Source organism: Actinacidiphila epipremni, from assembly GCF_012034175.1.
In the GTDB taxonomy this organism is placed as follows: domain Bacteria; phylum Actinomycetota; class Actinomycetes; order Streptomycetales; family Streptomycetaceae; genus Actinacidiphila; species Actinacidiphila epipremni.
In genome coordinates this window covers 57,672-114,365 of sequence record NZ_JAATEJ010000015.1, presented here as the reverse complement: position 1 = coordinate 114,365, position 56,694 = coordinate 57,672, and the positions used below count along the sequence as shown (strand labels likewise).

Genomic DNA, 56,694 nt, shown 5'->3' with positions numbered 1-56,694 from the left:
GGCGCTGACCGCCTTGGCGACGACGGCCTTGAGCGCGTCGGGCTTGGCGAGGGTGACGACCAGGCCGTCGACGTGGCTGTCTATCGCGGCCTGCACGAGCTGGGCCTGCTGGTCGCCCTGGTCGCTGCTGGAGTAGACGAACTTGATGTTGTCCTTGGCCGCGGCCTGCTTGGCGCCGCTCTGCACGATGTCCCAGAAGGTGTCGCCGGCCCCGGAGTGGGTGACCATCGCGAAGGTCCAGTGCGGGGTGTTCACGGCCGAGCCGTTCGCCGCGAGCCTCTTGGCCCGGTCCTCCGCGCGCTTGCCGCCGGTGCTGCTGCACCCGGCCAGGCCCGCCGCGCCGAGCGCCACCGCCAGCAGCGCGCCCAGCGCCTTCGTTCCCGCCCTTGCCATCGCCACGTGGCCCTGCCTTTCCCTACGGAGTGTGGTGCAGCCGTGATGGAAGTGCTGTGATTCGCTGTGAGCGACGACCATCCCGGCGGGCCCAGTATCCGTCAAGAGGTGCGGCAACCTTGCGTCCGGTGGGCGGGTGCGGGCCCGCGGCCTGCGGTATGGGGCTCAGCCGCGGACCAGCAGCCGGAATTCGAAGGCGTAACGGGAGGCGCGGTAGACATGGGCGCCGTACTCGACGGGCCGGCCCCGGTCGTCGTAGCTGATCCGCCGCACGGTGAGCAGGGCGGCGCCCGCGGGCTCGCCGAGCAGGTCGCACTCCTCGGCGGTGCCGGCCCGGGCGCCGACGCTCTGCTGGGCGCTGTGCAGGGTGATGCCGTGCCGCCGCATCAGGGCGTACAGGCCGCTGGACTCCAGGGCGCCGGTGGGCAGCTCCAGCAGGTCGCCGGGCAGGTAGTTGCACAGGTACGCGACCGGTTCGCCGCGGCTGAGCCGCAGCCGGTGGACGACGGCGACCTGCGCGGTCTCCGGCAGCCCGAGCGCGGCGGTGACCTCGGGCGGCGCCTGGGCCCGGGCGTTGTGCAGCACCCGGGTGCCGGGGTGCAGGCCGGCCGCGGCCATGTCGTCGTACAGGCTGCTCAGCTCCAGCGGGCGGGTGACGCCGGTGTGCACGACCTGGGTGCCGACGCCGCGGCGGCGCACCAGCAGGCCCTTGTCGACCAGGGACCTGATCGCCTGCCGGACGGTGGGGCGGGACAGGCCGAGCCTGGCGGCGAGCTCTATCTCGTTGCCGAGCAGGCTGCCCGGGGTGAGCGCGCCGTCCTCGATGGCCTGCTCCAGTTGGCGGGCCAGCTGGAAGTACAGCGGTACGGGGCTCGCCCGGTCCACGGCGAGCCGCAGCTGCGCGGGCTCGTGCTTGGGCACGCTGGGAGCGTAGCGGGACGGCATGGTGACGGGAAGTCCGTATGTACGGACATAGCGTTGACACAGGCGCGGGTGGCGCGGGAGGTTGGGACGGCGCGCACGGCCGTCACGTCTCCTCTTCACAAGGGGCAGGAGCAGGTATGCGGATCGGACTCATCGGCGCGGGACGGATCGGCGCTTTCCACGCCGGGACGCTCCGGGCGCACGCGGGCGTCGGCGAGCTGCTGGTCGCCGACGCGGACGCGGCCCGCGCGCGGCAGGTCGCGGCGCGCTGCGGCGGCCGGGCCCTGCCGGTGGACGCGCTGTTCGCCGCCCGGCCCGACGCGCTGGTCATCGCCTCGGCGACGGCCGCGCACGCCGGGCTGATCGCGCGGGCCGCGCGGGCCGGCATCCCGGCGTTCTGCGAGAAGCCGATCGCGGTGGACCTGCCGGGCACGGTCGCGGCGCTCGCGGAGGTGGAGGCGGCCGGGGCGGTGCTCCAGATCGGCTTCCAGCGCCGCTTCGACGCCGGTTACGCCGCGGCGCGGGCCGCGGTCGCCGCGGGGCGGCTCGGCCGGCTGCACACGGTGCGGACGGTCAGCTCGGACGCGGTGCCGCCGCCGGCCGCGTACGTGCCGCTGTCCGGCGGGCTCTACCGGGACTGCCTCATCCACGACTTCGACATACTGCGCTGGGTCACCGGCCGGGAGGTCACCGAGGTCTACGCGGCCGGGGCGAACGCCGGCGCGGACTTCTTCCTGGCGGCCGGCGACGTGGACACCGCGGCGGTGCTGCTGACGCTGGAGGGCGGGCTGCTCGCGACGGCCACGGCGACGCGCTACCACGCGGCGGGCTACGACGTGCGGATGGAGCTGGCGGGCAGCGAGGACCAGTTCGCGGTGGGGGTGACGGAGCGGACGCCGTGGACGGCGGTGGAGCAGGGCGCTGCGCGCGGCTTGCCGGGGCCGGCGGCGGGTCCGGCGGGCGGGGCAGGACCCGCGAGCCCCGCGGTCGGAGCCGAGGCCGCGGGGGACGCGGGGGCCGGGCGTGGGGCGGGCGGCGCCGAGGGCCCGGCGGGCGCGGACGTCGGGCGGCCCGGGGGCGGCGCCGGGAGCGGAACGGGTGCGGGCGCCGGGCGGGCGTGGTCCGGGTTCCTGGAGCGGTTCGGTTCGGCCTACCGGGCCGAGATGGACGTCTTCCTGCGCGTCGCGCGCGGGGCCGCGGCCAACCCCTGCGAGGGTCGGGACGCGCTGCGGGCGCTGCTGGTCGCCGAGGCGTGCGAGGTCTCGCGGCGCGAGCGGCGGCCGGTGCGGGTCGCGGAGATTGCCGAGGCCGCGCACGGGGCAGGCGTCGCGCAGGCCCGGGCCAGGGCGGCCGGCGCCCCGGGACACGGCGGGCACGGCGGGCGGGGCGGCCCGCACGGACACGAGGGAGCGGTGGCGTGAGGCGGGAGCAGATCGCGGCGGCGCCGATCTCCTGGGGCGTGTGCGAGGTGCCCGGCTGGGGCCATCAACTCACTCCGGAGCGGGTACTGGCCGAGATGGCCGGACTCGGCGTGACGGCGAGCGAGTTCGGGCCGGACGGCTTCCTGCCCGGCCCGCTGCTGGCCGTGCACGGCGTGACGGCGGTCGGCGGCTTCGTGCCCGCCGTGCTGCACGACCCGGACCACGACCCGCTGCCGGACGTACGGGCGGCGCTGGACCGCTTCACGACGGCCGGCGCCCGTACGCTCGTGCTCGCCGCGGCCACCGGCCGGGACGGCTACGACGGGCGGCCCGACGTGGACGCGGCCGGCTGGCGGGCGCTGCTGGCCCGGCTGGACGAGATCGCCGGCCTCGCGGAGTCCCTGGGCGTGACGGCGGCGCTGCATCCGCACGTCGGCACGGTGGTGGAGGGCCCGCAGGAGGTCGAGCGGGTGCTGGACGGCAGCCGGATCGGGCTGTGCCTGGACACCGGCCATCTGCTGGTCGGCGGTACGGACCCGGTCGCGCTCGCCCGCCGCGCGGCCGGCCGGGTCGCGCACGTCCACCTCAAGGACGTCGACGCGACGGCCGCCGCCGCGGTCCGCGAGGGCCGCACCGGCTACACCGCCGCCGTGACCGCGGGCCTCTACCGCCCGCTGGGCGGCGGCGACCTGGATCTGCCGGCCCTGCTCACCGCGCTGGAGGCGGCCGATTACGGCGGCTGGTACGTGATGGAGCAGGACACCGTGCTGGCCGCGGAGCCCGCGCCGGGCGAGGGCCCGCTCGCGGACGTGGCGGCGTCCCTGGACTGGCTGCTGGAATGGGCGGCGCAGCTGTGACCTCCCCGGGAGCGGCCGGCGGCGCGGCGCCGGGACCTGCTCCGTACGACGTGGTGACGCTCGGCCGGGTCGGGGTGGACCTCTACCCGGAGCAGAGCGGGGTGCCGCTCGCCGAGGTGCGCAGCTTCGCGAAGTACCTGGGCGGCACGGCGGCGAACGTCGCGGTGGCCGGGGCGCGGCTGGGGCTGCGGACGGCGCTGCTCAGCGGGGTCGGGGCGGACGCCTTCGGGGAGTACGTGCGCGGGGCGCTCGCCGGCTTCGGTGTCGGGGCGGAGCTGCTGGTGACGGTGCCGGACACGCAGACGCCGGTGACCTTCTGCGAGCTCTTCCCGCCCGACGACTTCCCGATCCACTTCTACCGCCGGCCGGTCGCACCCGACCAGTGCCTGACCCCGGACCTGCTCGCCGGGCCCTCGGTCGCCGCCGCGGCCGTACGGGACGCGCGGGCGCTGTGGATCACCGGCTCGGCGCTCGCCGTGGAGCCGACGCGCTCGGCGGTCTTCGCGGCGCTGCAGTTGCGGGCGGGCGGCGAGGTGTGGTTCGACCTGGACTGGCGGCCGGTCTTCTGGGCCGACCCCGGTGAGGCCCCGGCGCTCTACGCCCGCGCGCTGGGCCACGCGACGGTGGCGGTCGGCAACCGGTCCGAGGTGGAGGTCGCGGTGGGCAGCGCGGACCCGGAGACGGCGGCGAAGCTGCTGCTGGAGCGCGGGGTGCGCACGGCGGTCGTCAAGCAGGGCCCGGCGGGCGCGCTGGCCCGTACGTCGGCCGGCGAGGTGTGCACGGCGGCGCCGATGCCGGTGAAGGTCGTCAACGGCCTCGGCGCCGGCGACGCCTTCGGCGGCGCCCTCTGCGCGGGCCTGCTGGCCGGCACGCCCCTGCCCGAGGTGCTGCGCGCGGCGAACGCGGCCGGCGCGATCGTCGCCTCCCGGCTGGCGTGCGCCGACGCGATGCCCTCCCGGGCGGAGATCGACGCGATGCTCTCCGAGCAGGTGCCGGCGCCGGGCGCATGCCCTCCGGGCGTGGGCCGTACGGGCGCCGGAGGCGCGTCGTGACGCATGTGCCCGCGGGGCGGGCGGCGCGGGACGGGTGGGACCTGTGCGTGGAGCCGGCGGACGCCGGGTGGGCGTACTGCTCGTTGCGGACGCTGACGCTTGCGCCGGGCGGGGAGCGGGAGTTCGGGACCGGGGGCAGTGAGTGGGTGCTGCTGCCGCTGGCCGGCGGGTGCCGGGTGCGGGTGGACGGCGAGGTCTTCGAGCTGCACGGGCGGGCGGGCGTCTTCACCGGCGTGAGCGACTTCGGCTATCTGCCGCGGGAGGCCCGCGTCGTGGTCTCCTCCGCCGGCGGCGGCCGGTTCGCGCTCGCCGGCGCGCGGTGCGAGCGGCGGCTGCCGGCGCGGTATGGCCCGGCGTCCGGTGTGCCGGTGGAGCTGCGGGGCGCGGGGGCCGCGAGCCGGCAGGTCAACAACTTCGCCGCGGCGGACGTCTTCGCCTGCGACCGGCTCATCGCGGTGGAGGTCCTGACGCCGGGCGGCAACTGGTCCTCCTACCCGCCGCACAAGCACGACGAGGCGGGCCCGCACGAGTCGCGCCTGGAGGAGATCTACTACTACGAGCTGTCCGGCGGCCCCGCCGCCCTCGGCTACCAGCGGGTCTACCCCTCGCCGCACGGCGGCACCGACGTGCTGGCCGAGGTGCGCTCGGGCGACGCCGTGCTGATCCCGGACGGCTGGCACGGCCCGAGCATGGCGGTGCCCGGCTACGACATGTACTACCTCAACGTCATGGCCGGCCCGGACCCGGAGCGGGCCTGGCGCATCAGCGACGACCCGGCGCACGCGTGGGTCCGCGACACCTGGCGGGACCGACTGCCGGACGAGCGGCTGCCGTTGTACACGGCCCCGGCGGCGTCGGCGGCCGGGGCGGAACCGGCGGCGTCGGGGCCCGAGGCGGCACCGGGACCCGGGGCGGCGCCCGGTGCGGCGGGGCCGACCCCCGTACGGCCCATCGCCGCCGCCCCCGGGGCCGGCGGGCAGCGCGAGTCCCGCGAGGAGGACGTATGAAGCTCACCGTCGCCCAGGCCCTCGTCCGCTTCCTGTCCGTGCAGTTCACCGAGCGCGACGGCGTACGCCACCGCACCGTCGCCGGCATGTGGGGCATCTTCGGCCACGGCAACGTCGCCGGCATCGGGCAGGCGCTGCGGGAGGCCGGGCCGCGGGCCATGCCCTTCCACCAGGGGCGCAACGAGCAGGCGATGGTGCACGCGGCGGTCGGCCACGCCCGCGTCTCGCACCGGCTGTCCACGCTGGCCTGCACCACCTCGATCGGGCCCGGCGCCACCAACCTCGTGACCGGCGCCGCGCTCGCCACCGTCAACCGCATCCCCGTCCTGCTGCTCCCCGGTGACGTCTTCGCGACCCGGCCCGCCGACCCCGTGCTCCAGCAGCTCGAAGTGCCGTGGGCGCACGACGTGTCCGTCAACGACGCGCTGCGGCCGGTCTCCCGCTACTTCGACCGGATCTGGCGGCCCGAGATGCTGCCCGCCTCCCTCCTCCAGGCCATGCGGGTGCTCACCGACCCGGTGGAGACCGGCGCGGTGACCCTCGCGCTGCCGCAGGACGTGCAGGTCGAGGCGTACGACTGGCCGGACGAGCTGTTCCGCGAGCGGGTCTGGCACGTACGCCGCCCGCAGCCGGACCCGGTGGCGCTGGCCGAGGCGGCGGGGCTGCTGCGGTCGGCGGCCCGGCCGCTGGTCGTGGCCGGCGGCGGCGTCCGGCACGCCGAGGCGGCGCCGCAGCTCGCGGACTTCGCGGCGGCGACCGGTATCCCGGTCGCGGAGACGCAGGCGGGCAAGGGGTCGCTGCGCTGGGACCACCCGCAGGCGCTGGGCGCGATCGGCCACACGGGCACCGCCCCGGCGGACGCGGCGGCGCGCGCGGCGGACGTCGTGCTGGGCGTCGGCACCCGCTGGACGGACTTCACGACCGCCTCCGGTGCGCTCTTCGCACCGGACGCCCGCTTCGTCAACCTCAACGTCGCCTCCTTCGACGCCCACAAGATGACGGGCCTGCCGCTGCTCGCCGACGCCCGGGCCGGGCTGGTCGCGCTCGCCGGCGAACTGGCCGGCTTCCGGGCGCCGGAGCAGCCGTACGCGGCGGCCGTCGGCGAGTGGCGGGCGCGGACCGACGCCGTCCTGGGCGACGAGGACTCGCCGTGGCCGCCGTCGCAGGGCGAGCTGATCGGCGCGCTGCACGCGGTGCTCGGCGACCGGGACGTGGTCGTCAACGCCGCCGGGTCGCTGCCCGGCGACCTGCACAAGCTGTGGCGGTCCCGGGACCCGGAGCAGTACCACGTCGAATACGGCTATTCGTGCATGGGTTACGAGATCCCCGCCGCGATCGGCGTGAAGCTCGCCGCGCCGGACCGCGAGGTCTTCGCGCTGGTCGGCGACGGCACGTACCTGATGCTGCCGACCGAGATCGTGACGGCGGTGCAGGAGGGCGTCCCGGTCAACCTGGTGCTGGTGCAGAACCACGGCTACGCCTCGATCGGCGGGCTGTCGGCGCAGGTCGGCGCGGAGGGCTTCGGCACGGCCTACCGCTTCCCGGGCGGCGACGGCGACTTCAGCGGCCCGCCGCTGCCGGTGGACCTCGCGGCGAACGCGGCGAGCCTGGGCCTTGAGGTCTTCACGCCGGGCTCGGCGAAGGAGCTGCGGGCGGCGCTCGCGGCGGCCCGGGAGTCGCCCCGGGCGACGGCGGTCTACGTCGAGACGGACCCGGCGCGGCCGGGGCTGCCGCCCGCGGCGTGGTGGGACGTGCCGGTCGCGCAGGTGTCGGCCCTGGAGGCGACGAGGGCGGCGCGTACGGCGTACGAGGCGGCGCTGCGGGAGGCGCCGGGGCCGCGGCCCCGGCTGTGAGCCCCCGCGGCGGTCAGTGTCCCGTCAGCCGGTAGAGGGCCGCGCCGCCCGCCGGGAGGGAGACGGAGAAGAAGGGCAGCCGGCGCGGCGGCTCGTACGCGGCCGTCGCCGGGTCGAAGCGGGCCACGCCGGCGACGGCGTGCGGGCGCAGGGCGATGCGGGCGGTGACGGCGGCGTCGTGCGAGCGGTTGGCGACGAGCAGCCAGCGGGTCGCGGGGTCGCCCGGCGCGGGCGCGGCGAAGGTGCCGAGCACGACGGGGCCGCCGGCGACCGCGGCGATCCGCTCGTCCGGGGCGAAGGCGGTGGCGCCGGCGGGCAGCGGCGTGTCGCCGGCGTGCACCACGGACTCCGAGACCAGGGGCTTGAGTTCGCGGCCGGCCGGCCGCAGCCATCCGGTGTTGAGCTGCTTGGCGGCGTCGTAGAGCGGGGTGCGCTCGCCGGCGACGGTGAGCAGGCCCTGCGCGGGCACGAAGCCGGTGCCGCGGCTGGGGTCGGGGGTCCAGTAGGTGAAGTACTGCACGCCCTTGGCGCCGTAGGCGAGGCTGATGTTGACCTGCCAGGCCAGTTCGGCGGCGGTCGGCAGCCGGTGGCCCGCGTACTGGAGGGACTGGATGTAGATCCAGGTGGGGATGCCCGCGCGCAGGCCCGCGTCGCGCACGATCGCCCAATTCTGGAAGTAGTCGGGGTCGTCGGCGCCGTCCGGGTAGAGCGGGTAGCGGTCGTAGCACAGCAGCGAGGGCGTGATCGCGTCGAGCCCTTCCTGCACGTACCGCGCGTAGGTGGCCGCGTCCATGCCGGGGGTGCCCCAGGCGCCGTACGGCTGGCCCAGGCGGCGGAAGTTGATGTACGGCAGCGCGGTGGGGCTGATCCGGCGGACGGTGTCGACGAGGGCCGCGAGGGTGGTGAAGCGGTTGGCGGCGGGCTCGTCGACGAGGTTGAGGCCGGCGAAGGAGGTGTAGCCCTGGTAGGTGCTCAGGACCGCGCGCAGCGAGACCTCGGCGTCGGACGGGCTGACCTGCGGGCGGTTGCCGCTGGGGTCGTCCTCGATCCAGAAGTTGCCGGTGAGGGACGCCTCCAGCGGGTCGCCGGCGATGAGCATCTTCAGGCCCACCTGCTGGGCGATGCCCAGGGCGTAGCGGATGCCGGTGGCGTCCCACAGGTAGTTGCCGTTGTGCAGGAAGGTGAAGCCTGCGTCCGCGATCTCCTGGTAGCGCTCCACGGTGATCTGGGTGGGCGGCGGCGGCCAGAAGGCGCCGATGGGGAAGTCGGTCCCGCCGATGAGCGGCAGGTCCGCGGTGGGCGGCACGGCGGCCCGCTCCCCGGCCGGCGCCGCCTGCGCGCGCGCCGTCCCGCTCGCGGCCAGCACGGCGAGCCCCGTCCCGGGCAGCGCCGCCGCCCCGCCCGCGGCAAGCAGCATGCGCCGCCGGCTCAACGACTGATGCTCCGTCATGTCACACCCTCCGCCCGGGCCTTGGGGCACGTGCACGGCACGGCCCGGGGCCGCGCTCAGCACGCCGCCCACGGCCGGGGTGCACCAGAGCCGCGGGCGGCGCACCCACGGTACGGGAGTGGGGGTCGTGGCGTCAGTGATTTCGTGGTGTCGGTGATGTGGTGGCGTCGGTCTCGGCCATCGGCTTCCGCCCTGGCGGGGCTCATCCGGCCGGCGCCGTGAAGTCGGCCTCCTCCGTCGTGACGATGCCGGCCGTGCGGCCGGGCGCGGTCTGGAACTTCCAGTACAGGTTCGTGTGGGCGACGACCAGGGCCGGCGGCGGGGCACCGAAGGACGAGAGGTCCTCGGTGGTGTGGGCGTCGGCGACCAGCGTCGCGTCGTAGCCGCGGGCCAGGGCGCCGTGCAGCGTGGAGCGGATGCACATGTCGGTCTGCGCGCCGGCGACGACGAGCCGGCCGATGCCGCGCGCGGCCAGGATGTCCTCCAGTTCCGTCGCCTCGAAGGAGTCGCCGTACTCCTTCTGCACCAGCGGCTCGGACTCCAGCCGCTTCAGCTCCGGGACGTACGCCCATTTCTCGCCGCCGGCGACCAGCTCCTCGTCGTTGTGCTGCACCCATACGACGGCGGTGCCGGCCGCCCGCGCACGGTCCACGAGCGTGCCGATGTTGGCCACCACCGCGTCCCGCTCGTGTGCTCCTTCCACCACCCCGTTCTGCACGTCGACGACGAGCAGCGCGGTGTTCGGTCGGTTGTCCAGCGTGGTCATTGCGCCTCCCGGCACGGTCGAAGATCGTCCTGCCTGCGACTGTAGGACCCAGCACTGACAATCGGCCCCGGGGCCGCCGGCGTGGACATCGCCGCCCCGGTGGCCGACAATGGCGGCGCTTGACCAACCACCGAATGACCGGCCGCCGGCCGGTCGGGATTTCTGCCCGGTGATGGAGTCGGTGCGGGGCGCGTGCCCCCTCTCCGCGCCACCACTGGACGGTTCCAGGCGGCGACCACGGGTCGGTTCCCAGGGCACCGACGACCCAGGTGGGCCGTCCCGCCGGGCAGCGGAACGGATCCGCCGTGCCCTCGGCGAACAACTACCGTGCCCTGCTGCGTACCCCTGGTGTCGCGGCCTTCTTCCTGCCCGTGTCGGTCGGACGCGTCGGCGTCGCGATGACGAGCATCAGCATCGTGTGGCTCGTGCACGGCCGGACCGGGAGCTTCGGCTCGGCCGGCCTGGTCACCGGCGCCTTCGCGGTGACCGACGCGGTCGTGGCGCCGCAGACCGGGCGGCTCGTGGACCGGTTCGGGCAGACCCGGGTGCTGCCGCCCGCGCTGCTCGCGCACGCCGCCGCGGTCGCCGCGCTGGTGTCCCTGGTCGCCGCGGGCGCGCCCGTCGTGCTCATGGCGGCGGGCGGCGCGCTGGTCGGCGCCACCGTGCCGCAGCTCGCGGCGCTGTCCGCGGCGCGCTGGGCGGCGCTGCTGCGCGGCGACCGGGCGGCGGAGCTGCCGGCCGCCTTCGCGCTGGAGTCGCTGGGCAACGCGGTCGGCTACCTCGTGGGCCCGGCGCTGGTCAGCGCGCTCGCCGCGGCCGGGCACGCCATGGCCGGCACGGTGCTGGCCGCGTCGCTGTCGGTGGCCGGCGGCTTCGTCTTCGCCGCGCGGCGCGGCAGCGCTCCCCCGCCGCCGCGCCACGACGGCACCGCCGGGTCCGGCACGCGTACGGTGCGCTCGCCGCTGCGCGGCCCGGTGCTGGTCCTGATGGGCGTCAACCTCGCGCTCGGGGTCTACTTCGGGGCCACGCAGGTGTCGGTGACCGCCTTCGCGGTGGAGCACGGGGCGCCGGGCGCCGCGGCGCCGGTCTTCGCCCTCTCCAACGTCAGCGGGCTGCTGGCGGGTTGGCTGTACGGGCTGCGCCGGTGGCGTACCGCGCCTTCGGTGCAACTGGTGGCGGCGACCTGCGCGTTGGCCCTCGGCACGCTGCTTCTGCTGGCCGTGGGCTCGCCGTTCGGGCTCGGGCTGGTCGTGGTGCTGACCGGTGCGGTGATCCCGCCGCTGCTGGTGGTCTGCACGGTGCTGGCCGAGTCGTCCGTGCACCCGTCCGTCCTGACGCAGACGTTCTCCTGGCTCGGCTCGGCGAGCGCCGCGGGGTCGGCCGCGGCGGCCGGGGTGGCCGGGTGGGCGGTCGACGCGCTCGGGGCGCGCGGCGGCTTCGGGCTCACCGCGGTGGCGGCGGGGGCGATGGCGCTCCAGGCGTGCGCGGGGCTGCGGGTGCTGCGGGTGGGCGGGCGCCGGCCGGCGCGTACGGAGCCGGCGGCGGGGTGAGGGCAGGGGGCTCTTTTGCGTGGCGCGGGTTTCACGGGAATGTCCCGCGATGGTCACAGCCCTTGCCGGGCCCGGCGGCCGGGGCGCCGGGCTGCGTACGCTGCTGGCGCGGGCAGCGCGCAGGGGAGGGGTGGGCGGGCGTGGGAGCGGAAGCGGAAGTGGGCGCGGGGACGCTGGTCGGCGGGCGGTACCGGCTGGCGGGGCGGCTCGGCGCGGACGCGCGGGGGCGGGCGTGGCGGGCGTACGACGAGTGGCTGAGGGTCGAGGTCGCCGTCAAGCGGGTGCGCCTGCCGCAGGGCGCGGCGGACGCCGCGGAGGTACGGGCGCGGGCCGTGCGGCTCGCGGGCGGGGCGGCGCGGCTGCGCGGGGAGCGGCATGTGGTCACGCTCCACGACGTGGTCGTGGACGGCGCGGGCACCTGGGCGGTGACGGACCTCGTCGAGGGCCGCTCGCTGGCCGAGCACCTGGCGGCGCACGGCCCGCTGTCCGCCGACCGCGCCGCCGACGTGGCCCGCGCGCTGCTCACGGCGCTGGACGCGGCATATGCGGCGGACGTCGTCCACGGCAACGTCAAGCCGTCGAACGTGCTCCTGGCGGCGACCGGCGAGGTCTTCCTCACGGACTTCGGGCCCCCGGCCCCGCAGCCCGACCCCTGGATCGTCCCCGACGCCACCGGCGGCCATGGGCAGGACGCACCCGGCCCGCAGGCCCTTCCGTGGGCGACGCCCGGCGCCACCGGCCCCGTACAGGACGCGCCCCGGGGCGCGCCGGGTGCCGCCGGGCCGGCGGGGAACGCGGCCGGCCCGCAGGCTCTTCCGTGGGCCGGACCGGGCGCTGCCGGCCACGTCGCGGGCGCCGCGCAAGCGCCCGACGCCGCCGCCCCCGAGCCCGGCGCTGCCGGGGACCTCTTCGCGCTCGGGGTGACGCTCTACCAGGCCGTCGAGGGGGAGCCCCCGTTCGGCCCGGCGGCCGAGTGGCAGGCGGCGTACGGGGAGCCCGTAGCGACCCGCCGGGCCGGGCGGCTCGGGCCGCTGCTCGGCGCGCTGCTCGCGCGGGACCCCGCGCGCCGGCCCACCGCCCGTGCGGCGCTCGCCCTGCTCGACGTCCCCCGGGACGCGGTCCCGGGCCGCGCGCCGGCCGTGTCCACCGTCGCGCCCGCCCCCGCGTACGGCGCCTCCCCCCGCCTGCCCGGCGCCTTCGTCCTGGAGGCGGACAACGAGGTCCAGAGCCTCGCCATCAGCCCCGACGGCACGCTCCTGGCCGCCGCCGGCGCGGGCAAGCGCCTCCGCCTGTGGGATCTCACGTCCCCGCACGCCGTCGCCGCGGAGCTGGCCGGCCACCGCAACTGGGTGCTCGCGGTGGCGTTCAGCCCGGACGGCCGCACCCTCGCCAGCGGCGGCTACGACCGCAAGGTGCGGCTGTGGGACGTCGCCACGGGCCGCAGCACCGCGGTCCTGGAGGGCCACACCGACTGGGTCCGCGCGATCGCCTTCAGCCTCGACGGCCGGGTCCTCGCGACGGGCGGCGACGACAAGGTGATCCGGCTGTGGGACCCGGCGACCGGCGCGGCCACCGCGTCACTGGCCGGCCACCACGGCTGGATCCGCTCCCTCGCCTTCGCGCCGGACGGCCGCAGCGTCGTCACGGGCGGCCGGATCGTCCAGCGCTGGGACCTGGCCACGGGGCAGAAGCCCGCGACCCTGGCCGGTACGGAGAGCAAGGTGCGGGCCGTGGCGTTCAGCCCCGACGGCCGGACGATCGCGGCGGGTACGAAGCAGCGGGGCCTGTACCTGTGGGACGCCGCGACCCACGCCCCGCTCCCCGCCTGGCCCGAGGCCGGCACCGGCGCCCGCGTCAACGCCCTCGCCTTCGCCCCCGGCGGCACCGCCCTCGCCGCCGCGGGCCCCGGCCGTACGGTCACCCTGCGGGACACGGCCACGGCCGAGCAACTCACCTCCTGGTCCGCCGAGTCCGGCACCGTCCACGCCCTCGCCTTCACCCCCGACGGCACCCTCCTCGCCGCCGCCGACGCCGCCAGGATCCACCTCTGGCGCGTCCCCCCGGCGAGCTACCCGGCCTGACCGCGTCCCCCGGCAGACGCGAAGTCGTGGCCTGGTGCCCCTGGACCAGGGTTTCCGGCAGCGACGGGCCTTCGATCCGCCGGGGACCGCTCCCGTCGACTCGCCGATCCCGGGCAGGTCGACGGCGATGATCCGGGCGTCGGGAGCGCCGCACCCACGACACCGACCGCCGCCGCCGCACCGTCGCCCTCACGCACGCCGGAAACGCCCTGACCGACACGATCGCGGCCACGGCGGACGCCGAGCAGGACCGGTTCCTGCACGCCCTGAGCCCCCGGGACCGCGAGCACCTCAACCACCTGCTGCGGCAGCTCTACGACTCCCACGTCCGCCTCCCGGATACCGGCCCCGGCGCCGCGGCCGGAGGTGACCAGGCCACGCCGTGAGAAGCGGAATCATCCGGCCAGGGTGTCGAAGGAGATCCACACGTCCGGCGGCACGTCCGCCCGCCCCGGTACGGCCCTGCGCTCCTGCGCCCACGCGTCGCCGGCGATCTCCGCGGCGACGCGCCGCCAGAAGCGGGCCGCGCCGGTGTTCGCCTCCTGGAACGGGACCTCCCACGCCCCCGGATGCCGCGCCACCACCTCCCGTACCGCCCGCGCGCCGACCCCCGCCCGCCGGGCCCCGCGCACCACGAAGAAGCTGTTCATCACCCGCGCCGGCCCGCCCAGCCCCCGTACGAAGGCGAACCCGGCCGGCCGGTCGCCGCTCACGAACAGATACGCCGCCCACCCCGGCTCGCCGAAGGCCATCCGCAGCCGCTCGTCGCGGAACGTCCCGTCCGGCTCCGGCAGCCGCCCCTCGACCTCCGACATGTCGTGCCGGAACATCAGCCACAGCCGCTCCACGGCCCCGCGGTCGCCCTCCCCCGCGACCCGCACGCAAACGTCCGCCACCGGCTTCTCCTCTCGCTGCCCCCGGCCCGCACCGGGCCACCGAGCCTACGGCGGCCCCGCGGCCGAATCCGCGTGGCGGGGGCACGTACCGGCCTGGCAGGATCCGGGGCATGCCCCTTGCTGACGTGTCGCCCGCGGTGAAGCTCGCCTACGACTGCTTCGGGGACCCCGAGGACCCCGCCGTCCTGCTCGTCATGGGGTTCGGGGCGCAGATGATCGCCTGGGACGAGGACTTCTGCCGGGAGTTGGCGGGGCGGGGGCGGTTCGTCGTGCGGTACGACAACCGGGACTGCGGGCTGTCGACGACGTTCGACGACCACCCGGTGGACCTCGGGCGGTTCGTCGTGGCGGTCCGGTCGGGCGACATCGCCGCCGCGCGGGCGATGGTGCCGTACGGGCTGGAGGACATGGCGGCGGACGGGCTCGGGCTGCTGAGCGCCCTGGGGATCGGGCGGGCGCATGTCGTGGGCGCGTCGATGGGCGGGATGATCGCGCAGGTCATGGCGCTCGGCAGCCCGGAGCGGGTGCTGACGCTGACCTCGATGATGTCCTCGACCGGGGAGCCGGAGTACGGGCGGTCCACGCCGGAGGCGCAGGCCGTGCTGTTCCAGGGCCGGCCGGCGGACCGCGAGGGCCACATCGCGGCGGCGGAACGGGACATGGTGTGGGCCTCGCGGCGGTACGGCGACCCGGCCGCGCTGCGGGACCTGGCCGCGAGGAGCTACGACCGGGCGTACCACCCGGCCGGGGTGGGGCGGCAGTTCGGGGCGATGGTGCTCGGCGGCTCGCGCGCCGACGCCCTGCGCAAGCTCCAGGTGCCGACGCTGGTCGTGCACGGCCTCGACGACACGCTGATCACGCCGAGCGGCGGCGAGCGGACCGCGGAGCTGGTCCCGGGCGCGAAGCTGCTGCTCCTGCCGGACATGGGCCATGACCGTCCGCGCGAGCTGTGGCCGGAGATCATCGGCGCGATCGCCGCCCACACCGCCTGAGCCGGGGGAACGGCGAACGCCCTCCCGGTGAACTCCCGGCGACCGTGGGGCAAGGGCATGCCGCCCGCATGCGCGCACATACGGCGAAGGGTGCCGTACCCGCCCAACTCCCCCGCGCGAAGGGAACGTTTGTGTGGTGTGATGCGCGGGCCGCGGCAGGGGCCGCGGCCCCGCACGAGGGGATTCGTGGCGATGTCCAGGGGGGATGTTGCAGTGGGCACCACGAAGAGCAGCACGGCACGCGGCACCAGAAGCCGGGCCGGAGGCAGAGCCGGCAAGGCAACCGGGACCCGCGGCCCGCGCAGCCGGCTCGCGCTCGCCGTCACCGCCGCGCTGACCGCGGCCCTGCTCGGCGCCGGCCTCGGCGCCCCGAGCCCCGCCGGGGCCGGCGAGACGACCGGCTCGGTCGACACCCTGCGCACCGGCTGGGACCAGAACGAGCCCGGCCTCGGCCCCGCCGACGTGCGCTCCTCGTCCTTCGGCCAGCTCTGGAAGGCGCCGGCGCAGCTCGACGGGCAGATCTACGCGCAGCCGGTCGTCGTCGGCGGCACCGTCATCGTCGTGACGGAGAACAACGTGGCGTACGGCCTGGACCGCGCGACCGGCGCGATCCAGTGGCAGCGCGGCTTCGGCCCCGCCTGGCCGGCCTCCGCGCTCGGCTGCGGCGACCTGACGCCGACCGTCGGCAGCACCGCGACCCCCGTCTACGACCCGGCCAGCGGCGCGGTCTACCTCACCACCAAGGTGAACGACGGGCCCGGCCCGCTCAACCCGCACTGGTACATGCACGCCCTCGACCCGGTCACCGGCGCGGAGAAGTCCGGCTTCCCGGTGACGATCCAGGGCACCCCGGCCGACGACCCGTCGCAGCCCTTCCTCCCGGCGTACGAGATGCAGCGCCCGGGCCTGCTGCTGCTCGACGGCGTCGTCTACGCGGGCTTCGGCGGGCACTGCGACGCGCAGCCGTACCGCGGTTACGTCGTCGGCGTCAGCACCACCAGCCCGTCGATCACCTCCATGTGGGCGACGGAGACCGGCGCGAGCAACAGCGGCGCGGGCGTGTGGCTGTCCGGCGGCGGCCTGGTCTCGGACGGCCCCGGCCGGATCTTCCTGGCCACCGGCAACGGCGTGAGCCCCGCGCCCGGCCCCGGCACCAGCCCGCCCGGCACCCTCGCGGAGTCCGTCGTACGGCTCCAGGTGCAGGGCGACCGCAGCCTGAAGGCGGCGGACTTCTTCAGCCCGTCCGACGCCCCGGCGCTGGACCAGCAGGACACCGACCTCGGCTCCGGCGGCCCGGTGGGCCTGCCGGACAGCTTCGGCACGCCCTCCCACCCGCACCTGATGGTGCAGCAGGGCAAGGACGGCCGGGTCTTCCTGCTGGACCGCGACCGGCTCGGCGGCAGCGCGCAGGGCCCCGGCGGCACGGACGCCGCCGTGGGCGTCACCGGCCCGCTCAAGGGCCAGTGGGGCCACCCCGCGGTGTGGGGCGGCGACGGCGGCTACGTCTACCTCGTCGGCAACGGCGGCTCCCTGACCGCGCTGCACCGCGGCGTGACGGGCGCGGGCGACCCGGCGCTCGCGGTGGCCGGCACGAGCCAGGACGCCTTCCCGTACACCAGCGGCTCGCCCGTGGTGACCTCGGACGGCTCGCGCTCGGGCAGCGCCCTGGTGTGGGTCGTGTGGTCCGGCGGCCCGACCGGCGTCAACGCGCAGTTGCGCGCGTACAGCCCCGTACCGGACGCGAACGGCGTGCTGCCGCTGGTGTGGTCGGCGCCGGTCGGCACGGCGGCGAAGTTCGCCACCCCGGCGACGGACGGCGGTCAGGTCTTCATCGGCACGCGCGAGGGCAAGGTGTACGCCTTCGGCAACCCGGTGGGCAGCCCGCTCAAGGGCGGGCCCGCGGAGTTCGGCCAGGTGGCGGTGGGCGCCTCCGCGCACGCGGACGTCGTGCTGACGGAGAACCAGAACCCGTCCAAGGCGCTGGGCATCCGCGGGGTGAGCGTGGACGGCCCCTTCACCGCCGACACCTCCGCGCTGCCGCCGTCGATCCCGGCGGGCGGCCACCTGACGGTGCCGGTGACCTTCACGCCGACCGGCGTGCTGGGCGCGAGCGGCACGCTCACCGTCACCACGGACGCGGGCAGCTTCGCGCTGAGCCTGCACGGCGTCGGGACGAAGCCGGGCCTGGCGGCCTTCCCGGCCGCGGTGGCCTTCGACGACCAGCCGACCGGCACGACGGCGACGACCAACGTCCAGCTGACGAACACCGGGACGCAGGCCGAGACGATCACCGCGGTGACCGCGCCCACCGGCCCCTTCACGGCGGCGAACCTGCCGAGCGCGGACCCGGCGGACCCGACGGTGATCCCGGCGCAGGGCTCGATCGTGCTCCAGGTCGGCTACACGCCGACCGCCACGGGCGACGACACGTCGTCGATCGCGCTGAGCAGCACGAGCGGGGCGCTGGCGATCCCGCTGTCCGGCAACGCGATCAGCGGCCAGGGGCATCTGGTGCTCAATCCGTCGCCGCTGAACTTCGGTGCGGTGGTGCGGGGCTCGTCGTCCACCCGGTCCTTCACGATCACCAACACCGGCAATGTGCCGGTGACGGTGACCAAGGCGAAGGCCCCGGCGGGCGTCTTCACCAGCTCCGACCCGCTGGCCGAGGGCCTGGTCATCGGCCCGGAGCAGAGCGTGCGCCAGACGGTGACCTTCTCCCCGACCGCGACCGGCAGCCAGTCGGCGACGTACGAGGTGACCGGCGACGCGGGCCAGGGCGCGCAGTTCGAGACCCTGACCGGCACGGGCGTGCCGCCGGCCGGGGAGCTGGGCACGCTGCTGGCGCGGGACACCGGCGGGGTGCTGTGGCAGTACCACGGCACGGGTGTCGCCGCCACGCCGCTGTCGGTGCGGTCGCAGATCGGCCCGGCGTGGAATGCGTACGACCTCGTGACGAGCGTGAGCCGCGAGATGTCGGACGGCACCGGCACGATGGTCGCGCGCGACGGCTCGGGCGTGCTCTGGTACTATGCCGGTACGGGCGACCCGGCGGCGCCGTTCGCCCCGAAGGCGTGGGTCGGCACGGGCTGGGGCCAGTACACGACGCTGACCGGCACGGGTGACCTGACCGGCGACGGCAGGGCCGACCTCATCGCGCGCGACGCCTCCGGCACGCTGTGGCTCTACCCCGGCACGGGCTCGGCCACCGCGCCTTTCGCCGCCCGTACGACGATCGGCCCCGGCTGGAACCAGTACGCCAACCTGGTCGGCACGGGTGACCTGACGGGCGACGGCAAGCCGGACCTCGTCGCCCGCGACGCGTCCGGCACGCTGTGGCTCTACCAGGGCACGGGCTCCGCCGCCGCGCCCTTCGCCGCCCGTACGACGATCGGCCCGGGCTGGAACATGTTCACGGCCCTCGCCGCCACGGGCGACGTGACCGGCGACGCCCGCCCCGACCTCGTGGGCCGCGACGCCTCCGGCACGCTGTGGCTCTACCAGGCAACCGGCTCCGCCGCGTCCCCGTTCCTGCCCCGCACATCCGTGGGCCCGGGCTGGAACACCTACAACTCCCTGATCTGACCGCCCTCTCCGGTGGGCGGTGCCGCACATCGCGCCGCCGCCCGCCGCCGTCCCTCAGGCGCCGAGCCGCCCGCCCTTCACCTCTGCGATGAAGCTCCGCCACGCCTCCACCGCGAAGAGCAGGGCGGGCCCTTGCGGGTCCTTACTGTCCCGCACCGGCACGACGCCGGGCACGCCGTCCGCGACATCGACGCAGTCGCCGTTGTCCCCGCCGCTGTAGCTGGACTTACGCCATGTCGTTGACGCGAAGGCGCCGGGTTCGTAAGAGGTCATGACGCGCACTCCGTTCCGTTGCCTCAGGCGGGAAACCAGCCCGCCTTCACCTCACGGATGAAGCTTGCCCACGCCTCCGGCGGAAAAAGCAGGGCCGGGCCCTGCGGGTCCTTGCTGTCCCGCACCGGCACGACGCCGGGCACGCCGTCTGCGACCTCGACGCACTCCCCGCCTTCTGAGTCGCTGTAGCTGGACTTACGCCACTGAACGGTCGTCAGGTTGGCCGGCTTGTCGTTCATAGTCTTCGGCTACTTCCTCTAGCAAGGCCAGCGATTGGTCCGCCGACAGCGCGTCGCCGAGGGCAAGGTCGAACGACTGCTGACATGCGTTAACCAGTGCCGGCTCGTCGAAAACGTGCCCCACGTTCAGGCCCTCAACGTATGCCAGCGGAGGCGCGTCGGCAAAGCGCAAGATCAGCACCATGCTCGTCAGGAGGGCGTGTGCGCCTACCGAGAAGGGGAGGAGGTGGAAGCGGATGCGCCCTCGGCGCACGAGCGCGGCGATGTGCCGTAGTTGCCGAGCCATAGCCGCCGGACCAGCGACACAGCGGCGGATCGCGTGCTCGTCCACGAGGAACCAAGTGTCCGGGCCGTCCGGGTCGTCGAAGATCCGAGCGCGCTCCAGCCGTGCGGCTACCTGCTCCTCCGTGCCGCCCAGAGCGGGGTTGGCGTGCCCCGCACGCATGACGGCCGTCGCATAGTCCACGGTCTGAAGCAGCCCCGGAATCAGCGCCGAGCCGTAGGACTGGATGACCGTCGCGAACGGCTCCAGCTCACGCACCGTGGCGAACTTGCTCGCGATACCGGGCGCGTCCATGTTCTTGCGCAGCCGGTAGAACCAGCCGTCCGTTCCCAGCGCCTGGTCAAGGCGCTTCGCATCGTCCAGCCGAGGCTTGCGGCGACCCGCCTCGAAGTGGGCGATCATCTGCGGCGACATCACGATCATCTCGCCCAGCTCTGCCTGCGTCAGCCCCAGGGCCTCCCTGCGGCGGCGGATCTCCTGGCCCAGGAACTCCGCCGGGGTCAGCGGCTTGTCACGGTCTTTGCTGCGGGTCACGCGAAACTCCCGTCCCTCCAATGCCCAGTGGAGAGGGCAACGTCTGTCAAGGCTAACCTCGGCCACGTCACGCTGTGAGGGAAAAGGCACAGAGCGTGCCTGCAAACTTCGCAGAGGACTTCGCATGGACAGCCCCTTCGATGAACATCTCACCGGCGAGGACGGGCGGCCCCTGGTCGTGCGTCAGTGGCCGCTCACGGCGCGGGCCGTGGGGCGGGCGCGGCGCGAACTACGGGGGGCCCTCGTGGAGTGGAAGCTCGGGGAGCTCACGGAGAGTGCCGAGCTCGTGCTGAGTGAGCTCATGACGAACGCCGTGCTGCATGCGAGGTCGCCGCGCGGGCGGCTCGTGGAGACGCGGTACGAGCGGACGGCGACCGGTGTCCGGATCGAGGTGCATGACGCCAACAACCGCATCCCGCACGTGGGCAGGCCGGGCGACGAGGACGAGTACGGCCGCGGACTCGTCCTCGTGGACGCCCTCACCGACCGGCGGTGGGGGGTCAGTTCCCGGCAGGGCGTGGGCAAGCTCGTGTGGGCGCACCTGGGTTGAGGTGGGGTCACCAGGGGATGGCGCCGGCGTCCTCGGCGAAGGAGCCGGTCGGGCCGCCGTCGGGCAGGGTGGCGAGGCGGATCGCCGTGGCGGCGCCCTGCTCGGGGGTGCGGGGGCCGTGGAAGCCGGTGAAGTCCGTCGCGACCAGGCCGGGGCACGCCGCGTTGACCAGCACGCCCGTACCGGCGAGCTGCCGGGCGTATTGCACGGTCACCGCGTTGAGGAACGTCTTCGACGGCGCGTACGCCGCCATGACGGGCCCGATCTCGATCGCCGGGTCCGCCTGCCGGGTCAGGGAAGCCACCCCGCTGGAGACGTTGACGATGCGGGGTGCCGCCGAGCGGCGCAGCAGCGGCAGCATCGCGTTGGTCACCCGGATGACGCCGATGACGTTGGTCTCGACGACCGTGCGGACCAGGTCGAGGTCCAGGGTGGTCGGGTCCTGGACCCACCCCGGCCCCATCTCCCCGGAGATGCCCGCGTTGTTGACCAGGACGTCCAGCCGCCCGGCCTCGCGGGCCAGCAACTGCGCCGCGTCGGCCACGCTGCGGTCGCCCGTCACGTCCAGCGGCACACCGAAGGCGTCGACCCCGGCGGCGCGCAGCTTCTCGACGGCGGACTCGCGCCGGGCCTTGTCGCGGGCCCCGACGCCCACCCGGAAGCCGAACGTGCCCAGGCCCTTCGCGATCTCGTACCCGATGCCCTTGTTCGCGCCGGTGACCAGCGCGGTCTTCGTTTCGCTCATACGTCGATGGTCGCCAGTGGGGCCGCCGCGCATCCAACACCGATCGGGTGCACTGTGATACCCGGCGGGTATCACCGGAGGCGTAGGGTGGGCGCATGGACCCCGCCGACCTCCTGGAGACCCGCGAGCTGAGGTACTTCCTGGCCGTCGCGGAGGAGATGCACTTCGGCCGCGCCGCCGAACGCCTCGGCATGGCGCAGCCGCCGCTGTCGCGGGCCATCCAGCAGCTGGAGCGGCGGCTCGGCGTCCGCCTGCTGGAGCGCGACCGGCGCGGTGTCTCGCTGACCCGGGCCGGTGAGGTGCTGGTCCTGGAGGGCCGGGCGGCGCTCGACGCGGCCACCGCCGCGGCGCGCCGTACCCGGCGGGCGGGGGAAGCCGCCGACGCCGCGGCGTCCGGTCGCGAGCGCCTGGTGCTGGCGGTGAAGGCCGCCGCGTCCCACGAGCTGCTGCAGAAGCTTCTTGCCGGCTACGCCGAGGAGCCGGGCGCCGCCGAGGTCGAGGTGCTGCCGAGCGGCCTGTGCGGCCAGGGGGAGATGCTGCGGGACGGCCGCGCGGACGTGGCCCTCATGCACACGCCGTTCAACTCCCTCGCCGGGTTCGACAGCGAGGAGCTGATGCGCGAGGGGCAGATAGCCATCCTGCCCGCCGGGCACCCTCTCGCCGCGCGTACGTCCCTCTCGCTGGCCGAGGTCCGGGACATCCCGGGCCTGCCGCTGGCCCGTTGGTCCACGGACGGCGTGTATCCGCCGGGGCCGGGGCCCGAGATCCACGACCAGACGCAACTGGCCCACCTCATCGCGCTGGGCCGTACGGTGACGGTCTTCGCGGAGTCCGCGCGGGCCTGGCTGTGGTCCGAGCACGCCGCGGTGCCGCTGACGGACGCGCCGCCGGTCGTGACCCACATCGTCTGGCCCGCGCACAGCCGCTCGCTCGCGCTGGCCGCCCTGGTCCGTACCGCCACCCGGCTCTGACGCTACTTGCCGAGCGCGGCGGCGCGGGCCGCCCGGCGGGCGAGGACGTCGTCCTGGAGGCCGGCCATCTCGCGGAGCGCCGAGCGGCGTTCGCGGGCGGAGAGGCGGTCGAGGTAGAGGCGGCCGTAGAGGTGGTCGGTCTCGTGCTGGAGGCAGCGGGCGAAGTAGCCGCGGCCCTCGATGACGAGCGGCTTCCCGTGGATGTCCTGGCCGCGGACCACCGCGAAGTCCGGGCGGGACAGCGGGCGGTAGGGGCCGGGGACGGACAGGCAGCCCTCGTCCTCCTCCACCAGCCGGCGACGGTCGGCGGGGAGTTCGTCGAGAACGGGGTTGCAGATGTGCCCGACGTGGCGCACGCCCCACTCGTCGGCCATGTCCCACACGAAGAGCCGGAGGGCGACGTCGACCTGGTTCGCGGCGATGGCCGCGCCTTCCGCGACGGCGTTGGTGGCGAACATGTCGTCGACGAGGCGGGCGAGTTCGGGGCTGCCGAAGTGCGTGACGTCGGCGCACGGGCGGTGCAGTACCTCTTCCCCGACGAGGGTGATCCGGCGCAGGGCGCCGCGCTCCGCCTCCGGCGGGAGGTCGGGGTAGGACGCCACGGGCTCGCCCTGTACGCGTACTTCACGCACGTCCGTGCTCATGGCGGCGCCTCTCGCTGGGGGTTGGGGGGTTCGGTTGACCAAGTGCTTTGCAAAGTAGCACTCTTTGCAAATGACCGAGGATGAGTTGGAGCAAGAGGGTGCGGCTTCGGCGGCCGGACGTCCCGGCGCCCGGCGGAAGTTGCCGGACCACCCGATACGGCTCGCGCTGCTCGACCTGATCGCGGAGGAGGGCACGCTGACGGCGACGCGGGCGGCGGCCCGGCTGGGCCAGAGTTCGGGGCTGTGCTCCTTCCATCTGCGCCAACTGGCCCGGCACGGCCTGGTGGAGGAGGCCCCCCATCCCCCGGGCCGCGGCGGCCCCCGCCCCTGGCGCCTGCGCTGGGAGGACAACGCGGTGACCGCCCCGCCGGGGGGCTTCACCGAGGTGCTGCACCTCACCCCGGAGGAGGCGACCACCCTCACGGCCACCCTGCGCGAGGCCCTGGCCCCGTACGCCGGCCGGTCCGCCCCGCCGCCCGGGGCGGTACGGATGACGGTGCAGGCGCACTTCTCCCCGCCGGGGGCCGAGCCGGGCTGAGCTCAGGCCCGCCGGCGCAGGAACCTCCGGCGTCTGCGGCCCTGTTGACCCCGCAACTCCTCGGTGGCCGCGAGGTTGCCGAGCGCCCACTGCTCCGCCTCGGGATCACCGGTCTCGCGGAAGATGGCAATGGCCGAGGTGTGCGCGGCGACGGCCTCGTCGAAGCGCCCCGTTCCTCGCAGGTCGAAGGCCAGGTTGTCGAGGGCCCAGCCCGCACGGTGCCGGTCTCCGGTGGCCCCGTACAGCTCCACCGCTGCCGTATGCGCGGCGACAGCCTCGGGAAAGCGCCCCACCCCCTGCAGAGCGTTGCCCAGGTTGTTCAGGGCCATGCCCTCGCCGTGCCGGTCGCCCGACGCCCGGCAGATGCGGAGGTCCTCCGTGTGGGCGGCGATGGCTTCGTCGAAGCGCCCCACCGCTCGCAAGGCAAGACCCAGGTTGTTCAGCGCCGTGCCCTCACGGTGACGGTCGCCGGTCTCCCGGTAGATCCCGATCGCCGCGGTGTGCGCGGCAATGGCCTCGTCCAAGCGCCCCACCGCTCGCAGGGCGAGACCCAGGTTGTTCAGCGCCCTGCCTTCGCGGTTGCGTTCGTCGAGCTCGCGGTAGATGCCGACCGCCGTGGTGTGCGCCGTGACGGCCTCGTCGTAACGCCCCACGTCCAGCAAGGCGTTGCCGAGGTTGTTGAGCGCTATTCCCTCGCCGAGACGATTACCGGCTTCGCGGTAGATGTCGGCCACCGCGGTGAGCGCGGTGACCGCCTCGGCGGATCGTCGCGCCTCGTGCAGGGAGTTGCCCAGGTTGTTCAGAGCGATGCATTCGCCGTCGCGGTCCCCGTTCTCCCGGGAGGTCTCGGCAGCCAGGCCGTGGGCGGCGATGGCCTCGTCGAAACGACGCCGTTCACCGAGGTAGTTGGCCAGGCAGGAGGCCAGATGCGCGGTGGTGGGGCTCGGGTGGGTGCGGATGGCCGTCAGCAGGTTGTCGCATTCGGCGTCGAACCAGGCCAGTGCTGCGGCGCGGTCCGCGAACACGTCGGGGACGGGGGTGCCGGGGAGGGCCCGGAGGTGGTCGTCGGCCTGGTCGGCCGTGACGGCGTAGTACCCGAGCAGGCGGACAACGGCTTCGGCGTCGGCGGTCAGGGTGTCCTCGTCGGCGATGTACGCGTTGTGGTCGCGTACGAGGTCGTGCAGGGACCAGCGGCTGCCTGTGGGGCTGGAGGCGTGGGTCAGCAGATGCGCGCGGGTCAGGTCGCGGAGGGCGTCCAGGACGGCGGGCTGCGGCTCGCCCGCGAGGGCGATCGCGGCCGGGAGGCCGATGTCGGGGCCGGGGGAGATCGCCAGGAGGTGGAGAAGGCGGCGGTGGGTGGGGGCGAGCAGGTGGTGGGAGAGGTCGAAGGTCGCGCGGAGGGCGCGCTGCGTGCCGGTCAGATGGGTGTACGCGTCGATCGCGTCGATACGGGACCTGCGGGCCTGCAACTCGGCCAGGAGGCCGGGGATCGACTGGCCGGGGTCCAGCACGAGGACCGCCGCGCTGATGCGCAACGCCAGGGGCAGCCCGCCGCACCAGGCGGCGAGGTCGCGGGCGGCCTCGGGGGTGTCGTGGGCGCGGGTGTCGCCCGGGCGGGCGGCGTCCAGGGTCGCGCGGAGCAGCTCCACGCCCGCCTCGGGGGCGAGCGTTTCGAGGTCGATGAGGCGGGCGCCGAGGTCGGGGTGGGTGTGCCGGGAGGTCACGAGCAGGCGGTGCCGGTCCCCCGCCGGGAGCAGCGGGCGGATTTGGTCGGAGGACGACGCGTTGTCCGCGACGATCAGCACCCGCCGCTCCTCCCGGCCCAGAGCGCTCAGCACGGAATTCAGCATCCCCGCACGCTCGTTGGCCGCGGTCGGGATGTCCTCCGCCGGGACGCGTAACGTCCGCAGGAGAACGTCCAGCGCCTGGTGGGCGGTGAGCGGATCGGGGTCGTAGCCGCGCAGGTCCACGAAGACGACGTCCGTGAACCAGCCGAGCCGGTACGCGTGGTGCGCGGCGTGCAGGGCGAGGGCCGTCTTGCCGACGCCGCCCAGCCCGGCCACCGCGCCGACCACCACCGCCGCGGGCCCGGCGGCCTCCTCCGCGGGCCGCAGCACCGCCCGTACGAGGTCGGCCTCCGCCTCACGCCCGACGAAGACCGCCGGCGCGGCCGGGAGCGCCACGACCGGGCCCGGCTTCTGCGGCGGCGGCGCCGCGTAATAGTGCATCCCGCCCTGGACGCTGTGCGCGGCCACGCTCTGCCCGGCGGCGCTGACGCTGGTGGACCCGGCAGGCACACCCGGCCCCGCAGGGCTCGGCGGAGTACCCATCGCGACCCCCTCCCACGCGGCCCACCCGACACCGCGACATTAGCCCGGACGCCGCCCCGCACGGCCCCGGACGCGGCAAACCGGCCCCGGTCTCCGCATCCGCCCACCGGGCCGCACACCCGCCGACCACCGGCCAACCACCGACCCCGCACCGGACCGCGCGCCCACCCCCGCACACCGGCCGCGCACCCACCGCCGACCGCCGGCCCCACGCCCGCCGCCGCAGGCCCGCCGCGCACCGGCCGTGCATCCGCCACCCCCGTAAGAGATAAATGTGCCCATGGACTCCACCCTCACCGACGCCTACCTCCGCCGGATCGGCGCGCGGCGGCCCGCCGTCGCGTCCGCGGGCGCCCTGCGCGAGCTGCACGTGCGGCACCTGCTCACCGTGCCGTTCGAGAACCTGTCGATCCACCTCGGGCAGGACATCGCCCTGACCGAGCCCGCCCTGCTCGACAAGGTCGTGACCGCCCACCGCGGTGGCTTCTGCTACGAACTGGGCGGCGCCTTCGCCGCGTTGCTGCGCTCGCTCGGCTTCGGCGTGGATCTGCTGGCCGCCCGCGTGTTCGGGGAGGGCGGTGAACTCGGGCCGCCGTACGACCACATGGCGCTGCGGGTCACGACGGCGGAGGGCGGCGGGGCGTGGCTGGCGGATGTCGGGTTCGGGCGGCACAGCAGCTATCCGCTCGACTACGGCAGCCGCGAGGAGCAGCCGGACCCCGGCGGTGTGTTCCGGATCGCGCAGGCGCCGGACGGCGACCTGGACGTCCTCCAGGACGGCGCCCCCGTCTACCGGCTGGAGCAACGCCCGCGTGCGCTCGGCGACTTCGCGGCGACGTGCTGGTACCAGCGCACCTCGCCCGCCTCGCACTTCCGGCAGTCGCTGGTGTGCTCGCGCATGACCCCGGACGGCCGGGTCACCCTCAGCGGGCGCAAGCTCGTCGTCACCGGCGGCGAAGGGCAGCGCGAGGAGCGCGAGTTGACCTCGCCGGCGGACGTACTGGCCGCGTACCGCGAGCACTTCGGCATCGACCTGGACCGCGAGCCGGTCGTCGCCCCGCTCTGACCGGGGGTGCCGTCCGCGCTCAGACGCCCCAGTCCGCCCGCAGCCGGGCGAAGAACTCGTGGAAGTCCGGGAAGGTCTTCTTCACGCACGACGGGTCGTCGAAGGTCGTGCCCGGGGTGCGCAGGCCCGCGACGGCGAAGCTCATGGCCATGCGGTGGTCGCCGTGGCAGGCGATCTCGACCGGCGCGGGGGTGCCGGGGTGGATCTCGATCCAGTCGGGGCCGGTCTCGACGGTGACGCCCTGCGCGCGCAGGTTCTGCGCGCACGCCTCCAGCCGGTCGCACTCCTTCACCCGGGTGTTGTAGACGTCCTCGATACGGACCGGGCCGTCGGCGAAGGGGGCGATCGCGGCGAGGGTGGGCATCGTGTCGGAGATGTCGCGCATGTTGACGGTCACGCCGGCCAGGCGGCCCGTGCCGGTGACGGTCGTCGCGTCCGGGCCGATCTCGACCTCGGCTCCCATCCGGCGCAGCACCTCGACGAACCGGAGGTCGCCCTGGAGCGCGCCCCGGCCGAGCCCGGGGACGGTCGCGGTGCGGCCGGCGAGCGCGGCGGCGGCGAAGACGTAGCTGGCGGCGGAGGCGTCGGGCTCGACGGCGTAGTCGGCGGGGCGGTAGCCGCCGGGCGGGACGACGAAGGTGTCGCCCTCGCGGGTGACCTCGACGCCGAAGCCGCGCATCATCGCCAGGGTGATCTCGACGTAGGGGACGGAGACGATGCCGGTCACCCGGATGCGCAGGCCTTCCGCGGTGAGCGGGCCGGTCATGAGCAGGGCGGTGAGGAACTGCGAGGAAAGGCTCGCGTCCAGCTCGACGTCGCCGCCCTTGATGCCGGCCGCCCGTACGGTCAGCGGCAGCCGGCCGGCCTCCCCGTCGTGCATGAGGTCCACGCCGAGGGCGAGCAGCGCGCCGGTGAGCGGGGCGACGGGGCGGCGGCGCATCTGGGCCGAGGCGTCGAAGCGGTAGGTGCCGCGGTGGCCGGCGGCGGCGAGGGCGGGCAGGAAGCGGGCGGCGGTGCCGGCGTCGCGGCACTGGACGTCGGCGGCGGGCGCGGGCGGCCCGGCGGGGCTGCCGGTGATGCGCCAGGCGTCCGGGTCCGTACGGTCGACGCCGTAGCCGAGGGCGGCCAGGCCCGCCGCGAAGCCGTCGGTGTCGTCCGACAGCAGCGGCCTGCGCAGTACGCTCTCGCCGCCGGCCGCGGCGGCGAGGAACAACGCGCGGGCCGTCACGGACTTTGACCCTGGTACGGCGACGATCACTGCTGGCCTCCCGTGCTCTCCGGGCCACTCCCCCGGGCCGGGCGCGCTCCCGCCCGGCCCCGCGATCCTACGGCGCCGGGACCGCCGGGCCACCGGGCGACCACGCCTCGGACCACCCCGCGAACCCGCCGGACAAGGTTCGGGACATGACGGGACCCGGGCGATATGTCCGGTCCATTCGTTCAGGAGTTGATGACAGCGCCATGGCCGGACGCCCAACGCCCGGCCACGAAACCGTAACGTTCACCAGCGCACCCACCGTAACGCTCACCAGCGCACCCTCAGCCGCGTCGGCCCGCGCATGAGCAGCCCCGGCCGCCAGTCCAGCGGCTCGGGCACCAGCGCCAGGCCCGGGGCACGGGCCAGCAGCGACGGGATGGCGATCCTGGCCTCCATCCGGGCCAGCGGGGCGCCCAGGCAGTAGTGGATGCCGTGGCCGAAGGCGATATGGCCCTGTGCGGGGCGCCGGATGTCGAAGGTGTCGGGTTCGGGGAAGCGCTGCGGGTCGCGGTCGGCGCCGGCCAGCGCGACGAGCACCGGCTCGCCCTGCGCGATGGGCGTGCCGGCGATCGTGAGCGGTTCGCGGGCGAAGCGCCAGGTCGTGGTCTCCACCGGGCCGTCGTAGCGCAGCATCTCCTCCACCGCGCCGTCGATCAGCTCCGGCCGGGCGCGCAGCGCGGCGAGCTGGTCGGGGTGCCGCAGCAGGGCCAGCACGCCGTTGCTGATCAGGTTGACCGTGGTCTCGTGGCCGGCGACCAGCAGCAGGAAGGCCATGCCGACCAGTTCGTCGGGCGAGAGCCGGTCGCCGTCCTCGTACCGCGTCCTGATCAGGGCGCTCAGCAGGTCGTCGCCCGGGCCGCTGCACCGCTTGTCCTCGATGAGCCCGGTCAGGTAGTGCGACATGGCCTCGAAGGCGGCGGCCTCGGATTCGGGGGTGCCGGCGACGATGTCGTTGGACCAGCCGCGGAAGCTCTTGCGGTCCAGGTCCGGGACGCCCAGCAGCTCGCAGATGACCGTCATGGGCAGCGGGAAGGCGAGCGCCTCGACGAGGTCGGCGACCGGCTCGCGCAGCGCCGCGTCCAGCAGTTCGTCGGTGACGGCCTGGATACGGGGCTGCAGGGCCGCGACCCGGCGGGTGGTGAACTCGCGGGCGACCAGGCGGCGCAGCCGGGTGTGGACGGGTGCGTCGGCGTCCAGCATGTTGGACATCGCCGGCGGGAAGTAGGTGCCCTCCTCGGCGAGCGAGCGGAAGTTCTTGGCCAGCCGCGGGTCGGCGAGCGCCGCGCGGGCGGCCTCGTGGCCGACGACGAGCCAGAACTCCCCGGTGTCGGTGGCCTTGACCCGGTGCACCGGGCCCTTGTCCCGCAGCCGGGCGTAGGTGGCGTAGGGATTCTCGGTGAAGGTCTCGCCGGACAGTTCCTCGATGTCTGCCATGTGCTGCCCCCTCGGGCGGCTCCCGGGGCCGCGCGCCGTGCCGCCGCGCCCCTGGCACCGCTCCTCGTGCGTGCCGTTGTGCCGTGAGAACGCCGCTCCCCGGCGGGCGGTTCCGCGGTGGGGCCCGGGTCACCCGAAATCGGCCGGAAAGCGTCAGGCGGCCAGCCGGTCCAGCAGCTCGGCCAGCCGCTTGCTCACCGTGAGGCGGTCGCCCTCGGTCAGGGCCGAGCCCATCCCGACGGCGACGGCTCCGGCGGCGATCCACTCGGGGGCGGCGCCGAGCGTGACGCCGCCGATGGGGATGACGGCGGCCTGCGGCAGTATCGCGCGCAGGTCGGAGATCCAGCGCGGGCTCATGGTGGCGGCCGGGTAGAGGGTGAGCGCGTCGGCGCCCAGCTCCATGGCGCGGACCGCCTCGGTGGGGGTGGCGACGCCGGGGAAGACGGGCACGCCGTAGCGGTGGCCGGTGCGCAGCACGCCCTCGTCGAGGTTGGGGGCGAGCAGGAAGCGCGCCCCGGCGTCGATGGCCAGCCGCGCCGAGACCGCGTCGATCACCGTGCCGGCGCCGATGACGGCGTCGTCGCCGACCTCGCGGACCAGCGTGGTGACGGCTTCCAGCGCGTAAGGGGTGGTGAGTGAGATCTCCAGGGTGGTGAGGCCGGCCGACAGCAGCGTGTCGGCGGTGGCCGCGGCCTCGTCGTAGGTCTCGCTGCGGATCGTGGCGAAGACCCGCTGTGCGAGCGCGGCCCGGGTGGTCTCCCAGCGGTACACGGGGGATCGCGGTCCTTCCTGACAGTGCTGCACGGTGCTGCCCGGTGGTGCGGTGGGTGGAGGCCGCGCTCAGACGCTACCCGGCGGCCGGGGGGCGTCCGCCGCTCGTTACGGGAGCTGTCACCGCACCGTGATACGAGCGGGGCAAGCCCCCTTCGGGTCCCGTCCCGGCGGCCCCCTCTTCTGCGGTTCTCCTGCAGTTCTTCTGCGGTTCTTCTGTGGTTCTCCTGCGGTGTCAGCCGGCGTGGGTGGAGAACAGGCCGCCGGTCGGGCCCTGCTTGTCGCCGCCCTGGGACTTCTTGAGCGCGTTGGCCAGGCCCTCGATGGTCATGGACTGCAGGATCACCCGTCCGTTGCCCTCCAGGGTGGCCAGCGACAGGCCCTCGCCGCCGAAGACGGCGTTCATGATGCCCTGGCGGTTGAGGCCGCCAATGCGCTGGACGCCGTAGTGGATGCCCTCCTCAAAGGCGACGATGCAGCCGGTGTCGACCTCGATACGGCCGCCGAAGTCGGCCGGGTTGAGGTCGATGAAGTTGCCGGCGCCGGCGATGATCACCGTGCCGTGGCCGGTGAACTTCTCCAGGATGAAGCCCTCGCCGCCGCTCATGCCCTGCCGCCCGCCGGCGAAGGCGATACCGAACTGCACGGTCTCCTCGGCGGCGACGAAGGCGTCCTTCTCGGCGAACCAGGCGCGCGATCCGGACAGCTCCAGGGCGCGCATCTCGCCGGGCAGCACGCCCGCGAAGCCGACGGTGCCCTCGCCGCCGGCGGCGGTGAAGTACTGGAAGGCCAGCGACTCGCCGGCCAGCGCCCGCTGGCCGACCTGCATGGCGGTGCCCATGGCCTGCCGCAGGAAGCCGCCCATGCCGGCGCCCCCCGCACCCCCGGCGCCGCCGCCCTGGCCGCCGGCGCCCGCGTTACGGGTGCCGGGGCCGCCGAGGCGGGTCTCCATGGTCACGTTGGCGGTCTTGAACAGGAACTTCCCGGCCTCGCAGTAGACCGTCTGCCCCGGGTTGAGGGTGCAGACGGCCATCTGCATGGCGTTGCCGACGATCTGCTGCTGCAGGGTCACAGCGGTACTCCTAGGGACGAGCGGGCCGAAAGGGGCGAAACCGGAGCGGTTCGCACCTCCCGGTCAACGTACCGCCCGGGCGATCCGGTTCCGCACCGGGACCGGGGGCTCGCCGGCCCGGTCGGCGTCTCCTTGCGCCGGCAGCCGTACCGTACGCTCTCCGCCGGTGTCCAGGAAGCGGGCCAGCGGCAGGGTCGCGGCGCCCACGGTGACCGCGTCGGTGCCGAGCCGGCCGAGCTCGATGGAGGTCTGCGCGCACGGGTGGCGCAGCGCGTACGCGGCGGCGACCTCCCGGACGGTGGGCAGGACGCGCGGGCCGAGCATGAGCCCGGCCCAGCCGCCGATCACGATGCGGTGCGGGTTGAACAGGTTGATCAGGTCGGCGATGCCCGCGCCCAGGTACTCGGCGGCCTCGGCCAGCAGCGCCTCGGCCTCCGGGTCGGTGTCGGCGGCGGCGAGCAGCGCGGCCAGCGCGGTCTCCTCGCTGACGCCCTCGGGCGAGCCGGGCCAGCGGCCGAGCAGCGCCTCGGCGCCGACATACGCCTCCAGGCAGCCGCGCGAGCCGCAGCGGCAGGTGCGCCCGCCGACCCGCAGCGTGGTGTGGCCCCACTCGCCGGCGCTGCTGCTGGCGCCGTGGTAGGGCTTGCCGTCGGTGACGACGCAGGCGCCGACGCCGGAGCCGATGAGGGCGATCACGACGTTGTCCGAGCCGCGCCCGGCGCCGAACCACATCTCGGCCTGGCCGAGGGTCTTGGCGCCGTTGTCGACGAACAGCGGCAGCGCGGTGCCGGCCCGCAGCAGCCGGCCGAGCGGCACGGCGTCCCAGCCGATGGTCTGGCCGTGCACGACGATGCCCTCTCCGTCGCCGGGCAGGGCGTCCGGTGCGCGATTGTGGGCGACGATGCCGGGGACGCCGATGCCGACGCCGAGGACCTCGCTGTCGTCGATGCCGGCCTCGCGCACCACCGTCTCGATGCCGTCGAGCACCAGCCGTACGACATGGTCGACATCGTGGCCGCTGTCGGACAACGGCAGGTCGGCGGAGGCCCGTTCGGTGAGCGCGAGGTCGAACAGCTCGACCCTGACCCGGGTTTCGCCGACGTCGACGCCGACGACATAGCCGTATCCGGGGGCGACCTGGAGCAGCATGCGGGGGCGTCCGCCGTCGGACTCGACGGCGCCGGCCTCCTCGACCATGCCGTCCGCGATCAACTCTCCAACGACGTTGCTGATCGAGCCCGCGGACAGGCCGGTGTCCCGGCCGAGCTCCTGGCGGCTGAGGGGACCTTCGAAATACAAATGACGCAGAAGCGATGCACGGTTGCCGCGCCGCAGGTCACGGACGGTGCGCTTGCCTCGCTCAGCCATCGAGTCTCCCTCCCGGGGGGTCCGGCGTGAATCTATCGCTGCACAGGGTCTTGACGCCACCTTTTCTCACAAGTTAAATCACGGCCTGAATTAAGGCACAGGCGCTGTTCACTTCCTGAAGCGATCCCACCCCCTGAGAGGGAACCGTTATGCGCACCAGCACCTCCAGCAGACTCCTCGCGGCCACCGCCCTCGTGGCCGCGCTCGGTCTGACCCTCGCCGCCTGCGGTGGCGGGGGCGACGACGACAGCAAGGGCAGCGGCGGCGGCGGCAAGTCCGGCGACAGCCTGAGCGGCCAGACCATCACGTACTGGGCCTCCAACCAGGGCACCAGCATCGATGCCGACAAGAAGACGCTGGCCGCCGAGACGGCCAAGTTCACCCAGCAGACCGGCATCAAGGTCAAGGTCGAGGTCATCGGCTGGGCGGACCTGCTCAACCGCATCCTGGCGGCGGCCACCTCGGGTCAGGGCCCGGACGTCCTCAACATCGGCAACACCTGGTCGGCCTCCCTCCAGGCCACCGGCGCCCTCATGCCGTGGGACGACGCCGCCTTCCAGACCATCGGCGGCAAGGACCGGTTCGCGCCGGCCGCGATCGCCTCCGCCGGTGCGGCCGGCCAGGACCCGGCCGCGGTGCCGCTGTACTCGATGGCGTACGGCCTGTACTACAACAAGAAGATGTTCGCCGACGCGGGCATCGCCAACCCGCCGACCACGTGGGACGAGCTGGTCACCGACGCGACCAAGCTCACCAAGGACGGCAAGTACGGCCTCGCGGTCGAGGGCGCCAACGGCGCCGAGAACATCCACCACGTCTTCGTCCTGGCCAAGCAGCGCGGCGCCAACTGGTTCGACGACCAGGGCAAGCCGACCTTCACCGGCCCGCAGCAGGTCGCGGCGGTCAAGCAGTACGTCGACTTCATCGCCAAGGACAAGGTCGCCGCCAAGGGCGACGCCGAGTACGACCAGAACCAGACCATCACCGACTTCGCCACCGGCAAGGCCGCGATGATGATGTGGCAGTCGGCCGCCCCGGCGATCAAGTCGCACGGCATGACGCAGGACCAGTACGGCGTCGTCCCCGTCCCGACGCTGACCGCGGGCGCCACCGGTGACGCGGGCGTGACCTCGATGGTGGCCGGCATCAACATCGCCATCTTCAAGGACACCAGCCACAAGGAGGCCGCCGAGGCCTTCGTGAAGTTCATGACCAGCACCGACGAGCAGAAGGCGCTCAACGGCACCTACGGCTCGATCCCGCCGGTCGTCGAGGCGCAGAGCGACCCGGCCTTCCAGACCCCGGACCTGAAGGTCCTGGCGAGCGTGCTGCAGAAGTCGGCCGCCCCGCTGCCGCAGGTCGCGCACGAGAGCGAGTTCGAGAACCTTGTCGGCCCCGCCGTCAAGAGCCTGTTCGCCGACGCCGCTGCCGGCAAGGCCGTCACGGACGACTCCGTCAAGGCCGCGCTGACCAAGGCGCAGCAGCAGATGCCTCAGTAAGGATCGGCTCTCCCCCATGACTGCCACCGCCCCCGCGAGGCGCGTGCCCGAAGCCGGCCCCGACAGCGGAAAGCCCGCTGCCGGCGGCCGGCTCCGGCCGCGTTTCATCGAACGGATCCGCCGCGGCGGACTTCCGTACCTGCTGCTGCTGCCCGCCGTGATCGCCGAGCTGCTGATCCACATCGTGCCGATGTTCTTCGGCATCCTGATCAGCTTCAAGAACCTCACGCTGTTCTACATCCACCACTGGAACAGCGCGCCCTGGGCGGGCTTCGACAACTACAAGACCGCCGTCAAGATCCACCAGCCCATCGGCCAGGAGCTACTGCACTCGTTCTGGGTGACGCTGAGCTACACGCTGCTGTCCGTGGGCGCGTCCTGGCTGCTCGGCATCGCCGCCGCGATCCTGCTCCAGGACAAGTTCCGTGGCCGCGGCCTGATCCGTACCGTCTTCCTGGTGCCGTACGCGCTCCCGGCGTACGCGGCGCTGATCACCTGGACGTTCATGTTCCAGCAGGACACCGGTCTGGTGAACCACGTCCTGCACGACCAGCTGCACATCACCTCCGACAAGTCGTTCTGGCTCATCGGCCAGAACAGCTTCTGGTCGATGGTGATCGTGTCGGTGTGGAAGTCCTGGCCGTTCGCCTTCCTGGCGCTGATGGCCGGCCTGCAGAACGTGCCGCGCGAGCTGTACGAGGCCGCCGCCATGGACGGCGCCGGCGTCTGGCAGCAGATCAGGAAGATCACCCTGCCGGCGCTGCGCCCGGTCAACCAGGTGATCGTCCTGGTGCTGTTCCTGTGGACGTTCAACGACTTCAACACGCCGTTCGTCATGTTCGGCCAGAACCCGCCGCGTCAGGCGGACCTGATCTCCATCCACATCTACCAGTCCTCGTTCATCAACTGGAACTTCGGTTCGGGCTCGGCGATGTCCGTGCTCCTGCTGCTCTTCCTGCTCGTGGTGACCGCGATCTACCTGCTGGTCACGTCCAGGGGACGGAGTGAGAGCGATGTCTAGGTTCTCCGAGCAGCCCTCTCCCATGGCGCAGCCGAAGTCCTTCCTGTGGACCCGGCGGATCGTGCTGACGCTGCTGCTGGCCTTCGTGCTGATACCCGTGTACGTGATGGCGAGCTCGTCGCTCAAGAGCCTGCAGGACGTGCAGGGTTCCTTCGAGTGGATCCCGCACAGCCTGACGGTCAAGCCGTACGTGGACATCTGGAAGACGATCCCGCTGGCTCACTACTTCGTGAACTCGCTGATCGTGTGCCTGAGCGCCACCGCCTTCTCGGTGGTGCTGGCGACCTTCGCCGCGTACGCGGTGAGCCGCTACCGCTTCCTGGGCCGCAAGGTCTTCACGGTGACGGTGCTGTCCACGCAGATGTTCCCCGGCATCCTGTTCCTGCTGCCGCTGTACCTGATCTTCGTCAACATCGGCAACAGCACCGGGATCACGCTGAACGGCAGCCGGCTCGGGCTGATCATCACCTACCTCACCTTCTCGCTGCCCTTCTCCATCTGGATGCTGGCCGGCTACTTCGACTCGATCCCGCACGACCTGGACGAGGCGGCGAAGGTGGACGGCTGCGGCCCGATCGGGGCGCTGTTCCGGGTCGTGGTGCCGGCCGCCGTGCCGGGCATCGTGGCCGTGAGCGTGTACGCGTTCATGACGGCCTGGGGCGAAGTGCTGTTCGCGTCGGTGATGACGAACCAGTCGACCCGCACGCTGGCCGTGGGCCTACGCGAATACGCCACCCAGAACGACGTGTACTGGAACCAGGTCATGGCCGCCTCCATCGTGGTGAGCGTGCCAGTCGTCGCCGGATTCCTGCTCCTCCAGCGTTACTTGGTCGCCGGGCTCACCGCCGGCGCGGTCAAGTGACCCTTCCCGAAAGGCAGCTTGTGAACGACCTGAGCGCTCTTCCCGCCGATTTCGTCTGGGGAGCGGCCACCGCCGCGTACCAGATCGAGGGCGCGGTGGACGAGGACGGCCGGGCCCCGTCCATCTGGGACACCTTCTCCCATACCCCCGGCAAGGTCGACGGCGGCGACACCGGCGACGTCGCCTGCGACCACTACCACCGCACGGCCGAGGACATCGGCCTGATGAAGACCCTCGGCCTGGACGCCTACCGCTTCTCGGTCGCCTGGCCCCGGGTCATCCCGCAGGGCTCGGGCGAGGTGAACGCGGCGGGGCTCGCCTTCTACGACAAGCTGGTCGACGACCTGCTGGAGGCGGGCATCACGCCCAACGCCACCCTCTACCACTGGGACCTCCCGCAGGCCCAGCAGGACCGGGGCGGCTGGCCCGAGCGGGACACGGCGGAACGTTTCGGCGAGTACGCGGCCGTGGTCGCGCAGGCGCTGGGCGACCGGGTGAAGAACTGGGCGACGCTCAACGAGCCGCTGTGCTCGGCCTGGATCGGCCATCTGGAGGGCAAGATGGCCCCCGGGTGGACGGACCTGACCGCGGCGGTACGCGCGTCGTACCACCTGCACGTCGGGCACGGCCTGGCCGTGCAGGCGCTGCGGGCGGCGCACTCCGACGTCCAGGTGGGCATCGTCAACAACCTGAGCCCGTGCGAGCCGGCCACCGACCGGGAGGCCGACGTCGCGGCGGCGCGTCGGGCCGACGGCCACACCAACCGCTGGTGGCTGGACCCGATCCACGGCCGGGGCTACCCACAGGACATGGTCGGCCTCTACGGGGTGGAACTGCCCGTCAAGGACGGCGACCTGGAGTCCATCGCGGCTCCGCTGGACTGGCTGGGCCTGAACTACTACTTCCGCAACGTCATCGCCGACGACCCGAGAGGGCCGGCTCCGTACGCCAAGTCGGTGTACCTGCCGGGCGTGCGGCGCACGGCGATGGACTGGGAGGTCAACGCGGACGGCCTGGAGCAGCTGCTGGTCCGGCTGCACGAGGAGTACGCCGTGGGCAAGGTGTTCGTCACCGAGAACGGCTCGGCCTACCGTGACACGGTCGGCCCGGACGGGCAGGTCGACGACCCCGAGCGCGTCCAGTACCTGGAGGAGCACCTGGCGGCGTGCGCCCGCGCGGTCCGCCGCGGGGTGCCGCTGGCCGGCTACTACGCGTGGTCGCTGCTGGACAACTTCGAGTGGGCGTACGGCTACGACAAGCGCTTTGGCCTGGTCCACGTGGACTACGCCACGCAGAAGCGCACGGTCAAGGGCAGCGGGCGGCGGTACGCCGAGATCATCGCGGCCCACCACCGCAAGGCCCGCCGCGCGGCCTGACCCGTACGGCGGTGGTACGAGGGGTGACGTCACCGGTACGCCGGTGCGTCACCCCTCGGCGTCGGTGCGGCCGTGCGCGGCTGCCGGCCGAGTTCGTGCTCGACCGCCTCGCGGAGCGCCGCCAGCGGGGCGGCGAGCCGGCTGACCGAGCCCAGCGCCGCGGCCACCAGCAGCAGGGAGTGGCGCAATTGCTCCGGTGCCGGCGGGCCGCCGGCCTGCCGGCTCAGCTCCGCCAGCTCCTCCTCGGCGACCGCGCGATCGGGTAAAACCGGGCGATATTCCGCCAGTTCACGCTCCAGCCGGGCCACGGCGGCACGTAACGCCGCGCCCGCGCCGGAAGCCGGCCGTACGGCACCCTCGCTGCGGTCCCCGTCGACCACATGCGTCTCCCCCACCACCATGCGCCCCTGCCTCACATGTCCCTCGGGCCCCGGCATCTGACGAGTCTCCGGGGCCGGGGGCGATCAGTAAACGCCTTGGGGCGCAATTGCGCCACATGGTCGGCGAAAGATGCGTCAAAGTTGCCCTGCGGGCCACACGGTGAGGTCGAGGGTCGCGTGGGCGGCGGGGCCGCCGGGGGCGGACAGGACCTGGACGGTCACCAGCGCGGTGGTGCCGTCGACGCCCATGACGCACAGCCGGGAGCCCGTGGTGAGCTGCGAGCGGGGGACGGTCGCGACGAGGTCGCCGCTCTCGGCCCGGCAGCCCTCGCGGGTGCCGGGCTCGTCGGGGGCGAGGAGGGACAGGGCGCCGCGGGTCGGGGCGGCGACGAAGGCGGCGCCGTCGGGGGCGTAGCCGAAGGTGCCGTTCTCCGGGCCGGGGCGGGTCTGGGGCGGGTCGCTCTCCAGGACCAGGCCGTTGCCGGCGGCGAGGGCGACGTCCTGGTAGACCCGGCCGCCCTCGGGGTCGGCGGGGGGCGGGGTGGGGCTCTGCGGGGTGTCCGGGGCGGGGCTTTCGGGGGTCGGGTTTTCGGGGTTGGGGCTTTCCGGGGTGGGGCTTTCCGGGGCCGGCGACGGCTGCTGCTGCGCCGGGGCGGTGGAGGTCGGGGCGGGGGCGCCGGCGGCGTCGTGGGGGGCGCCGACCATGTCGCCGCGGTCGAAGCCGCCGGTCGCGGCGACGACGCCCACGACCGCGGCGCCGACCGCCGCCCACAGGGCGAGGGCTGTCCAGCGGCGGGGCCCCCGCCCGGGCGCCGGGGGCTGCGGGGGCGGGGGTACGGCGATGCCGTGCGGCGGCGTCATCCCGGCGTGGTGGCCGCCCGGCGCGGGGTAGGCGGGCGGCGGTACGGGTGTGCCGGCGGCGGGGGTGGCGGTGGGCGGCGCCGCAGGGGGCGGCGGCGTACCGGCGGCGGGGGTCACGGCGGGCGTCGCTGCGGGCGTCGCGGGCGGGGGCAGCGGCGTACCGGCCGGCGGGGTCGCGCCGGGCGGCAGCGGGGTGCCCTCGGGCGGGGTCGCGTGGGCCGGGAGCGGCGGGGCGGGGTGGGCCGGCCAGGTGCCGGGCGGGGGCAGCGGCGGAAGGGGCGGGGGCAGGGTGAGGAGGGTCTGCAGCGGCATGGGCAGCCAGTGGTCCGGCAGCCGGCCGTGGCCTGCCTGCGCGCACAGCGAGATGATCTGGGCCGGCGAGGGCCGCAGCGCCGGGTCCTTGATCAGGCAGCGGGTCACGATCTCCCGCAGCTCGCCCGGCAGTTCGGACAGGTCGGGCTCCTCGGCGAGGGTGCGGCCCGCGCCGAAGGGGGCCGGGCCGAAGGGCGCGGTGCCGATCGCGGCGTACGCGGCGAGCTGGCCGAGCGCGAAGACGTCGGTGGCCGGTACGGGCGGCTTGTCGGCGGCCTGCTCCGGTGAGGAGAACGCCGGGATGCCGGGCGCGTCGGCAGCCGCGCGGGTCACGCCGTAGCCGGTGACGCGCGGCCCGTCCGCGGCGAGCAGCACCGTGCCGGGCCCGAGCCCGGCGTGCACGACGCCGGCGTGGTGCACCGCCCGCAGCGCCTCGGCGACGCCCGCGACCAGCCGCAGCACCGCGGGCACCGGCAGCGCCCGCCCTGTGTCGCTGACGGCGGCGTGCAGCGTGAGCGCGGGTACGTATCCCGAGGCGAGCCAGTAGCGGGCGCCGTCGTGGCCGCTGCCGAGCACCGGAAGCGTGTACGGGCCGCTGACCCGGCGTACCGCCTGCACGTCGTGCGCGAAGGCGGCGGGGAAGCCGGAGCGGGCGGCGAGTTCGGGCCGCACCGCGGTGAGGCTGACGGGCCGGCCGTCGGGCGCGTACGCGAGGTAGACCGGGCCGAGCGAGCCGACGCCGAGCCGGGCGGCGATGCGGTGCCCGCCGATCTGCGCCGGGTCGTCCGGCGTGAGCGGCTGGTACAGCGGCCCCGGCTGGCCGGGCTGACCCGGGTGGCCGAGGTGACCGGCGGCGCCGAGCCGGCCGCCGGTGTGCTGAGCGCCCATCAGTCCCCGTTCCTCGGGCCCGGAGGGCGTCCGGCCGATCGCGTACGCCGGTCCCGCCGCGCGGGCGGACGGCGCCGTCAGCCGGAAACCCCGTGCAGGGTGTCGTACGGACGAGCCCGCCGACGCCGCGTGCGGGCCTGCCCGAGGTGTCGGCCGGGCCGGTCGGCGCGGGCACGCCCTCGTACCGCCCCTCCCGGTCCCTGGCCAGACGATACCGGAACACACCCCGCGGGCTGCGGCCTGTTCCCCGGCGGGCGGGCGCGCGGTATGCAGAGGGGATGGACACACGGAGCGAAGTGGCGGGGCTGCTGCTTGCGGCCGGGGGCGGGCGGCGGCTGGGCGGGCGCCCGAAGGCGCTGCTGCCGTACGGGGGGCGGCCGTTGGTGGAGCACGCGGTGCGGGCGCTGCGGGAGGGCGGCTGCGCGACGGTGCATGTGGTGCTGGGCGCGGCGGCGGCCGACATACGGGTGGCGGCCGACCTCGCGGACTGCGTGCTGGTGGACAACCCGCACTGGCCGGACGGCATGGGCTCCTCGCTGCGCGCGGGCCTGGCCTCGCTGGCCGCCGCCGCCCCGCGCCCCGCCGCGGCGGTGGTGACGCTGGTCGACCAGCCCCTGGTCGGCCCCGCGGCGGTGGCCCGCGTGCTCGCGGCGGCCCGCGCGGGCGACGACCTCCTGTCCGCACTGGCCTCGGCGGCGTACGGCGACCAGCGCGACCACCCGATCCTGATCGGCGCGGCCCGCTGGCCGGGCCTGGCCGCCTCCACGGGCGACGACCGCGGCGCCCGCACCTACCTGCGCACGCACGTCGAACACACCCTCCTGGTCCCCTGCGCGGACATCGCCGACCCCCTGGACCTCAACACCCCCGCCGACCTCCGCCTCCTCCCGGCGGCCCGCTGAACCTCCAGCCCTGAGCAGGAGCCGTCGACCTCCCGCACGAGCTGCCCTCGACGCGCCGGGGAGCGCGACGCCTGCGGAGCCCGGCCGGGACGCCTCCCTGCGTCAGCCCGCCGCCCCCGGAGCCACGCCCTTGCGCCCTCGGAAGACCCTCACCACCGGGTCGACGGCGCGTAGCCCCCACGGCTCCACCGTGCCGCCGCAGAGCCCGGCGAAGAACTGGACCGCGCCGCCTGTCGGCCCTGCGCGACGGTGAGCAGGTCCGGGCCCTGCGGCAGATCGTCGTCCGGAACTACGTCCTCGACGCCCAGGACCGGCCGAAGTGGCGGGAGCCGGGGGACGCCGGCAGGGCCCTGCCCGGCATCCTGGCCGACCTCGACGACCGGAACCTGCTGCCGAAGGAGCACTTCGTCGACGGCGGCCACCTCTCCGCCGCACCGGAATCCACGATCCCCGACAGCGTCGGGCCCTTACGCATCCCCGTCGCTGCGTTGCCGCCAGTAGGCGAGGTCGCGGCGGGCGGTGAGGGTGTCGGGGTGACCGGGGCCCAACACCCGCACCATGTCCGGCAGCAACCCGGTGAGCGCGCCGGCGGCGCCGGCTGCCTCCCCTGCCTCCCCCTGCCACACGGCGAGTCTGTGCCGGGTGGTGAGGGTGCGCGGGTGGTCCGGGCCCAGCACCCGCACCATGTCCGGCAGCAGCTCGGCGAAGGCGGTGGCAGCCCCGGCCGCATCCCCTGCCTCGCCCCGCCACCGGGCAAGCCCGCTCCGGGAATTAAGGGTGGCGGGATGATTCGGGCCCAGCACCCGTATCTGGTCCTGCAGCAGTTCGGCGTACGCGGTGGCAGCCCCGGGCGCATCGCCCGCTTCCCCCCGCCACCGGGCAAGGTTGGTGCGGGAACGCAGAGTGTGACGGTGGTCCGCGCCCAGCACCCGCATCTGGTCTTGCAGCAGCTCACCGAATGCCGCGGCAGCCCCGGGCGCATCGCCCGCCTCCCCCCCGCCAGAAGGCGAGGTTGTTCCGTACGGTAAGGGTGTAAGAGTGGTCCGCGCCCAGCACCCGCACCATGTCCGGCAGCAGCTCGCCGAACGCCGCGGCAGCCCCCACCGCATCCCCCGCCTCACCCCGCCACCGGGCAACCTCACTCCGGGTGGTGAGGGTGTCGGGGTGGTCCGGGCCCAGCACCCGCAACCGGTCGTCGAGTAATTCGGCAGCGGCGGTGGCAGCCCCCGCAGCATTCCCTGCCTCCCCCCGCCACACGGCGAGGTCGTTCCGGGCGGCGAGGGTGGCGGGGTCGTCGGGGCCCAGCACCCGCAACCGGTCTTCGAGCAGTTCGGCATACGCGGTCGCAGCCCCCGCAGCATCGCCCGCCTCCCCCCGCCAGAAGGCGAGGTTGTTCCGGGCGGCGAGTGTGCCCGGGTGGTCCGGGCCCAGCACCCGCACCATGTCCGGCAGCAGTTCGGCGTACCCGGTGGCAGCCCCGGCCGCATCGCCCGCCTCGCCCCGCCACCGGGCAAGGTTGGTGCGGGAACGCAGAGTGTGACGGTGGTCCGCGCCCAACACCCGCATCTGGTCTTGCAGCAACTCGCCGAACGCAGCGGCAGCCCCCGCAGCGTCCCCTGCCTCACCCCGCCAGAAGGCGAGGTTGTTCCGCACGGTAAGGGTGTAAGAGTGGTCCGCGCCCAACACCCGCACCATGTCCGGCAGCAGCTCGCCGAACGCCACGGCAGCCCCCACCGCATCCCCCGCCTCACCCCGCCACCGGGCAACCTCACTGCGGGTGGTGAGGGTATCGGGGTGATCCGGGCCCAGCACCCGCATCTGGTCTTGCAGCAGTTCGGCGTACGCGGTGGCAGCCCCCGCCGTATCGCCCGCCTCCCCCCGCCATTGGGCCAGCCCGCTCCGGGCGGCGAGGGTGGCGGGGTGGTTCGGGCCCAGGTAGGACCCGGTGCTGTCGGTGAGGTGCTGGTAGAGGTCCCGGGCGGCGGTGACCTGGCCGGCTTCGCCGAGGCTCATGCCGGTGCGGTACAGCACCGGGTGCGGGTAGGGCCGGTACAACGCGTGTTCGGCGCGGATGGTGAGGGCGGTGGTGTTGGCGCGCAGGGCCTGCGCGAGGGCGGTGTCGCGTTCGATCTCGGGCCAGGCGGCTGTCAGGGCGTCGGCGGCGATACGGGCGAGTCGGGCGTGCTGGTGGGGGGTGAGGGTGTCGCGGGTGGTGCGCTGGATGAGCTGGTGGATGCGGACGGCCTGGTGGGGCGTATCGGGGATGTGGTCGACAAGGCTGAGCCGGTGCAAGGCGCGTAGTGCCCGGACCGCGTGCTGGACGGAGACCGGGGCGGGTTCCCCAGTCGGGTGATGGCCGGCTCGGGTGCGGTACGCGGTGAGGTGAGCCAGGGCGGGCGCGCTGGTCAGGACGCCCTGGGGGATACCGTTGGGGTCGAGCAGGGCGGCGAGTTGGAGCATGGGACGGGCCAGGCCGGCGGGGCGGAGGGCGTCGGCGCGGTCGAGGGACAGGGACCATGTGGCGGCCAGGGGGAGGGCCTGCTCGTCGGGGAGCCGGTCGGGGGCGATGTCGGCGAGGGTGGCGGCGCGGTCGGTGAGCAGGCGCCGGTACGCGGCCGTGTCCTCGCCGGAGTCGATGAGGTAGGCGGCAGCCTGGGCAAGGGCCAGGGGGACCCGTCCGAGGTCGGAGGCGAGGGCGGCGAGCTGCTCCTCGCGCTCCTCTCGGTCATGGATGGCCAGGGCCCGGGTGAGGTAGGCGACGGCTTCGGCCCGGGTGAACAGCCCGACCTCGATCAGACGGTGGCCCTCCCTGGCCAGGGCGGCGTCTCGGCGGCGGGTTGTGATCAGGATGCGGCCGTGCGGGCCGGCGGGCGGCCACAGGCCGCGCAGGTCGTCGGGGTCGGCGACGTCGTCGAGCACCACCAGCCACCGGTGCTGCTTCGCCCGCAGCCACGCGAGGAACACCTGCGCGGCCCGCTCGGGGTCGGACGGGTCGGCCCCGCACAACTCCTCGCCGGCCTGCGCGTACGCGGACACAATCGCGGTGCGGGAGACCGCGGTCACCCACACCAGCACCTCCACCTGGTGCTCGTCCCACGCCCGGTGCGCGAAGTCCGCGGCGAGCTGGGTCTTGCCGGCCCCGCCCATCCCCGTCAGCACCTGGCACAGCACCGCCCTACCCCCGCCCTCGAACGCCGCCCGCAGACGTTCGGCCTCCGCACGGTCCTGGAAGGACAGGGCCCGGGACGGCACCACCCCCACCTGCTGCGGCAGCTCGGCCGGCTGCCGGACGGCGGCGTGGAAGGTGACATCGCCCTCGATCCAACCCGCTGCCATAGACCCGGCCATGGCGCGCACATGCACGTCCCGGCCCGCACTCGGCCTGCGATCACCAGTGACCGGCGGTAACCCCTCCTCGTGCCGACGTCGCTCAGCCACCCGTTCTCCTCCTCCGCATGCGCCACCAAGCTCCCACCCGCATGGCTTTGGGTCACCAGCCCAGCACAGAACGGGACTTCCCGTCACGCCACCACGGCGGCGAGTGAGTTCGGGTGAGCGGCTCGGTCAACCCGCGGTGCCCGGTGGGTCGGTGGGGGGCTCCGGCGGGGCGGTCAGGGCGGCTTGGGCGGCGGTGGTCAGGGCGGTGATCGCGGTGTGGAGGGTGAGCCGGGGGTGCGGGGCGAAGCGCGGGGAGTGGTTCGGGGGGAGGGCCGCGAGGCGGGTGGCGGCATCGGCGCCGGGCGGGGCGGCGGCGGCCCATTGGCGCGGGCCGGTCGCGCCGAGCATCCAGTAGGCGGTGCGGATGCCCTCCACGCCGTGCAGTTCGCGGCCCGCGTCGCCGTAGAGGGCGAAGTCCTCGGTGGCCAGGGAGGGTTGCCAGCGGGTGACGCGGTGCGGGCCGAGGGCGGCCTGGTGGGCGGCGCGTACGGTGGCGGTCAGGTGCGGGTCCGGCACGGTCGGGCGGGAGCGGCTGAGGACACGTATCTCCGGCTCGGGCGGGGTGGGTTCGGGCGCGGCTGCGGCCTCCGCGCGGACGATGCGGCGGACGGCGGCGACCGCGCGCTCCAGGGCGGCGTCGGTGAAGGCCCGTACCGTCACCTCCAGCGTCGCGCGGTCGGCGATGACGTTGCCGCCGCCGGGTGTGCCGGCGCGCACCGCGCCCACCGTGACGACCAGCGGTTCGCCGGGGCCCGTCTCGCGGGAGACCACCGTCTGGAGCCGCAGCACCACCGCCGCCGCGGTGATCACCGGGTCGGCCGCCAGGTGCGGCGCCCCGGCGTGCCCGCCGCGGCCGTGCAGCACGACCTCCAGTGTGGCGCTGCCGGCCAGCAGCGCGCCCTCCGCGTGCGCGACCATGCCGGCGGGCAACGGGACGACGTGCTGGGCCAGTACGTAGGCCGGGCGCGGGAACCGCTCGTAGAGCCCGTCGCCGAGCATCGCCGCCGCGCCGGCCAGCGTCTCCTCGGCCGGCTGCCCGACCGCGAGCAGCGTGCCGCGCCAACTGCCGGGCGCCGCAGCGAGGGTGGCCGCCGCGCCGGTGAGGGCGGCCAGGTGCGCGTCGTGGCCGCACGCGTGCATGACCGGCACGCGCGTGCCCTTCTCCGGGCCGCGCGCGGTCGCCGTGCTGGCATATGGCAGGCCCGTCTCCTCCCGTACCGGCAGCGCGTCGAGCTCGGCCCGCAGCATCACCGCGGGGCCGGGGCCGTTGCGCAGCACGCCCACCACGCCGTGCCCGCCGACGCCGCCGGTGACCTCGAAACCCGCGGCCCGCAGGGCGGTGGCGAATCGGCCGGCGGTACGCCGCTCGGCACCGGCGAGCTCGGGGTCGCGGTGCAGGGCGACGTACAACTCCGCGGCCCGGGCGAGCACTTCGGGGGGTACGGGGTCGGTCGCGGGCGGGTGCGGCGGGGCGGGCGGGGCGCCGGGGGGCGCGGCGGCGGGCGCCGGGGCCTGCGGCGGGGCGGGCGGGGGCGCGGCCTGGTCGGTCATCGGGCGCTCCTGGCGGGGCGGGCGGCGGGGACGGGCCGCGGCGGGTGGTGCGGGTGACAGCGGAGTGACAGCGGCAGGACAGCGGATCGGTCAGTGGACGCGCGTAGAAAAGGGTCGGCCGGTCCGCACCGGGCCGGGTCCCCCGCCGACCAGAGGGAGTCATCATGGCGATCGCCAAGCAGGACACGCCGCTCGCGTCGCTGGCCCAGGAGATCCTGGAGCTGGAGTCCGAGACCTTCGAGATCACCGACTACTCGGACGCAAGCGAGGTCATGCTCGGTTCCTCGACGAGCTGCTCCAGCACGAGCACCTGCTCCAGCACGACCAGCACCACCAGCTGCACCGCCTGACGTCCACCGCGACGTCCACCGCTCCGCCGCCCGGCTCGTACGGGCGGCGGAGCGGTCGCGTGTGCGTGTGCGCGTCCGTGTCCATGTGCGTGTCCGTGTGCGGCGTGCGGACCCGGCCGGGCGGCGGCTCACGGGAAGGGGTGCGGCACCCGGCGGATCGCCGCCTCCGGGAGGTCGTCGGGGCGCAGGCCCGCCCGGCGCTGTGCGGTGCGCAGCCGCGGCATGGTCAGGGCGCGCTGCCGCGCCCAGCCGAAGTCGATCGGCAGCAGCCCCGGCGCGATCGTGCACACCGTCCGCAGCCCCATCGCCCGCTGCTCGGGCGTCGTCTGGTCCACCGCGATCACGTCGCAGCCCGCGGCGGCGATCTCGGCCGTCAGCCAGCGCACGTCCTCGCGCAGGTCGAGGCCGCGCGGCCGGCGCTCCTCCCAGGCCGCGTAGAGCTCCGCGGCGGCGGCGACGCGAGGCGGTCGCAGGTAGCCGCCGACGTGCTCGGCCATCCGCGGCAGCCCGAAGAGCGCCGCGTGGTCCGGCAGCCGCTTGACGAGACCGAAGTCCTCGGCCATGGCGGCGAGTTCGGCGGGGCGCTCGGTCACCTGCCGGGGCAGGTGCGGCAGATACGTGAGGATCTCCGAGACCGCCGCCTCGATCGCGCCCTCCGGGTCGAAGGCCGCGCCGGCGGCGAAGGCGAGCGTGCCCGGGCCGCCGTCCCTGCGTACCGCGAGGCCCGTCACGACGGGCACCGCCAGGTCGATGCGGTTGTCGAAGGCGTGCACGTCGTAGCCGCACAGCGCGGCCCGGTCGGTCATGGCCCGCAGCACGGGGCTGCGGCAGGCGCCGAGGTCGATCTCGGCGAGGGGGGCGTCGCCGTACCAGCCGAGCAGGAAGGCGTCCCGCTCGATCAGCTCCAACAGGCCGAAGAGCACGGCCTCTTCGAGGCAGCTGCCGGTCGCGCAGCCGTTGGAGCACTCGAAGACGAAGTGGTCGGCGGCGGTGCCGGCGCTGTAGTAGACGAGCCGGGCGGGCACCAGCACGGGCCGGTCGTCGCGCAGCGACCAGCCCCGTACCCACGGGATGGGCCGCTCGGGGTCGAAGGGCGCGATCATCGGGTCGTCGCGGTACGTCTCGGGCGCGTAGAGGCCGCAGTCGCGCGGATCGAGGGCGGCGGCGCCGAGGCGGGCGTAGGAGTCGGTGACGACGCCGCCGCGCTCGCGGCGGTGGGTGCCGGCGTAGCGCTCCAGGCCCTCCAGGAAGGCGAGATCGCGGCTGGCGGCGAAGGAGTGCGACTGGCCGCTCCACGTCACGTCGGTCAGGCCAGCGTACCCGCGCATGAAGACGCTGCCGGCGACGGGCGCGGTGGTGGGCGAGGTGACGTCCATCCAGGTGCCGGCGCCGAGCACTCCGCACACGGGGTTGGCGAGCGCGTCGAAGGGCAGCGCGTAATCGCCGGGCGCCTGGAGGCGGTACCGGTCCGGGGCGGGCTTGGGGCGTGCCGCGGGGAAGCCGGTGAAGTCCTCGCGGGGCGCGGCCGGTCCGTGCGGCGCGTGCGGGCACAGCGGGTCGGCGAGCAGCGGCACGGTGCTGACGAGCCCGGTTTCGAGGTCGAGCCGGGTGACCCGGGGCAGGCCGCCGGGCACACGCCCGGCACGCGCTCCCGTACGCGCCTCCGTACGTGCTCCCGCCGCCGAACTGCCGCCGCCCGTAGGCCCGTCGGCCCGCTCCCCCGCCAACTGGACCAGCGACCACACCGCGTCGGCGGTGTAGTCGGTGAGCACCGGCCAGGCGCCCGCCGCGGTGGACGCCAGCCCCGTCTCCAGCGCCTCGCGTTCGGTACGGGTGCGCAGCCGCTGCCAGCGGATGGCCAGGCAGCAGCCGCACGCGGCCTCGTCGGCGGCGCCGCCCCAGGGGCCGACCAGGACGGCGTCGGCCGTCACGTGGACGGTCGCGGCGGCGCGGTGGGCCGCGGTCACCGGGTCCTCGTCGCGCAGCACGTCGGCCGCCCCGACGACGGCGACCCGCGGCGCGCCCAGCCCGGCCGCCGCGGCCCGGGCGGCGAGCCGCCGCTCCAGGTCCGCACCGGCCGCCACCAGCGGCGGCAACGCAGCGTCGGCGGACGGGCGTTGTACGGTCTCGGTCGTCATGTCCGGTTGCTCCAGCGGAAGATGCGGGCGGCGATGAGCCCGAAGACGACGGCGAAGGCGACGAGCCCGCCGCAGTCGAGGGCCAGCGAGCCGGCCGAGGCGCGGCCGGCGAGCACGTCGGTGAGGCCGTCGTCGAGGTAGCGCAGCGGCAGCACCCACGACGCGGTGCGGATCCAGCCGGGCAGCAGGTCGGCCGGGTAGAAGGCGCCGGACAGGAACGCCATCGGCACCATCACGCAGTTGGCGATCGCGGCGACGGCCTCCGGGGTGTCGGCGAGGCTGCCGACGACCAGGCCCAGCGCGAGGAAGGCCGCCACGCCCAGCACCAGCAGCGGCAGCGCGAGCGGCCAACTGCCGTCCAGGTGCAGTCCGAAGAAGGGCAGCAGGGCCACCGCGGTGAAGAGCACCGCCTGCATCAGGCCCACCGCGATCGCCACCAGCAGGCGCGAGCCGAGGACGGTCGGCAGCGGGGTGGGGGTGCGCCAGATCAGCCGCAGGATGTCGTCGCGCCGCCAGTGCATCAGCGCGAACGCCGGCCCGAACAGCGCCGCGTTGCCGACGCCCCAGGCCAGCACGCCGGGGGCGACGTAGTTGATGTACGGCAGGCCGCCGTCGACGGACTGGCCGCGGAAGAGCAGCCCGAAGACGACGAGGAAGACCAGCGGGAAGGCGAAGGTGAAGAAGACGGTGGTGCGGTCGCGCACCGAGGCGAGGAAGGCCGCGCGGGTGAGCGTGACGTAGGGTCCGGGTACGGCCTTGGCCGTGCTCTTGCCGCCCGGCGCGGGCGTGCCCGGGGTGGTGGCGGGGGTGGTCGTGGTCATCGGCGGTGCTCCGTTCCCGCCGCGGCGGTCGGCGCGGTCGGCCGCTCCTCGGCCGCGGCGGGCGGCGGGGTCGCGGTGAGCCGCAGATAGGCGTCCTCCAGGGTGGCCGTCCTGGTCTGGATCGCGTCCATGTCGACCAGGGCCGCGGCCTCGACCAGCACCCGGTTGGCGTGCCGGGTCTCGATGACGACCTCGCCGCCCTCGACCAGTACGCGTTCTGCCCCGTCCAGGGCGCGGGCCTGCTCGACGGTGATGCGGTCGGCGGGGATCAGCAGCCGGGCGGGCGCGGCCATGGAGCGGATCAGCGCGCCGGGGCTGTCGAGCGCGACGACCTTGCCGCCGGCGATGATCGCGACCCGGTCGCACAGCGCCTCGGCCTCGTCGAGGTAGTGCGTGGTGTAGACGATGGTGCGGCCCTCGCCGCGCAGTTCGCGCAGCACCGCCCACAGCGACCTGCGGGCCTCGGGGTCGAGTGCGGCGGTCGGCTCGTCGAGGAAGATCAGGTCGGGCTGGTGGACCAACGCCGTTGCCAGGGCGAGGCGTTGGCGCTGGCCGCCGGACAGGTCGTCGACCCGGCTGCGTTCCTTGCCGCCGAGACCGACCAGCTCCAGCGCGTGCCGTGCGGCGTCCCGGTCGGCGCCGTGCAGCGCGGCGACGGTCTCCAGGTGCTCCCACGCGGTGAGCCGGGTGAAGAAGGCGGAGGTCTGCGTCTGGACGCCGATCCGGCGCAGCAGCGCGGTGTTGCGCGGCCAGGGGCTCATGCCGAAGACGGTGACGGTGCCGCCGTCCGCCTTGCGCATGCCCTCGACGATCTCGACGAGGGTGGTCTTGCCCGCCCCGTTGGGGCCGAGCACCCCGAAGAACTCCCCCTGCGCGACGCTGAACGACACACCGTCGAGGGCGCGCACCTCGCCGTAGTGCTTGCTGACGCCGTCGAGCACGATGGCGGTCCCCGCCGGCCGGGGCTGTGGTGTCATGTCGCCTTCCCGCTGCTGTGGTGAGGTGCGTTGGTCGTCGTGGGGTGCGGTGGTGTGACGCGCCGGGGCGTCGCCGCCGGGCGCCGGTACGGGCCGGGTCGCGGCGGCCTTGCGGGCGGCGAGGCGCAGGCCGAGCAGCCGCAGCAGGCCCGCGGCGGCGATGGCGCCGGCCGGCAGGTAGGGCGTCCAGGCGTCCCAACCGCCGGGCAGGACGGCCCGGCAGAGCAACCCTGCGGCGGCGAGCACGGCGAGCGCGAGCACGACGCAGCACAGGCCGTACCCGGCGTAGAGGGCGCGCAGCCGTCCGGGGTAGCGCCGCAGCTTCGCGTGGGCGTCGACCGCCGGGCGGCGCAGGGTGCTTGCCGCCAGGGCCAGGAAGGTGCGGCTCTCCGTCGCCAGCCGGAGGGTGCCGAGCGCGTAGCCGAGGGCCTTGTAGCCGTCCAGCGGTGGCAGCGGGACGAGGTTGAGCAGGGCCATCGCGGTGCCGAGCAGGAGCAGGCCGCCGAGGAAGGGCAGGGCCTGCGCGTGGTCCGGGAGCAGCGCCCAGGCCGGCCAGAAGGGCACGAGGAAGAGCAGGTTGGCGACCGCGCCGGCCGCGGCGACCGCGACCTGCTGCCCGCGCCGGCCGAGGAACTGCACGTCCTCGACCTCGCAGTAGAGGTACGTCATCACGCCCCACACCCGGCGCAGCCCGATCTCGCCGACCCGCAGCCCGTACGCGCGTGCCACCAGGCCGTGCGCGAGCTCGTGCAGGCCCAGGCTCACCCACAGCACGCAGCCGGCCGCCGCGAGGGTGACCGGCTGGTGGTACAACTCGCGGGTCTGGTCGATCAGTTCGCCGAGCCGGGCGGCGACGGCGACGAGGACGGCGACGGCTAGGGCGAGCAGCCCGCCCACGACGGCGGGCCTGCGGGCGAAGCCGGTGGCCGTGTGCAGCCGGTCCATGAGCGCGGGCGCGTCCGCGACCATCCGGGTCCGCCCGCTCAACAGCCCGCTGCGGCGCGGCCGTTGTTCCCCGGCCGCGGAGGGTCCGGCCGTGGCGGGTCCGGCCGGCGGGCGGCCGGGGACGGCCCCGGCGGGCACCGCCAGCAGGTTGCGGGTGCCGAGGAGGCGGAGCATCTGGTGCCACTGGGGCTCGCCGAGCCTGGCCCCGAACCGGGCGGCGTACTGCTCGCCGATCTCGGCCAGCGAGTGGGCGCCGTCGAGGCGGGCGATGATGAAGTGCTCCTTCGGGCCGACCTCCAGGCGGACGCCGGTGGCGGGGTCCTTGAGCAGGTGGACGACCGCCGGGCCGCGGGTCAGGGCGGGGCCGACGAGGATGCCGGGGCGCAGGGCCGGGCGGGAGGCGAGGAGCGCGGCGGTGGTCACGGGGCCGCCGTGGGGTGGGGCTCGCGCAGGGCGCGGGCCAGGACGTAGGAGAGGAACGCCTCGTCGCGCACCGACACCGACAGCCGGTTGTTGGTCATGTGCATATAGGGCGACAGCAGCATCGGCAGCGCCTGCTCCGGGTCGCTCACCGGCAGGTCCCGCGTGCCGTCCCAGGAGCGGAAGACCAGGTCGCCACCGCGGGCCAGCGCCACGACCCGCTCGCGCAGCTCCAGGCAGTGCTCGGCCCAGCCGCCGAGGAAGCTCGGCAGCCGTCCGGGCTCGGCCTCGGCGACGGCGGTCCTGATGTGCCGGAAGCGCGCGGGCAGCGCGTCCATCGTGCGGTAGGCGCGGTCGTAGCCGTCCTGCGCGGTGTAATTCGTCGTCGCGAAGGCGGAGTTCCAGAACTCGTGGTAGCGGTCCAGGAATTCCAGCAGCGCGGCGTCCTCGCGCAGCAGGCACCCGGACATGGTCATCATCAACTGCGCGGCCACGCCGAGCAGTACGGTCCGCAGGTGCAGGTTCATGCCGGCAAGCGTGCCGCTGACCAGTTCGCTGGAGTGCTGGAAGTGCCATTCGGCCAGTTCCACGCCGGCCGGCCCGCCGTACTTGCCGTACTCGGGCTCGTAGGGCTCGGGGCTGAAGCTGTTGTTGGGGCGCAGCTTCATGTGGCCCTCGGCGTCGACCAGGCCGTCGGGCGCGCCGCCGGGGTATTCCAGCGCGAAGAGCGTCTGGTAGAGGTCGGCCATGAAGCCGCCCTTGACCTCGTAGAGCGCGGGGCGTTCGCGCAGGAAGGTCTCGATCGCGGTGCTGGCGCGGGCGGCGACCTCGGCGGAGGCGGCGGGCGAGGAGGGGCGCAGCCGCAGCCGGATGTGCGGGCCTTCGAGCCAGTAGTTGATGAAGAACCAGCCGCCGAGCAGCCCCTCTGCGGTGAGTTCCGCGACCAGGGGGCGGGCGCAGCGCAGCAGGAAGGGGCGGGGGCTGGCGGCGTAGAAGACGTGGAAGGCGAGCCAGTCGCCGCGCGGGCCGCCGTCCGGCGGCAGCAGGGCGGCGGAGGTGGGGCCCGGGGCCGCCGTGTCGTGAGTGGTCATACGGCGCTGTCCTGCCTTCCGTGCGGGGCCGCGGCGGCCGGGGCGGCGCCGCGGGGGACGATCTCGACGGCCAGTTCGGCGACGTGGTGGCCGCGCGGGGAGCGCACATGCAGCTCGTCCTCGCCCGGCAGCATCTCCTCGAAGACCGTTTTGTGCGTGCCGCCGCCGGTGAGCGCGTCGAGCGCGATGAGCGACAGCGGGCTGTCGAAGTCGACGTACTGCGGCTTGGATCCGCCGAAGACGGCGCCGAAACCGCCCGCCGCCGGGTCGGATTGCTCATGGACGGTGGCGAACACCCGGTCGGGCAGGCCGTGTTCGTGCCGCCAGCGCTGCCAGCGCAGGTAGCAGGCCGCCTCGTCGTCGCCCTTGGCGCGCTGCGGGAGGGCGCCCGGCGCGGCGGTCCAGGAGCGGCGGTGCAGCACGACGCTGCGGTGGCGGACCCGCGGCCGGGCGGTGACGCCGTCGCGGGCGGGCGCCTCGGGGACGCCGCGCCACACGTCGAAGGACGCGCGGGAGGTCGGGGAGAGCAGCAGCAGGGTGCGCGGCACCTCGGGCAGCACCATGGGCACGAGGTAGCCGAGGTAGAGCGGGATCACCTCGGCGCCGAGCCGGCGGGAGCGCAGCACCAGCCGGTCGGCGTCCGGGTCGTGCTCGGCGTAGAGGTCGTCGAGGTCGATCCGGGCGTCGGGCGGGGCGGTGCTGGTCTCGCCGGGGCAGACGATCTCGAAGTCGGTGAGCCGGCCGTGCAGGTTGAGGTTGGTGGTCGCCGAGCCCGCGGTGATCTCGGCGAAGACCGCGCCCGGGGGCTGCCAGGCGCGCAGCTGCTCGCGCAGCCGGGCGGTCAGGCCGGTGTCGTCGGCGGTGGGCGGGGTGTCGGGGGTGGGCGGGGTGTCGGGGGTGGCGTCGTCGAAGCAGTGGGTGAAGCGGGTGAAGGGGAAGGCGAGGCCGCCGTAGGAATTGTTGAGCACGACGAGCGGGTCGCCGGTGCGGCGGGCCAGCTGGAGGAAGTGGCTGTGCGGGGCGAACGGGCGGCCCAGCGGCCCGAGTTCGTCGCGGACCGCGGTCACCGCCGCCTCGTCGAGGCGGAGTTCGGGGTGGCCGTCGGGGTGGGCGGCCCATGCCTGGCGCATCCGCCGGGTGAATTCGGCGCGGGCCCGGTCGAGGGCGGCGACCTCGGGCATGCCGAGCCAGTTCTCCTCGGGGGCGTGGCTGCCGTCCGCGGCCCAGGGCGACTTGGTCGAGGTGAACTGCAGGTACTGGCTGAAGATGTCCTCGTGGAAGTCGTGCACGAGGCGCAGCAGGTCCTCGCACCGGCCGCCGCGGCCGTAGCGGGCGAGGAAGAAGCCCTTGAGGGTGAGGCGCTGGGGCAGCGCGACGTCGAAGGCGGGCATGACGCCGGCCAGTTCGTGCAGCGGCTCGGCGGCCAGCCGGGTCCACTCGTCGAGGTCGGCGGTGACGGCGTCCTCGGTCACGTCCTCGTAGAGCAGGGTCTGCGGCAGCGCCGGGTGCTCGGCGCCGAGGTCGCTCTGGACGGCGAGCAGGTCGGCGCGCAGTGCGGCGAGCAGGGCGCGGCGGCCGGCGGCGTCGGCGCGGCCGTAGCGGTCGACGTGCCGGGCGGCGGCGTCGAGGCGGTCGGCGGCGGCGTCGGCCCAGCCGCGGTCCAGGGCGCGCAGCGCGGCGGCGAAGGAGCGCAGCGGGTCGGCGGTGTGGACGTCGGTGTCCAGGCCGGCCATCTGGAGGATGCCGAGGTCCAGCAGGGTGGCGGTGTAGCGCTCGGCGTCCTGTCCTGCGGCGCCGGTCTCGGCGGTCAGCCACGCGGTGAGCTGCGCGTACCGCAGCCGGGGGCGTTCGCGGAAGAGGGCGGTCATCCGCTCCAGGGTGCCGCTGTTGCGCAGGAAGAACAGCCGGTCGTGGGCGGCGTCGAAGCTGACGGCGGCGCTGTCGTCGCCCGCGGTCACCGAGCGGCGCACATAGCGGATGCGGTCCTCGTCGACCTCCCAGCCCGCCGAGAGGGTGACGGGCAGGTCGGCGCGCCGGGCGGGGTCGGCGGCGACGAGGTCGGCGAGCCGGGCCAGCACGACGACGTTCAGCCGCGGGTGGCTCGTCCACCGTCCGCCGGTGCGGACCTCGGGGCCGGCCGCCGCGGTGAACGCGCCCTCGGCGACGGCGGTGAAGGTGCTGAAGGGGCTGGTCTTGCAGGCCGTGCGGTAGAGGTACGCCAGCAGCGAGCGCTCCTTCTTGCGCGCCCGCTTGTCCGGTACGGGGGCCGGGTCGGCGATGAAGGCGTCCAGTTGGCCGGCGAGGGTGGGCGAGGCCAGGGCGAGCGCGAGGCGCAGCCGGTCCTCGCCCGCGAGGTCGCGCAAGTGGGCGCGGGCGGCGGCGAGTTCGCGGTCGACCAGCGGCCCGCCGGCCTGCCGCAGCCGCTCCAGCCGGAGCCGGGCGTCCAGCCAGCGCAGCAGCAGCCCGGCGGTGGCGGCGTCGGGGCCGGCGCTACGGGCGGCTCCGAGCCCGGCGTCCGTGCCGGGAGCGGTGTCCGGGTGCGGGCCCGCGGCCAGTGACGCGGCGAGCCGGCGTACCGCCTCCGGGTCGCGCGGCAGCCGGTCGTTGAACACCTCGCGGCGCAGCGCCAGTACGGCCCGCCGCCCGGCGCCGTCCTCGGTGGCCTTGACCAGCAGCGTCAGCGGATCGTTCAACTCGGCGGCGAGCAGGGCCACTTCCTGCTCGGCGGCCAGCACCTGGCCGGCCCAGCCGCGGGCGTCCGGGCTGCGCAGCCGGTGCACGGCGGACACCGGCAGCCCCGCCACCCGCAGCATGAAGCGGCGGTGCAGCTGCCAACTGCGCGGGGGCTCCCCGGTGTCCGGCGCGGCGGCGTCGACGCTCATGCCGTTCCTTTCCGTTCGTGTGCGGGTGGGTCCTTGCATCGGTGCCCTCAGGCGATCTCGTAGCGGAAGTCGGCGGGGCGGGGCCGCTCATGGCCGATCATCATGATCAGCAGCGGCACCTCGCCGGTCTCGTCGAGCGCCAGCTCCTCGGTGAAGGAGATCGCGTCGAAGCCGAGCGCGACCCCGCAGGACAGGCCGGCGGCGGCCGAGGCGGTGTAGACGGCCTGCGAGATGCCGCCGATCACGGCGTTGACCAGGCGGTAGCCGCGGTCGCCCACCGCGTCCAGCACCGCGTGGGTGCGGGCGGCGGGCACGATGACGGCGGCGGCCTGCTCCAGGTTGTAGTTGGCCAGGAAGTAGTTGCTCTGCAGGAAGCCGCCGGGCGGGCCGGCGCTGATCCGCCGCAGCGACCCGTCGCGCCGGTCGTGCAGGTAGCTGCCGGGCTCGACGCCGGCGACGTGGTTGACGAAGACGTACGAGCGGCTGAGCGGCCCGCCGCCCGGGGTCTCGGTGTCGCTGCCGAGCCGGCCCGCGGCGTCCACCGCGGCGAGCACGGTGGCAAGGGCGTCGGCGGGCATGGCCCGCGTCGCCTGGAAGCGTCCGAAGCTGCTGCGCCGGGCGCGCAGGGCCGCCCCCACGGGGGTGTCCAGCGCGCGGGGCGCGGGCAGCGGGGTGCGCTCGCCGCCGTCGGGCACCGGTGGGGCGAGCGCGGCGTCCAGGGTGCCGGCCTGCGGGCGCTGCGCAGCCTGCTCCAGGGTGGCGGCGTGCATGCGCCGGACGGTCTCGAAGGTCATGGTGGTGCGGGACCGCTCCTGGTCGGCGTACCGCACGCGCGGGGCGGCCCCGCCGGGCCCGGGAGCCGCGGGCGCGGCGCCCTCCCAGCGCAGCGGGACGACGGCGAAAACGCCCTCCTCGGCCTCCGCCAGGCCGAGCAGCCGGCCGAGCCGGGCCTCGTCGAACCAGAAGGCCGGGCCGATGTGCAGGCCGTGGGCGCGGGCCCAGATGCGCCAGGTCTGGAGCAGCGCGCCGGTGTCCATCGTGACGACGTGGTAGCTGAAGCTGTTGTACTTGAAGGCGTTC

Annotated in this window: 46 protein-coding genes and 1 pseudogene (2 of these 47 running past the window's edge); 19 read left to right on the top strand and 28 right to left on the bottom strand. The window is 74.8% G+C overall.

Annotated features, from left to right (window positions below):
- Together HCN08_RS19040 and HCN08_RS19035 are read right to left on the bottom strand one after the other, a co-directional pair.
- Positions 1-393, bottom strand: partial view of a sugar ABC transporter substrate-binding protein gene (locus HCN08_RS19040; protein WP_206318965.1) — the 5' end (the start) only. Its footprint begins 615 nt before the window's first position; only the first 393 of its 1,008 coding nucleotides appear in the window; it begins with the start codon at positions 391-393; its stop codon lies off the left edge, out of view.
- Between the two features lie 165 nt (positions 394-558).
- Positions 559-1,338 (bottom strand): GntR family transcriptional regulator, encoded by a 780-nt coding sequence (locus HCN08_RS19035; RefSeq protein ID WP_206318949.1) that lies wholly within the window; start codon positions 1,336-1,338, stop codon positions 559-561.
- A 116-nt stretch (positions 1,339-1,454) separates the two neighbouring features.
- Here HCN08_RS19035 and HCN08_RS35495 point away from each other — a divergent pair, with 116 nt between their 5' ends.
- Genes HCN08_RS35495 through iolD form a run of 5 tightly spaced genes read left to right on the top strand, consistent with a single transcriptional unit; the run spans position 1,455 to position 7,507 of the window.
- The gene (locus HCN08_RS35495; RefSeq protein WP_240970225.1) at positions 1,455-2,738 is read left to right on the top strand and encodes a Gfo/Idh/MocA family protein; all 1,284 of its coding nucleotides are present in this window, start codon (positions 1,455-1,457) and stop codon (positions 2,736-2,738) included.
- Positions 2,735-3,595, top strand: a complete 861-nt coding sequence (locus tag HCN08_RS19020) for a TIM barrel protein (RefSeq protein ID WP_322974545.1) — start codon at positions 2,735-2,737, stop codon at positions 3,593-3,595. Before HCN08_RS35495 ends, HCN08_RS19020 begins: the two co-directional genes overlap by 4 nt.
- A complete protein-coding gene (iolC, locus tag HCN08_RS19015; protein ID WP_322974544.1) occupies positions 3,592-4,647 on the top strand; it encodes a 5-dehydro-2-deoxygluconokinase in 1,056 nt (351 codons plus the stop codon). Before HCN08_RS19020 ends, iolC begins: the two co-directional genes overlap by 4 nt.
- Positions 4,602-5,654 (top strand): 5-deoxy-glucuronate isomerase, encoded by a 1,053-nt coding sequence (gene iolB, locus HCN08_RS19010; protein WP_167984335.1) that lies wholly within the window; start codon positions 4,602-4,604, stop codon positions 5,652-5,654. Before iolC ends, iolB begins: the two co-directional genes overlap by 46 nt.
- Positions 5,651-7,507 carry a 3D-(3,5/4)-trihydroxycyclohexane-1,2-dione acylhydrolase (decyclizing) gene (gene iolD, locus HCN08_RS19005; protein WP_167984334.1) on the top strand — a complete coding sequence of 619 codons (1,857 nt, stop codon included), beginning with the start codon at positions 5,651-5,653 and terminating at the stop codon, positions 7,505-7,507. Before iolB ends, iolD begins: the two co-directional genes overlap by 4 nt.
- 13 nt (positions 7,508-7,520) lie before the next feature.
- On the opposite strand, the gene HCN08_RS19000 is transcribed toward iolD, so the two are convergent.
- On the bottom strand, positions 7,521-8,957 hold the full coding sequence (locus HCN08_RS19000; RefSeq protein ID WP_167984333.1) for a hypothetical protein: 1,437 nt from the start codon (positions 8,955-8,957) through the stop codon (positions 7,521-7,523).
- Positions 8,958-9,159: 202 nt separating this feature from the next.
- Positions 9,160-9,723: a cysteine hydrolase family protein gene (locus tag HCN08_RS18995; protein ID WP_167984332.1), complete on the bottom strand. Its 564-nt coding sequence runs from the start codon at positions 9,721-9,723 to the stop codon at positions 9,160-9,162.
- A gap of 305 nt (positions 9,724-10,028) precedes the next feature.
- On the opposite strand from HCN08_RS18995, the gene HCN08_RS18990 reads away from it, so the two are divergent.
- Entirely contained in the window at positions 10,029-11,273 is a 1,245-nt protein-coding gene (locus tag HCN08_RS18990) for an MFS transporter (RefSeq protein ID WP_167984331.1), read from the top strand.
- A 140-nt stretch (positions 11,274-11,413) separates the two neighbouring features.
- Positions 11,414-13,354 (top strand): protein kinase family protein, encoded by a 1,941-nt coding sequence (locus HCN08_RS18985; protein ID WP_167984330.1) that lies wholly within the window; start codon positions 11,414-11,416, stop codon positions 13,352-13,354.
- A 395-nt stretch (positions 13,355-13,749) separates the two neighbouring features.
- Here HCN08_RS18985 and HCN08_RS18980 read toward each other — a convergent pair whose 3' ends face one another.
- Positions 13,750-14,184 carry a GNAT family N-acetyltransferase gene (locus HCN08_RS18980; protein WP_240970239.1) on the bottom strand — a complete coding sequence of 145 codons (435 nt, stop codon included), beginning with the start codon at positions 14,182-14,184 and terminating at the stop codon, positions 13,750-13,752.
- Between the two features lie 176 nt (positions 14,185-14,360).
- On the opposite strand from HCN08_RS18980, the gene HCN08_RS18975 reads away from it, so the two are divergent.
- Positions 14,361-15,242, top strand: coding sequence for an alpha/beta fold hydrolase (locus HCN08_RS18975; protein ID WP_167984328.1), 882 nt, complete (start codon positions 14,361-14,363; stop codon positions 15,240-15,242).
- Positions 15,243-15,455: 213 nt separating this feature from the next.
- Positions 15,456-18,824, top strand: coding sequence for a choice-of-anchor D domain-containing protein (locus tag HCN08_RS18970; RefSeq protein ID WP_167984327.1), 3,369 nt, complete (start codon positions 15,456-15,458; stop codon positions 18,822-18,824).
- Positions 18,825-18,878: 54 nt separating this feature from the next.
- Here HCN08_RS18970 and HCN08_RS18965 read toward each other — a convergent pair whose 3' ends face one another.
- From HCN08_RS18965 to HCN08_RS18955, 3 genes are read right to left on the bottom strand one after another with little or no spacing between them, the layout of a single operon-like run.
- Positions 18,879-19,097, bottom strand: a complete 219-nt coding sequence (locus tag HCN08_RS18965; RefSeq protein ID WP_167984326.1) for a DUF397 domain-containing protein — start codon at positions 19,095-19,097, stop codon at positions 18,879-18,881.
- 23 nt (positions 19,098-19,120) lie between these two features.
- The gene (locus tag HCN08_RS18960; protein WP_167984325.1) at positions 19,121-19,336 is read right to left on the bottom strand and encodes a DUF397 domain-containing protein; all 216 of its coding nucleotides are present in this window, start codon (positions 19,334-19,336) and stop codon (positions 19,121-19,123) included.
- On the bottom strand, positions 19,293-20,153 hold the full coding sequence (locus HCN08_RS18955) for a helix-turn-helix domain-containing protein (RefSeq protein WP_322974542.1): 861 nt from the start codon (positions 20,151-20,153) through the stop codon (positions 19,293-19,295). Before HCN08_RS18955 ends, HCN08_RS18960 begins: the two co-directional genes overlap by 44 nt.
- 124 nt (positions 20,154-20,277) lie before the next feature.
- On the opposite strand from HCN08_RS18955, the gene HCN08_RS18950 reads away from it, so the two are divergent.
- Positions 20,278-20,703: an ATP-binding protein gene (locus HCN08_RS18950; protein WP_167984323.1), complete on the top strand. Its 426-nt coding sequence runs from the start codon at positions 20,278-20,280 to the stop codon at positions 20,701-20,703.
- Positions 20,704-20,710: 7 nt separating this feature from the next.
- Here HCN08_RS18950 and HCN08_RS18945 read toward each other — a convergent pair whose 3' ends face one another.
- Positions 20,711-21,448 carry an SDR family oxidoreductase gene (locus tag HCN08_RS18945; RefSeq protein WP_167984322.1) on the bottom strand — a complete coding sequence of 246 codons (738 nt, stop codon included), beginning with the start codon at positions 21,446-21,448 and terminating at the stop codon, positions 20,711-20,713.
- A 95-nt stretch (positions 21,449-21,543) separates the two neighbouring features.
- On the opposite strand from HCN08_RS18945, the gene HCN08_RS18940 reads away from it, so the two are divergent.
- The gene (locus HCN08_RS18940) at positions 21,544-22,419 is read left to right on the top strand and encodes a LysR family transcriptional regulator (RefSeq protein WP_167984321.1); all 876 of its coding nucleotides are present in this window, start codon (positions 21,544-21,546) and stop codon (positions 22,417-22,419) included.
- A 2-nt stretch (positions 22,420-22,421) separates the two neighbouring features.
- Here HCN08_RS18940 and def read toward each other — a convergent pair whose 3' ends face one another.
- Positions 22,422-23,063 (bottom strand): peptide deformylase, encoded by a 642-nt coding sequence (gene def / locus HCN08_RS18935; RefSeq protein ID WP_167984320.1) that lies wholly within the window; start codon positions 23,061-23,063, stop codon positions 22,422-22,424.
- Positions 23,064-23,133: 70 nt separating this feature from the next.
- Between def and HCN08_RS18930 the strand changes: the two genes are divergently transcribed.
- On the top strand, positions 23,134-23,601 hold the full coding sequence (locus tag HCN08_RS18930) for a winged helix-turn-helix domain-containing protein (protein ID WP_167984319.1): 468 nt from the start codon (positions 23,134-23,136) through the stop codon (positions 23,599-23,601).
- 2 nt (positions 23,602-23,603) lie between these two features.
- Here HCN08_RS18930 and HCN08_RS18925 read toward each other — a convergent pair whose 3' ends face one another.
- Positions 23,604-25,898 carry a tetratricopeptide repeat protein gene (locus HCN08_RS18925; protein ID WP_167984318.1) on the bottom strand — a complete coding sequence of 765 codons (2,295 nt, stop codon included), beginning with the start codon at positions 25,896-25,898 and terminating at the stop codon, positions 23,604-23,606.
- A 313-nt stretch (positions 25,899-26,211) separates the two neighbouring features.
- On the opposite strand from HCN08_RS18925, the gene HCN08_RS18920 reads away from it, so the two are divergent.
- Positions 26,212-26,997, top strand: coding sequence for an arylamine N-acetyltransferase family protein (locus HCN08_RS18920; RefSeq protein WP_167984317.1), 786 nt, complete (start codon positions 26,212-26,214; stop codon positions 26,995-26,997).
- A gap of 19 nt (positions 26,998-27,016) precedes the next feature.
- On the opposite strand, the gene aroA is transcribed toward HCN08_RS18920, so the two are convergent.
- From aroA to HCN08_RS18895, 5 genes are all read right to left on the bottom strand, one after another.
- On the bottom strand, positions 27,017-28,255 hold the full coding sequence (gene aroA, locus HCN08_RS18915; RefSeq protein ID WP_167984316.1) for a 3-phosphoshikimate 1-carboxyvinyltransferase: 1,239 nt from the start codon (positions 28,253-28,255) through the stop codon (positions 27,017-27,019).
- Between the two features lie 267 nt (positions 28,256-28,522).
- Positions 28,523-29,689 carry a cytochrome P450 family protein gene (locus HCN08_RS18910; RefSeq protein WP_167984315.1) on the bottom strand — a complete coding sequence of 389 codons (1,167 nt, stop codon included), beginning with the start codon at positions 29,687-29,689 and terminating at the stop codon, positions 28,523-28,525.
- Positions 29,690-29,842: 153 nt separating this feature from the next.
- On the bottom strand, positions 29,843-30,460 hold the full coding sequence (locus HCN08_RS18905) for a bifunctional 4-hydroxy-2-oxoglutarate aldolase/2-dehydro-3-deoxy-phosphogluconate aldolase (protein WP_167984314.1): 618 nt from the start codon (positions 30,458-30,460) through the stop codon (positions 29,843-29,845).
- A 235-nt stretch (positions 30,461-30,695) separates the two neighbouring features.
- Positions 30,696-31,532: an AIM24 family protein gene (locus HCN08_RS18900; protein ID WP_167984313.1), complete on the bottom strand. Its 837-nt coding sequence runs from the start codon at positions 31,530-31,532 to the stop codon at positions 30,696-30,698.
- Positions 31,533-31,595: 63 nt separating this feature from the next.
- On the bottom strand, positions 31,596-32,900 hold the full coding sequence (locus HCN08_RS18895) for an ROK family transcriptional regulator (protein WP_167984312.1): 1,305 nt from the start codon (positions 32,898-32,900) through the stop codon (positions 31,596-31,598).
- Between the two features lie 149 nt (positions 32,901-33,049).
- Here HCN08_RS18895 and HCN08_RS18890 point away from each other — a divergent pair, with 149 nt between their 5' ends.
- The 4 genes from HCN08_RS18890 to HCN08_RS18875 are packed head-to-tail and all read left to right on the top strand — an operon-like array spanning position 33,050 to position 37,658.
- Positions 33,050-34,399: an ABC transporter substrate-binding protein gene (locus tag HCN08_RS18890; protein ID WP_167984311.1), complete on the top strand. Its 1,350-nt coding sequence runs from the start codon at positions 33,050-33,052 to the stop codon at positions 34,397-34,399.
- Between the two features lie 16 nt (positions 34,400-34,415).
- The gene (locus tag HCN08_RS18885; RefSeq protein ID WP_167984310.1) at positions 34,416-35,420 is read left to right on the top strand and encodes a carbohydrate ABC transporter permease; all 1,005 of its coding nucleotides are present in this window, start codon (positions 34,416-34,418) and stop codon (positions 35,418-35,420) included.
- Positions 35,413-36,282, top strand: a complete 870-nt coding sequence (locus tag HCN08_RS18880; protein WP_167984309.1) for a carbohydrate ABC transporter permease — start codon at positions 35,413-35,415, stop codon at positions 36,280-36,282. Before HCN08_RS18885 ends, HCN08_RS18880 begins: the two co-directional genes overlap by 8 nt.
- 20 nt (positions 36,283-36,302) lie before the next feature.
- Positions 36,303-37,658: a GH1 family beta-glucosidase gene (locus tag HCN08_RS18875; RefSeq protein WP_167984308.1), complete on the top strand. Its 1,356-nt coding sequence runs from the start codon at positions 36,303-36,305 to the stop codon at positions 37,656-37,658.
- Positions 37,659-37,687: 29 nt separating this feature from the next.
- Here HCN08_RS18875 and HCN08_RS35490 read toward each other — a convergent pair whose 3' ends face one another.
- Both HCN08_RS35490 and HCN08_RS18865 read right to left on the bottom strand, forming a co-directional pair.
- On the bottom strand, positions 37,688-38,059 hold the full coding sequence (locus HCN08_RS35490) for a DUF5955 family protein (RefSeq protein ID WP_240970222.1): 372 nt from the start codon (positions 38,057-38,059) through the stop codon (positions 37,688-37,690).
- Between the two features lie 114 nt (positions 38,060-38,173).
- A complete protein-coding gene (locus HCN08_RS18865) occupies positions 38,174-40,099 on the bottom strand; it encodes a serine/threonine-protein kinase (RefSeq protein WP_167984307.1) in 1,926 nt (641 codons plus the stop codon).
- A gap of 278 nt (positions 40,100-40,377) precedes the next feature.
- Between HCN08_RS18865 and HCN08_RS18860 the strand changes: the two genes are divergently transcribed.
- Positions 40,378-41,001, top strand: a complete 624-nt coding sequence (locus HCN08_RS18860) for a nucleotidyltransferase family protein (protein WP_167984306.1) — start codon at positions 40,378-40,380, stop codon at positions 40,999-41,001.
- A gap of 467 nt (positions 41,002-41,468) precedes the next feature.
- Here HCN08_RS18860 and HCN08_RS35485 read toward each other — a convergent pair whose 3' ends face one another.
- From HCN08_RS35485 to HCN08_RS18850, 4 genes and pseudogenes are all read right to left on the bottom strand, one after another.
- A complete protein-coding gene (locus HCN08_RS35485) occupies positions 41,469-41,804 on the bottom strand; it encodes a tetratricopeptide repeat protein (protein WP_240970250.1) in 336 nt (111 codons plus the stop codon).
- A gap of 36 nt (positions 41,805-41,840) precedes the next feature.
- Positions 41,841-41,936, bottom strand: a pseudogene (locus HCN08_RS35480) (tetratricopeptide repeat protein); the annotation flags it as partial.
- Positions 41,937-41,952: 16 nt separating this feature from the next.
- Positions 41,953-44,337, bottom strand: coding sequence for an FxSxx-COOH system tetratricopeptide repeat protein (gene fxsT, locus HCN08_RS18855; RefSeq protein ID WP_240970221.1), 2,385 nt, complete (start codon positions 44,335-44,337; stop codon positions 41,953-41,955).
- A gap of 228 nt (positions 44,338-44,565) precedes the next feature.
- Complete coding sequence (locus HCN08_RS18850) at positions 44,566-45,990, bottom strand: amidohydrolase (RefSeq protein ID WP_167984305.1); 1,425 nt, start codon at positions 45,988-45,990, stop codon at positions 44,566-44,568.
- Between the two features lie 164 nt (positions 45,991-46,154).
- Here HCN08_RS18850 and HCN08_RS18845 point away from each other — a divergent pair, with 164 nt between their 5' ends.
- The gene (locus tag HCN08_RS18845; RefSeq protein ID WP_167984304.1) at positions 46,155-46,340 is read left to right on the top strand and encodes a thiazolylpeptide-type bacteriocin; all 186 of its coding nucleotides are present in this window, start codon (positions 46,155-46,157) and stop codon (positions 46,338-46,340) included.
- Positions 46,341-46,468: 128 nt separating this feature from the next.
- Here the strand turns inward: HCN08_RS18845 and HCN08_RS18840 are convergent, their stop codons facing one another.
- From HCN08_RS18840 to HCN08_RS18815, 6 genes are all read right to left on the bottom strand, one after another.
- Positions 46,469-48,478, bottom strand: a complete 2,010-nt coding sequence (locus HCN08_RS18840; protein ID WP_167984303.1) for a TOMM precursor leader peptide-binding protein — start codon at positions 48,476-48,478, stop codon at positions 46,469-46,471.
- On the bottom strand, positions 48,475-49,299 hold the full coding sequence (locus tag HCN08_RS18835) for an ABC transporter permease (RefSeq protein ID WP_167984302.1): 825 nt from the start codon (positions 49,297-49,299) through the stop codon (positions 48,475-48,477). The genes HCN08_RS18840 and HCN08_RS18835 overlap by 4 nt, the downstream gene beginning before the upstream one ends.
- Entirely contained in the window at positions 49,296-50,276 is a 981-nt protein-coding gene (locus tag HCN08_RS18830) for an ABC transporter ATP-binding protein (RefSeq protein WP_167984411.1), read from the bottom strand. The genes HCN08_RS18835 and HCN08_RS18830 overlap by 4 nt, the downstream gene beginning before the upstream one ends.
- A 1,364-nt stretch (positions 50,277-51,640) precedes the next feature.
- On the bottom strand, positions 51,641-52,732 hold the full coding sequence (locus HCN08_RS18825; RefSeq protein WP_167984301.1) for a lantibiotic dehydratase C-terminal domain-containing protein: 1,092 nt from the start codon (positions 52,730-52,732) through the stop codon (positions 51,641-51,643).
- Positions 52,729-55,614: a lantibiotic dehydratase gene (locus HCN08_RS18820; RefSeq protein ID WP_167984300.1), complete on the bottom strand. Its 2,886-nt coding sequence runs from the start codon at positions 55,612-55,614 to the stop codon at positions 52,729-52,731. Before HCN08_RS18820 ends, HCN08_RS18825 begins: the two co-directional genes overlap by 4 nt.
- Positions 55,615-55,661: 47 nt before the next feature.
- A protein-coding gene (locus tag HCN08_RS18815; RefSeq protein ID WP_167984299.1) for a SagB family peptide dehydrogenase crosses the window boundary here: on the bottom strand, positions 55,662-56,694 show its 3' portion. The gene runs 551 nt beyond the window's last position; only the last 1,033 of its 1,584 coding nucleotides appear in the window; its start codon lies beyond the right edge, outside the window — the gene reads right to left on this strand; it ends in the stop codon at positions 55,662-55,664.

Coding starts and splice junctions, on each gene's coding strand:
- HCN08_RS18945 (WP_167984322.1), bottom strand. CDS start 21,448: ATGAGCGAAACGAAGACCGCGCTGGTCACCGGCGCGAACAAGGGCATC.
- HCN08_RS19035 (WP_206318949.1), bottom strand. CDS start 1,338: ATGCCGTCCCGCTACGCTCCCAGCGTGCCCAAGCACGAGCCCGCGCAG.
- HCN08_RS18845 (WP_167984304.1), top strand. CDS start 46,155: ATGGCGATCGCCAAGCAGGACACGCCGCTCGCGTCGCTGGCCCAGGAG.
- HCN08_RS18830 (WP_167984411.1), bottom strand. CDS start 50,276: ATGACACCACAGCCCCGGCCGGCGGGGACCGCCATCGTGCTCGACGGC.
- HCN08_RS18975 (WP_167984328.1), top strand. CDS start 14,361: ATGCCCCTTGCTGACGTGTCGCCCGCGGTGAAGCTCGCCTACGACTGC.
- HCN08_RS19000 (WP_167984333.1), bottom strand. CDS start 8,957: ATGACGGAGCATCAGTCGTTGAGCCGGCGGCGCATGCTGCTTGCCGCG.
- HCN08_RS18910 (WP_167984315.1), bottom strand. CDS start 29,689: ATGGCAGACATCGAGGAACTGTCCGGCGAGACCTTCACCGAGAATCCC.
- HCN08_RS18930 (WP_167984319.1), top strand. CDS start 23,134: ATGACCGAGGATGAGTTGGAGCAAGAGGGTGCGGCTTCGGCGGCCGGA.
- HCN08_RS18820 (WP_167984300.1), bottom strand. CDS start 55,614: ATGAGCGTCGACGCCGCCGCGCCGGACACCGGGGAGCCCCCGCGCAGT.
- HCN08_RS18825 (WP_167984301.1), bottom strand. CDS start 52,732: ATGACCACTCACGACACGGCGGCCCCGGGCCCCACCTCCGCCGCCCTG.
- iolD (WP_167984334.1), top strand. CDS start 5,651: ATGAAGCTCACCGTCGCCCAGGCCCTCGTCCGCTTCCTGTCCGTGCAG.
- HCN08_RS18860 (WP_167984306.1), top strand. CDS start 40,378: ATGGACACACGGAGCGAAGTGGCGGGGCTGCTGCTTGCGGCCGGGGGC.
- HCN08_RS18880 (WP_167984309.1), top strand. CDS start 35,413: ATGTCTAGGTTCTCCGAGCAGCCCTCTCCCATGGCGCAGCCGAAGTCC.
- HCN08_RS18965 (WP_167984326.1), bottom strand. CDS start 19,097: ATGACCTCTTACGAACCCGGCGCCTTCGCGTCAACGACATGGCGTAAG.
- HCN08_RS18890 (WP_167984311.1), top strand. CDS start 33,050: ATGCGCACCAGCACCTCCAGCAGACTCCTCGCGGCCACCGCCCTCGTG.
- HCN08_RS18865 (WP_167984307.1), bottom strand. CDS start 40,099: ATGGGCGCTCAGCACACCGGCGGCCGGCTCGGCGCCGCCGGTCACCTC.
- HCN08_RS18950 (WP_167984323.1), top strand. CDS start 20,278: ATGGACAGCCCCTTCGATGAACATCTCACCGGCGAGGACGGGCGGCCC.
- HCN08_RS35495 (WP_240970225.1), top strand. CDS start 1,455: ATGCGGATCGGACTCATCGGCGCGGGACGGATCGGCGCTTTCCACGCC.
- iolB (WP_167984335.1), top strand. CDS start 4,602: ATGCCCTCCGGGCGTGGGCCGTACGGGCGCCGGAGGCGCGTCGTGACG.
- HCN08_RS18850 (WP_167984305.1), bottom strand. CDS start 45,990: ATGACCGACCAGGCCGCGCCCCCGCCCGCCCCGCCGCAGGCCCCGGCG.
- HCN08_RS18995 (WP_167984332.1), bottom strand. CDS start 9,723: ATGACCACGCTGGACAACCGACCGAACACCGCGCTGCTCGTCGTCGAC.
- HCN08_RS18960 (WP_167984325.1), bottom strand. CDS start 19,336: ATGAACGACAAGCCGGCCAACCTGACGACCGTTCAGTGGCGTAAGTCC.
- HCN08_RS18895 (WP_167984312.1), bottom strand. CDS start 32,900: ATGGCTGAGCGAGGCAAGCGCACCGTCCGTGACCTGCGGCGCGGCAAC.
- HCN08_RS18885 (WP_167984310.1), top strand. CDS start 34,416: ATGACTGCCACCGCCCCCGCGAGGCGCGTGCCCGAAGCCGGCCCCGAC.
- HCN08_RS18920 (WP_167984317.1), top strand. CDS start 26,212: ATGGACTCCACCCTCACCGACGCCTACCTCCGCCGGATCGGCGCGCGG.
- HCN08_RS18980 (WP_240970239.1), bottom strand. CDS start 14,184: ATGTTCCGGCACGACATGTCGGAGGTCGAGGGGCGGCTGCCGGAGCCG.
- HCN08_RS18835 (WP_167984302.1), bottom strand. CDS start 49,299: ATGACCACGACCACCCCCGCCACCACCCCGGGCACGCCCGCGCCGGGC.
- HCN08_RS18840 (WP_167984303.1), bottom strand. CDS start 48,478: ATGACGACCGAGACCGTACAACGCCCGTCCGCCGACGCTGCGTTGCCG.
- HCN08_RS35490 (WP_240970222.1), bottom strand. CDS start 38,059: ATGGTGGTGGGGGAGACGCATGTGGTCGACGGGGACCGCAGCGAGGGT.
- fxsT (WP_240970221.1), bottom strand. CDS start 44,337: ATGGCAGCGGGTTGGATCGAGGGCGATGTCACCTTCCACGCCGCCGTC.
- def (WP_167984320.1), bottom strand. CDS start 23,063: ATGAGCACGGACGTGCGTGAAGTACGCGTACAGGGCGAGCCCGTGGCG.
- HCN08_RS18940 (WP_167984321.1), top strand. CDS start 21,544: ATGGACCCCGCCGACCTCCTGGAGACCCGCGAGCTGAGGTACTTCCTG.